Origin of the sequence: Ensifer sp. SL37 (assembly GCF_026672675.1) — a bacterium.
GTDB lineage: Bacteria > Pseudomonadota > Alphaproteobacteria > Rhizobiales > Rhizobiaceae > Ensifer > Ensifer adhaerens.
The window spans coordinates 287,361-343,864 of the sequence record NZ_JAPPRN010000002.1; the positions used below are offsets into that span (position 1 = coordinate 287,361).

The 56,504-nt window shown below is 59.4% G+C and carries 48 protein-coding genes and 15 pseudogenes (1 of these 63 only partly in view); 36 read left to right on the forward strand and 27 right to left on the reverse strand.

What is annotated here, in order from left to right; all coding sequences use genetic code 11:
* Window positions 1-11: 11 nt before the first annotated feature.
* From OVA00_RS09225 to OVA00_RS09235, 3 genes and pseudogenes are all read right to left on the reverse strand, one after another.
* The gene (locus OVA00_RS09225; protein ID WP_268088668.1) at window positions 12-413 is read right to left on the reverse strand and encodes an IS4/Tn5 family transposase DNA-binding protein; all 402 of its coding nucleotides are present in this window, start codon (window positions 411-413) and stop codon (window positions 12-14) included.
* A gap of 245 nt (window positions 414-658) precedes the next feature.
* A complete protein-coding gene (locus OVA00_RS09230) occupies window positions 659-3,403 on the reverse strand; it encodes a BapA prefix-like domain-containing protein (RefSeq protein WP_268088669.1) in 2,745 nt (914 codons plus the stop codon).
* A gap of 276 nt (window positions 3,404-3,679) precedes the next feature.
* Window positions 3,680-3,763: pseudogene (locus OVA00_RS09235) on the reverse strand (IS5/IS1182 family transposase); the annotation flags it as partial.
* Window positions 3,764-4,120: 357 nt separating this feature from the next.
* Between OVA00_RS09235 and OVA00_RS09240 the strand changes: the two are divergent.
* Window positions 4,121-5,324, forward strand: a pseudogene (locus OVA00_RS09240) (IS701 family transposase).
* On the opposite strand, the gene OVA00_RS09245 reads toward OVA00_RS09240, so the two are convergent.
* Both OVA00_RS09245 and OVA00_RS09250 read right to left on the reverse strand, forming a co-directional pair.
* On the reverse strand, window positions 5,214-6,416 hold the full coding sequence (locus OVA00_RS09245; RefSeq protein ID WP_268088617.1) for an IS256 family transposase: 1,203 nt from the start codon (window positions 6,414-6,416) through the stop codon (window positions 5,214-5,216). The pseudogene OVA00_RS09240 and the gene OVA00_RS09245 overlap by 111 nt on opposite strands.
* Window positions 6,417-6,475: 59 nt before the next feature.
* A pseudogene (locus tag OVA00_RS09250) lies at window positions 6,476-7,252 on the reverse strand (IS256 family transposase); the annotation flags it as partial.
* Between the two features lie 98 nt (window positions 7,253-7,350).
* Here OVA00_RS09250 and OVA00_RS09255 point away from each other — a divergent pair.
* Together OVA00_RS09255 and OVA00_RS09260 are read left to right on the forward strand one after the other, a co-directional pair.
* Window positions 7,351-7,731, forward strand: a pseudogene (locus OVA00_RS09255) (Tn3 family transposase); the annotation flags it as partial.
* Between the two features lie 210 nt (window positions 7,732-7,941).
* The gene (locus OVA00_RS09260; RefSeq protein ID WP_268088671.1) at window positions 7,942-8,592 is read left to right on the forward strand and encodes a hypothetical protein; all 651 of its coding nucleotides are present in this window, start codon (window positions 7,942-7,944) and stop codon (window positions 8,590-8,592) included.
* On the opposite strand, the gene OVA00_RS09265 is transcribed toward OVA00_RS09260, so the two are convergent.
* Complete coding sequence (locus tag OVA00_RS09265) at window positions 8,540-8,851, reverse strand: type II toxin-antitoxin system RelE/ParE family toxin (RefSeq protein WP_268088672.1); 312 nt, start codon at window positions 8,849-8,851, stop codon at window positions 8,540-8,542. The genes OVA00_RS09260 and OVA00_RS09265 overlap by 53 nt on opposite strands.
* Window positions 8,848-9,117, reverse strand: coding sequence for a CopG family ribbon-helix-helix protein (locus OVA00_RS09270; RefSeq protein WP_268088673.1), 270 nt, complete (start codon window positions 9,115-9,117; stop codon window positions 8,848-8,850). The genes OVA00_RS09265 and OVA00_RS09270 overlap by 4 nt, the downstream gene beginning before the upstream one ends.
* 187 nt (window positions 9,118-9,304) lie before the next feature.
* Here OVA00_RS09270 and OVA00_RS09275 point away from each other — a divergent pair.
* Window positions 9,305-10,251 (forward strand): IS630 family transposase gene (locus OVA00_RS09275; protein ID WP_268088674.1). Its coding sequence is split into 2 segments (ribosomal slippage): window positions 9,305-9,644 and window positions 9,644-10,251, totalling 948 coding nucleotides; the frame shifts between segments, so codons are not numbered across the junction.
* 349 nt (window positions 10,252-10,600) lie between these two features.
* Here OVA00_RS09275 and OVA00_RS09280 read toward each other — a convergent pair.
* Window positions 10,601-10,921 (reverse strand): hypothetical protein, encoded by a 321-nt coding sequence (locus OVA00_RS09280; RefSeq protein ID WP_268088675.1) that lies wholly within the window; start codon window positions 10,919-10,921, stop codon window positions 10,601-10,603.
* A gap of 557 nt (window positions 10,922-11,478) precedes the next feature.
* On the opposite strand from OVA00_RS09280, the gene OVA00_RS09285 reads away from it, so the two are divergent.
* Window positions 11,479-11,757, forward strand: coding sequence for a hypothetical protein (locus tag OVA00_RS09285; RefSeq protein WP_268088676.1), 279 nt, complete (start codon window positions 11,479-11,481; stop codon window positions 11,755-11,757).
* Between the two features lie 2 nt (window positions 11,758-11,759).
* Here the strand turns inward: OVA00_RS09285 and OVA00_RS09290 are convergent, their stop codons facing one another.
* The 5 genes from OVA00_RS09290 to OVA00_RS09310 form a co-directional block, all read right to left on the reverse strand.
* Window positions 11,760-12,386 carry a hypothetical protein gene (locus tag OVA00_RS09290; protein ID WP_268088677.1) on the reverse strand — a complete coding sequence of 209 codons (627 nt, stop codon included), beginning with the start codon at window positions 12,384-12,386 and terminating at the stop codon, window positions 11,760-11,762.
* On the reverse strand, window positions 12,383-12,940 hold the full coding sequence (locus OVA00_RS09295) for a thermonuclease family protein (RefSeq protein ID WP_268088678.1): 558 nt from the start codon (window positions 12,938-12,940) through the stop codon (window positions 12,383-12,385). Before OVA00_RS09295 ends, OVA00_RS09290 begins: the two co-directional genes overlap by 4 nt.
* A gap of 1 nt (window position 12,941) precedes the next feature.
* The gene (locus OVA00_RS09300; protein ID WP_268088679.1) at window positions 12,942-13,607 is read right to left on the reverse strand and encodes an acyltransferase; all 666 of its coding nucleotides are present in this window, start codon (window positions 13,605-13,607) and stop codon (window positions 12,942-12,944) included.
* Window positions 13,604-14,050, reverse strand: a complete 447-nt coding sequence (locus OVA00_RS09305) for a hypothetical protein (RefSeq protein WP_268088680.1) — start codon at window positions 14,048-14,050, stop codon at window positions 13,604-13,606. The genes OVA00_RS09300 and OVA00_RS09305 overlap by 4 nt, the downstream gene beginning before the upstream one ends.
* A 490-nt stretch (window positions 14,051-14,540) precedes the next feature.
* Complete coding sequence (locus OVA00_RS09310) at window positions 14,541-15,023, reverse strand: hypothetical protein (protein WP_268088681.1); 483 nt, start codon at window positions 15,021-15,023, stop codon at window positions 14,541-14,543.
* Window positions 15,024-15,137: 114 nt separating this feature from the next.
* Between OVA00_RS09310 and OVA00_RS09315 the strand changes: the two genes are divergently transcribed.
* The 15 genes and pseudogenes from OVA00_RS09315 to OVA00_RS09385 form a co-directional block, all read left to right on the forward strand.
* Entirely contained in the window at window positions 15,138-15,812 is a 675-nt protein-coding gene (locus tag OVA00_RS09315; protein ID WP_268088682.1) for a lytic transglycosylase domain-containing protein, read from the forward strand.
* A gap of 27 nt (window positions 15,813-15,839) precedes the next feature.
* Entirely contained in the window at window positions 15,840-16,178 is a 339-nt protein-coding gene (locus tag OVA00_RS09320) for a TrbC/VirB2 family protein (protein WP_268088870.1), read from the forward strand.
* The gene (locus tag OVA00_RS09325; RefSeq protein WP_268088683.1) at window positions 16,178-16,474 is read left to right on the forward strand and encodes a type IV secretion system protein VirB3; all 297 of its coding nucleotides are present in this window, start codon (window positions 16,178-16,180) and stop codon (window positions 16,472-16,474) included. Before OVA00_RS09320 ends, OVA00_RS09325 begins: the two co-directional genes overlap by 1 nt.
* Before the next feature lie 9 nt (window positions 16,475-16,483).
* Window positions 16,484-18,895, forward strand: a complete 2,412-nt coding sequence (locus OVA00_RS09330; RefSeq protein ID WP_268088684.1) for a VirB4 family type IV secretion/conjugal transfer ATPase — start codon at window positions 16,484-16,486, stop codon at window positions 18,893-18,895.
* Complete coding sequence (locus OVA00_RS09335) at window positions 18,895-19,545, forward strand: hypothetical protein (RefSeq protein ID WP_268088686.1); 651 nt, start codon at window positions 18,895-18,897, stop codon at window positions 19,543-19,545. Before OVA00_RS09330 ends, OVA00_RS09335 begins: the two co-directional genes overlap by 1 nt.
* Before the next feature lie 14 nt (window positions 19,546-19,559).
* A complete protein-coding gene (locus OVA00_RS09340; protein WP_268088687.1) occupies window positions 19,560-20,309 on the forward strand; it encodes a type IV secretion system protein in 750 nt (249 codons plus the stop codon).
* Between the two features lie 15 nt (window positions 20,310-20,324).
* Entirely contained in the window at window positions 20,325-20,510 is a 186-nt protein-coding gene (locus OVA00_RS09345; protein ID WP_268088688.1) for a hypothetical protein, read from the forward strand.
* Between the two features lie 211 nt (window positions 20,511-20,721).
* Complete coding sequence (locus OVA00_RS09350; RefSeq protein WP_268088689.1) at window positions 20,722-21,747, forward strand: type IV secretion system protein; 1,026 nt, start codon at window positions 20,722-20,724, stop codon at window positions 21,745-21,747.
* A gap of 17 nt (window positions 21,748-21,764) precedes the next feature.
* Window positions 21,765-22,490, forward strand: coding sequence for a virB8 family protein (locus OVA00_RS09355; protein ID WP_268088690.1), 726 nt, complete (start codon window positions 21,765-21,767; stop codon window positions 22,488-22,490).
* Window positions 22,487-23,287, forward strand: coding sequence for a TrbG/VirB9 family P-type conjugative transfer protein (locus OVA00_RS09360; protein ID WP_268088691.1), 801 nt, complete (start codon window positions 22,487-22,489; stop codon window positions 23,285-23,287). Before OVA00_RS09355 ends, OVA00_RS09360 begins: the two co-directional genes overlap by 4 nt.
* On the forward strand, window positions 23,284-24,528 hold the full coding sequence (virB10, locus tag OVA00_RS09365; protein ID WP_268088692.1) for a type IV secretion system protein VirB10: 1,245 nt from the start codon (window positions 23,284-23,286) through the stop codon (window positions 24,526-24,528). The genes OVA00_RS09360 and virB10 overlap by 4 nt, the downstream gene beginning before the upstream one ends.
* Window positions 24,488-25,570, forward strand: coding sequence for a P-type DNA transfer ATPase VirB11 (gene virB11, locus OVA00_RS09370; protein ID WP_268088693.1), 1,083 nt, complete (start codon window positions 24,488-24,490; stop codon window positions 25,568-25,570). The genes virB10 and virB11 overlap by 41 nt, the downstream gene beginning before the upstream one ends.
* Window positions 25,567-28,047, forward strand: coding sequence for a type IV secretory system conjugative DNA transfer family protein (locus tag OVA00_RS09375; RefSeq protein WP_268088694.1), 2,481 nt, complete (start codon window positions 25,567-25,569; stop codon window positions 28,045-28,047). Before virB11 ends, OVA00_RS09375 begins: the two co-directional genes overlap by 4 nt.
* A 99-nt stretch (window positions 28,048-28,146) precedes the next feature.
* Window positions 28,147-28,461, forward strand: a complete 315-nt coding sequence (locus tag OVA00_RS09380; protein ID WP_268088695.1) for a DUF736 family protein — start codon at window positions 28,147-28,149, stop codon at window positions 28,459-28,461.
* Window positions 28,462-28,913: 452 nt separating this feature from the next.
* Window positions 28,914-29,051: pseudogene (locus OVA00_RS09385) on the forward strand (DUF4158 domain-containing protein); the annotation flags it as partial.
* A 28-nt stretch (window positions 29,052-29,079) separates the two neighbouring features.
* On the opposite strand, the pseudogene OVA00_RS09390 reads toward OVA00_RS09385, so the two are convergent.
* Window positions 29,080-29,280 (reverse strand): annotated as a pseudogene (locus OVA00_RS09390) (transposase); the annotation flags it as partial.
* A gap of 76 nt (window positions 29,281-29,356) precedes the next feature.
* On the opposite strand from OVA00_RS09390, the pseudogene OVA00_RS09395 reads away from it, so the two are divergent.
* From OVA00_RS09395 to OVA00_RS09405, 3 genes and pseudogenes are all read left to right on the forward strand, one after another.
* Window positions 29,357-30,015, forward strand: a pseudogene (locus OVA00_RS09395) (Tn3 family transposase); the annotation flags it as partial.
* Entirely contained in the window at window positions 29,972-30,259 is a 288-nt protein-coding gene (locus tag OVA00_RS09400) for a hypothetical protein (protein ID WP_268088881.1), read from the forward strand. The pseudogene OVA00_RS09395 and the gene OVA00_RS09400, both read left to right, overlap by 44 nt.
* A gap of 647 nt (window positions 30,260-30,906) precedes the next feature.
* Window positions 30,907-31,038: a hypothetical protein gene (locus OVA00_RS09405; protein WP_268088696.1), complete on the forward strand. Its 132-nt coding sequence runs from the start codon at window positions 30,907-30,909 to the stop codon at window positions 31,036-31,038.
* A 250-nt stretch (window positions 31,039-31,288) separates the two neighbouring features.
* Here OVA00_RS09405 and OVA00_RS09410 read toward each other — a convergent pair whose 3' ends face one another.
* The gene (locus OVA00_RS09410; protein ID WP_268088697.1) at window positions 31,289-31,954 is read right to left on the reverse strand and encodes a DUF433 domain-containing protein; all 666 of its coding nucleotides are present in this window, start codon (window positions 31,952-31,954) and stop codon (window positions 31,289-31,291) included.
* Between the two features lie 509 nt (window positions 31,955-32,463).
* On the opposite strand from OVA00_RS09410, the pseudogene OVA00_RS09415 reads away from it, so the two are divergent.
* From OVA00_RS09415 to OVA00_RS09430, 4 genes and pseudogenes are all read left to right on the forward strand, one after another.
* Window positions 32,464-32,739: pseudogene (locus OVA00_RS09415) on the forward strand (type II toxin-antitoxin system RelE/ParE family toxin).
* 493 nt (window positions 32,740-33,232) lie between these two features.
* Window positions 33,233-33,499 (forward strand): type II toxin-antitoxin system ParD family antitoxin, encoded by a 267-nt coding sequence (locus OVA00_RS09420; protein ID WP_268088698.1) that lies wholly within the window; start codon window positions 33,233-33,235, stop codon window positions 33,497-33,499.
* Window positions 33,496-33,792: a type II toxin-antitoxin system RelE/ParE family toxin gene (locus OVA00_RS09425; protein WP_268088699.1), complete on the forward strand. Its 297-nt coding sequence runs from the start codon at window positions 33,496-33,498 to the stop codon at window positions 33,790-33,792. Before OVA00_RS09420 ends, OVA00_RS09425 begins: the two co-directional genes overlap by 4 nt.
* A gap of 47 nt (window positions 33,793-33,839) precedes the next feature.
* Window positions 33,840-34,130 (forward strand): hypothetical protein, encoded by a 291-nt coding sequence (locus tag OVA00_RS09430; RefSeq protein WP_268088700.1) that lies wholly within the window; start codon window positions 33,840-33,842, stop codon window positions 34,128-34,130.
* Here OVA00_RS09430 and OVA00_RS09435 read toward each other — a convergent pair.
* Window positions 34,111-35,324 (reverse strand): IS3 family transposase gene (locus tag OVA00_RS09435; RefSeq protein WP_268088701.1). Its coding sequence is split into 2 segments (ribosomal slippage): window positions 34,111-34,979 and window positions 34,979-35,324, totalling 1,215 coding nucleotides; the frame shifts between segments, so codons are not numbered across the junction. The two genes, OVA00_RS09430 and OVA00_RS09435, sit on opposite strands and share 20 nt — an antisense overlap.
* A 139-nt stretch (window positions 35,325-35,463) precedes the next feature.
* Between OVA00_RS09435 and OVA00_RS09440 the strand changes: the two genes are divergently transcribed.
* The 3 genes from OVA00_RS09440 (at window position 35,464) to OVA00_RS09450 (ending at window position 37,852) form a co-directional block, all read left to right on the forward strand.
* Window positions 35,464-36,507 carry an IS110 family transposase gene (locus tag OVA00_RS09440; RefSeq protein WP_192445574.1) on the forward strand — a complete coding sequence of 348 codons (1,044 nt, stop codon included), beginning with the start codon at window positions 35,464-35,466 and terminating at the stop codon, window positions 36,505-36,507.
* Window positions 36,508-37,193: 686 nt separating this feature from the next.
* A complete protein-coding gene (locus tag OVA00_RS09445) occupies window positions 37,194-37,451 on the forward strand; it encodes a type II toxin-antitoxin system VapB family antitoxin (RefSeq protein WP_268088702.1) in 258 nt (85 codons plus the stop codon).
* The gene (locus OVA00_RS09450; protein WP_268088703.1) at window positions 37,448-37,852 is read left to right on the forward strand and encodes a type II toxin-antitoxin system VapC family toxin; all 405 of its coding nucleotides are present in this window, start codon (window positions 37,448-37,450) and stop codon (window positions 37,850-37,852) included. The genes OVA00_RS09445 and OVA00_RS09450 overlap by 4 nt, the downstream gene beginning before the upstream one ends.
* A 121-nt stretch (window positions 37,853-37,973) precedes the next feature.
* Here OVA00_RS09450 and OVA00_RS09455 read toward each other — a convergent pair whose 3' ends face one another.
* Window positions 37,974-38,531 (reverse strand): hypothetical protein, encoded by a 558-nt coding sequence (locus OVA00_RS09455; RefSeq protein WP_268088704.1) that lies wholly within the window; start codon window positions 38,529-38,531, stop codon window positions 37,974-37,976.
* Entirely contained in the window at window positions 38,528-39,157 is a 630-nt protein-coding gene (locus OVA00_RS09460) for a recombinase family protein (protein ID WP_268088705.1), read from the reverse strand. The genes OVA00_RS09455 and OVA00_RS09460 overlap by 4 nt, the downstream gene beginning before the upstream one ends.
* Before the next feature lie 93 nt (window positions 39,158-39,250).
* Here OVA00_RS09460 and OVA00_RS09465 point away from each other — a divergent pair.
* Window positions 39,251-40,321, forward strand: a pseudogene (locus tag OVA00_RS09465) (DUF4158 domain-containing protein); the annotation flags it as partial.
* 374 nt (window positions 40,322-40,695) lie between these two features.
* Here the strand turns inward: OVA00_RS09465 and OVA00_RS09470 are convergent.
* The 4 genes from OVA00_RS09470 to OVA00_RS09485 form a co-directional block, all read right to left on the reverse strand.
* The gene (locus OVA00_RS09470; protein WP_268088871.1) at window positions 40,696-41,613 is read right to left on the reverse strand and encodes a formylglycine-generating enzyme family protein; all 918 of its coding nucleotides are present in this window, start codon (window positions 41,611-41,613) and stop codon (window positions 40,696-40,698) included.
* A gap of 159 nt (window positions 41,614-41,772) precedes the next feature.
* Entirely contained in the window at window positions 41,773-42,780 is a 1,008-nt protein-coding gene (locus tag OVA00_RS09475) for an HAD family hydrolase (RefSeq protein ID WP_268088706.1), read from the reverse strand.
* An 85-nt stretch (window positions 42,781-42,865) separates the two neighbouring features.
* Complete coding sequence (locus tag OVA00_RS09480) at window positions 42,866-44,500, reverse strand: arylsulfatase (RefSeq protein WP_268088707.1); 1,635 nt, start codon at window positions 44,498-44,500, stop codon at window positions 42,866-42,868.
* A 201-nt stretch (window positions 44,501-44,701) separates the two neighbouring features.
* Window positions 44,702-45,073, reverse strand: a complete 372-nt coding sequence (locus OVA00_RS09485) for an STAS/SEC14 domain-containing protein (RefSeq protein WP_268088708.1) — start codon at window positions 45,071-45,073, stop codon at window positions 44,702-44,704.
* A gap of 137 nt (window positions 45,074-45,210) precedes the next feature.
* Here OVA00_RS09485 and OVA00_RS09490 point away from each other — a divergent pair, with 137 nt between their 5' ends.
* Window positions 45,211-46,212, forward strand: a complete 1,002-nt coding sequence (locus OVA00_RS09490) for an AraC family transcriptional regulator (RefSeq protein WP_268088709.1) — start codon at window positions 45,211-45,213, stop codon at window positions 46,210-46,212.
* Between the two features lie 208 nt (window positions 46,213-46,420).
* On the opposite strand, the gene OVA00_RS09495 is transcribed toward OVA00_RS09490, so the two are convergent.
* Window positions 46,421-47,053: a recombinase family protein gene (locus OVA00_RS09495; protein ID WP_268088710.1), complete on the reverse strand. Its 633-nt coding sequence runs from the start codon at window positions 47,051-47,053 to the stop codon at window positions 46,421-46,423.
* Between the two features lie 129 nt (window positions 47,054-47,182).
* On the opposite strand from OVA00_RS09495, the pseudogene OVA00_RS09500 reads away from it, so the two are divergent.
* Window positions 47,183-50,156 (forward strand): annotated as a pseudogene (locus OVA00_RS09500) (Tn3 family transposase).
* Between the two features lie 171 nt (window positions 50,157-50,327).
* On the opposite strand, the pseudogene istB reads toward OVA00_RS09500, so the two are convergent.
* Window positions 50,328-51,214 (reverse strand): annotated as a pseudogene (gene istB, locus OVA00_RS09505) (IS21-like element helper ATPase IstB).
* On the reverse strand, window positions 51,211-52,734 hold the full coding sequence (gene istA, locus OVA00_RS09510) for an IS21 family transposase (RefSeq protein WP_442780477.1): 1,524 nt from the start codon (window positions 52,732-52,734) through the stop codon (window positions 51,211-51,213). The pseudogene istB and the gene istA overlap by 4 nt, the downstream one beginning before the upstream one ends.
* Window positions 52,735-52,971: 237 nt before the next feature.
* Here istA and OVA00_RS09515 point away from each other — a divergent pair, with 237 nt between their 5' ends.
* Both OVA00_RS09515 and OVA00_RS09520 read left to right on the forward strand, forming a co-directional pair.
* Window positions 52,972-53,280 (forward strand): hypothetical protein, encoded by a 309-nt coding sequence (locus tag OVA00_RS09515; protein WP_268088712.1) that lies wholly within the window; start codon window positions 52,972-52,974, stop codon window positions 53,278-53,280.
* 286 nt (window positions 53,281-53,566) lie between these two features.
* A pseudogene (locus OVA00_RS09520) lies at window positions 53,567-54,184 on the forward strand (Tn3 family transposase); the annotation flags it as partial.
* A gap of 52 nt (window positions 54,185-54,236) precedes the next feature.
* Here the strand turns inward: OVA00_RS09520 and OVA00_RS09525 are convergent.
* Window positions 54,237-54,900: pseudogene (locus OVA00_RS09525) on the reverse strand (Mu transposase domain-containing protein); the annotation flags it as partial.
* On the opposite strand from OVA00_RS09525, the pseudogene OVA00_RS09530 reads away from it, so the two are divergent.
* A pseudogene (locus OVA00_RS09530) lies at window positions 54,859-55,464 on the forward strand (transposase); the annotation flags it as partial. The pseudogenes OVA00_RS09525 and OVA00_RS09530 sit on opposite strands and share 42 nt — an antisense overlap.
* A 661-nt stretch (window positions 55,465-56,125) precedes the next feature.
* On the opposite strand, the pseudogene OVA00_RS09535 reads toward OVA00_RS09530, so the two are convergent.
* A pseudogene (locus tag OVA00_RS09535) lies at window positions 56,126-56,504 on the reverse strand (IS256 family transposase); it runs 892 nt beyond the window's last position.

Genomic DNA, 56,504 nt, shown 5'->3' on the forward strand with positions numbered 1-56,504 from the left:
GCGGGGCCAACCTACGGACGGGCTACGCCCATCCTCCGGTCGGCCCCGCGCGTCACCAGCGATGTCGCTGAGTAGTCAAGTGCGATGTCGCGCAGCAGCCTTCGGCGTATGCTTACGATAGATGAATTCACTCGTATCCTGCAGGACCAAAATAGACCAGGCGTCGAAGCAAAACGACTGCGCGTCGCCTGAAAGTGACCAGCGAGAATTTCGCCCTCGCTGACCCGATCATTGGCAAAGAACCGATAAGCCGCCTTGGTGTTGGCCCAGTCCTGACACGCCAGTGGAATGCTTGCTCCCATGGCACCGCTCAACCTCTCCACAAGTTGACGTAAGCGCTTGCCAAGCCGCTCATCTGCGAAGGTAGAGCCGGCAGGCTCTTCATCAAACCACGCGTTCACTCCTGCGTCCATGGCACCGCTCCTGTGCGATTCGGTGCCAGAAAAGGAATCACGCGCGATTCCTGATACGCAACAACTCAAATTTGAACTTGTGGGTAATTGAAAGGTTTCTCGGATGCTTACCATAGAGGTGATCCGTTGCTCGCGTCGATGGCTGCTTGAGGGACACGCCGTCGTATGTGCCAGCGTGTATTCCAACGTTGACGCCGGCGGGGACAGGCCCCGCCGGCGTTTGCTTGATCGTTCGATCCTTGGCCTTAGACGACGTTGACCGTGCCCATGTCCTGTTCGACCCACAGCGTTGCCGAGCCGCTGGTGAAGACATCGAATGTCTCACCGTTCGAGGTGACACTGCCGCCTGCCGTGAAGCCAGTGGCATTGAGGGTATCGTTGCTGTCGCCACGCACGATGAGCAGATCCGTGGTGTCGGACATATCGAGCACGTCCTGGGCGGTCACCGACAACGTATTGCCGCCGGTCCCGGTGATATTGATCGTCTCGATGCCGGTGACAACCCCCGGCGCGATGGCATCGCTGGCGAAGTCGAGATGAAGCCCGGTGCCATCGAGCTGCAGCGTGTCGACATTGGCCTTGCCGTCAATGCGGGCAAACAGTGCATCCGGTACAACAAAGACATCGTCGCCGTTGCCGCCTGTCAGCGTCTCAGCGCCACCGGATCCGGTGATCGTGTCAAACACCGGATCGTCCTTCGGGTTGAGCAGATTGCCATCACTGTCAAAGCGCTGCTGATAGATGTCGTAGGTGTTTGTAAAATCCTTCCAATTTGACCATGTCACAATCCAACCGCCGTCCGACAGGGCCGCGATCTGAGGCTCGGTTGCCCCATTGGCAATTGGGGGAGACTCGGCAGGAACTCGTGTAATTGGCGTTACCGGTATGCCGTCGGCATTGAATGCTTGAGTATAATAATCCCCTACACCGTCCGTGCTCAACCACACAACAGCCCAGCCACCATTTTCGAGGCCGGCGACTTGAACAGAGCCAAACGAAGGCGATGCTACAGCGGGAATGAAGGCCTGCGCTCCATCCGGAGTTCCGTCGGCGTTATAAACCTGCCATTCTAGGTGCGTACTGTCTACCCACATCGTGACAAAGCGGCCATCCGCTAGTGCTCCGACAATGGGGGTTTCTCCAGAAGCGGTGGCTGTGATCATGGTGCCGTTCGCTGTTCCGTCCGCATTGTATATCTGTTGCAGTATGTTCGGGCCGGCACGCCATGTCGTCACCCAACCACCTTCGGCTAGGCCAACGACGTCAAATGGTAAAGAAAGTGCTCCCAAACCAGAGGTGTTGCCATCATAAACGGTCACTTCAGCGCCACGCTCGGTCCCATCTGCGTTAAAGGCTTGCTGGGTGATGACATCGCCATTCAAATAGTTCACTACCCAGCCGCCATCTGGCAAGGATGCTACTTCTAAATCATGGGCGCCGAAATTGCTAAAGCTCATTATTTGTTCCGGGGCACCACGGGCAGTTCCGTCAGCATTGTAAATCCGCTGGAAAATGTCGGCGCCGCCAAGCCTCCCGGTTCCATACACAACCACCCAGCCTCCATCGTCCAGACCGGCTACAGATGAAAAACTAGAGAAAAAGCCATTCGAACCGGGACTAGAGTTTTGCCCCGGCAATTGAACAACAACCGCGTCACCGACCTTATTACCAGCGCTGTCGTAACGTTGTTGGGTGATTCCGGTGGAGATAGTCCCCTCGTTGCTATGCCACGTCACCACCCAACCCCCATCCGCAAGCCCCGCGACATGGGGATCGAGATCCTGGCCAACCCGCGTTGTGTCATTGACCAGCTCTCCACCAGTTGACGTATTCGAATCTGACGTGAGCGTCACATCCCTGAATTCCGAATCGAGCACGGCGCCGGTTGCCGGATCCGTGGAGGTGACCAGGATCGGTTTTGAGCCGAGGCTGCCCAGGGCGTATGGCGGTAGGGTTACGGTCCAGTCACCGTTGGCATCGGTGGTGGTGGTAAAGACGTAGCCATCGAATTCCAGGGTGATTTCGGAAAGGGGTTTGGCCCGACCTGTGACCGGGGCTCCGTCCAGCGCCTCGGTCTCGGTGATGGTATCGTCGCCCTCGACCACATTGATGGTAATGTCTGCATCCGCGTCTGCATCAGCATCCGCATCCGCGTCTGCATCCGCGTCTGCATCAGCATCCGCATCCGCGTCTGCATCCGCGTCGGCATCCGCATCCGCATCCGCATCCGCATCCGCATCCGCATCCGCATCCGCATCCGCATCCGCATCCGCATCCGCATCCGCATCCGCATCCGCATCTGCATCCGCATCTGCATCTGCATCTGCATCTGCATCCGCATCTGCATCCGCATCCGCGTCGGCATCCGCATCAGCGTCTGCATCAGCATCCGCGTCTGCATCAGCATCAGCGTCTGCATCAGCATCCGCGTCTGCATCCGCATCCGCATCCGCGTCTGCATCCGCATCAGCGTCTGCATCAGCATCCGCGTCTGCATCAGCATCAGCGTCTGCATCCGCATCCGCATCTGCGTCCGCATCACTGTCATCATCGTCGGAACTCAAGGCGAGCGCCAGGCCGGCCACAGCAAGCGGCAAAAGCAAAAACGCGGGATTCGACCCTGCGGCACAACTCGACACGGAGAACGACGGAGCAAGCAACCCCTGCGATGTGTCGGTGAAGTTCACTTCAACAAGGCAACCGCAATCCCCCGCTTCCGCGTCGTCGCTTTCCTTCTTTTCCGTCAGGAACAGTTTCGGGCGACCGTCTTCGTCCTCGCGGAAGAAATTCACCAGGCGGATGGTTTCACCGTTTGCCAGACGCAAGATCAGGTCTTCACCCCGGCGCTCAAAAGCAGCCACTGCATCCTTCGACAAACAAAACGCTACGTCGGACATATGCCCGACATCGATCTTCGTAGAAGACCCTTGCAACAGCATTTTCTTTGCCGTGCCAGAGCCGGCAGACATCACTTCAGCATGGATGTACATATGCTTCCATTTCTTTCACTATGGCAGGTCAGCGGGACTGACATGCTCCCTAAAGATTTGCTCAAACCAAGGCGCATGGCACGCGATGGCAAGATCGGGCGCGGCGCGTCTCGGCGTCGGCCCAACGTGGATTGGTTAGGCTTGGCGTGTGAGGCAGACTGACGGCAATTTATCAATTGCCGGGAAAAAAGCTCAATCTGAAGGGAGCAGGCGAAAGCCCTTGGGCGCGGATGGTTTAGTCTATAAACCGGCGCTTCGCGCGTCCTTGGCGAAGTTTTACGGGCGCTTGTCATATCGGGTTGCGATGCCTCGGAACTGCTTGATCCTGTTGAAGAACCGTTCCACGAGATTGCGTTGCCGATCGACAATGCGATTGCCCCATGCCATTTTTATAAGATGATGGCTGGTGGGGGTGGTTGCCCCCGATAAGATGAAAAACGGGCTCACGACTGTTGGCCGGGCTCAGGATCAAACGGAGAACACCATGGGCGAGTATGTCGGTCTCGACGTCTCTTTGAAAGATGGAGTGGTTGCCGCCCTCCCTAGTCTTACTGTGTCATAAATTTTGTTAACGATTGATTGCGAGACTGGCGATTCAAGCTTCAGATGGAGGGAGCGATGGATCTCCAGGACGGAATCGAAACGAGTGGATCGCGTTTTGCGGCCTATGTCGAGAGACTTGCGGCGGCCCTTGGGCACGCGGATCGCGTGACGCCGATGAAAGCTTATTGCATGGGACTGTTGCTGCCCGGCGATCGCAAGAGCGTCGAGCCGATCGCAGCGCGCGTTGAGCCTGGACGCGTCCAGGCTGCGCATCAATCCCTGCATCATTTCGTGGCGAAAGCGGACTGGTCGGATGTGGCGATACTGGGTGCGGTCCGCGATCTGGTACTCCCCATCATCACCAAGCGGGAGCCAATCCGCGCCTGGATCGTCGATGACACCGGTTTCCCGAAGAAGGGCGTCCATTCCGTGGGCGTGGCACGGCAATATTGCGGCCAGTTGGGCAAGCAGGACAATTGCCAGGTCGCCGTATCGCTGTCGGTGGCCAACGAACAAGCCAGCGTGCCCGTGGCCTATCGGCTCTACCTTCCGGAGAGTTGGGCGGCAGATCCGCTGCGACGCGCCAAGGTCGGTGTTCCCGACGGCGTTGTATTCCAAACCAAGCCACAGATCGCCCTCGATCAGATCCGCGACACCTTGGCGCTCGGCGTCCCGCCCGGTGTGGTGTTGGCGGATGCAGGCTACGGCATCGACACCGCATTCCGGACCGGTCTGCGCAAAATGGATCTGGATTACATCGTTGGTATCGTCGACCAGCTTGTGGCCGGAAGGACAGGGACCGATGCCACCCAAGCCTTGGAGCGGAAGAGGCCGGCCACCTTCGCTTTACCGCCGCGATAGCGAGCACAAGCCGACCCCCGCCAAAGCTTTGGCCAAGGATTTGCCGCCCGAAGCCTGGCAACTCGTCACGTGGCGCGAGGGCACCAACACGACACTCACCTCCCGCTTCGCCGCTGTGCGCGTTCGACCCGCTCATCGTGACTATTGGCGCTCGGAGCCACATGCCGAAGAGTGGTTCATGATGGAGTGGCCGGATGGCGAGGCGGAGCCGACCAAATATTGGTTGTCGTCGTTGGGGCAAGCGACATCGCTCCAGGATCTGGTCAGCCAGGCCAAGCTGCGCTGGCGGATCGAACGCGATTATCAGGACTTGAAACAGGAACTCGGCCTTGGCCATTACGAAGGACGAGGGTGGCGGGGATTTCACCAGGGAGTGTCAGGAATTCTGTGCGGTGGGCCGGTTTCATCAGTTGAAGAACCGCTCGCCGAAGATGACGGCGAACTGTGTCTTTGCCTTGATCCACTCCCTCGGCGCGCGCTTCCACTGCTCGGCCGCATTGTTGAGGACCAGATATAACAGCTTCATCGCGGCTTCGTCACCCGGGAAATGGCCGCGCGAGCGCACTGCCCGACGAAGTTTCGAGTTCAACGCCTCGATGGCGTTCGTCGTGTAGATGATGCGGCGGACGCCCTCTGGGAAGGCGAAGAAGGGAACAACGTGTTCCCAATTGCGCCGCCAGCTTTGAGAGATGGCAGGGTATTTCTGGCCCCAATACCCTTCCTCGAAAGCCTCCAGCGCCTTCATTCCAGCCTCGGCATCTCGAGCACGATAGATGGCTCTCAACGCCGGTACGACGGGTTTGCGATCCTTGTAGGACACGAACTCCAGAGAATGCCGGATCAGGTGGACGATGCAGGTCTGGACGATCGTCTGAGGGAAGACGGCTGTAATGGCTTCGGGAAAGCCCTTCAGGCCATCGACCACGGCGATCAGGATGTCCTGGCAGCCACGGCTTTTCAGCTCATTCATCACGCGCAACCAGAACTTTGCCCCTTCGGTCTGCTCGATCCAGAGCCCGAGGATTTCCTTTGTGCCGTCCGCCAGAACTGCGAGCGCGACATAAACGGCCTTGTTGCGAACGAAGCCTTCGTCCCGGATCTTGACCCGGATGGCATCGAAGAACACGAGGGGATAGCACAGCTCGAGCGGGCGGTTTTGCCACTCGCCAACGGCCTCCAGAACCTGGTCGGTCACCGCCGAGATCAGGTCCGGCGACACGTCGATACCGTAGATTTCTTCGAGGTGGCCCTGGATTTCCCGCACCGTCATGCCGCGCGCGTACATGGAAATGATCTTATCATCGAAATCGGGAAAGCGGCGCTGATATTTGGCGATCAGCTGCGGGTCGAACGTACCGGCCCGGTCGCGCGGGATGGTCAACGTCATCTTCGAGGTACCGGTCAGCACCGTCTTTTTCGAAGATCCATTCCGCCGATTGCCCGACGGTCCTTCGCTGCGATCGACGGCGAGATGTTCATCAAGCTCGGCGTTGAGAATACGCTCCGACAGTGCCTTCTTCAGGTCATCCAGCAAGCCGTCCTTGCCGAAAACATCGGATGGATCACGACCAGCAAGAAGTTGGTCCAGAAGTTCTTTTTCGATAGCCATGTGATGATTCGCTCCTTTTCATCATCATGGCCCACCGCACAGAATTCCTGACACTCCCGGAATATCTCCTCCAGCGCCTTCCAGAAGCCGAGCGCGCCGTCGCCCACGGCAATTTCTGGCGCAATCGAAAGCCCGCGGGCCTTCAGCCCGACGAGCAGCTCGCGCCAGCTCTGGGTGCTTTCGCGCACGCCGACTTGAAAGCCGACAAGTTCCTTCTTGCCTTCCGGCGTCGCGCCGATGACGACCAGCATGCAAGCGGCATCGTCCTCCATGCGTGCCTGAAGATAGACCCCGTCGGCCCAGATGTAGACGTAGCGGCGGGCTGACAGGTCGCGGCGTTGCCAGCGATCATAGTCGGCCTGCCACTCCTCCTTCAGCCGGCCAATCACCGAGGGGGACAGGTTCGGTGCGTCCTTGCCGAGTAAGGCGGCAAGCGCCTCCTGGAAATCGCCGGTCGAGATGCCGCGCAGGTAAAGGACCGGCAGCAGAGCGTCGAGGCTCTTCGTGCGTCGTGCCCACTTCGGCAGGATCGCCGACGTGAAGGTGATGCGATCCTCGCCGCAAGTCTCCAAAGCCCGGTCGCGCAGCTTGACGCGGCGCACCGCAACCGGACCGATCCCCGTCTGGATCGTTCTTTCAGGCCCATGGCCGTGCCGCACCACCCGGTCCCGCCCATCGCTCAGGCGTTCGCTGGCCATGGCCGCAAGAAACGCCTCGGCTTCCGCCTCCACGGCCTGTGCCAGAAGCCGGCGCGCGCCTTCGCGTAGAACCGATGTCAGGGGATCATCGAGCGTCTCGGGATGCGGAAAGGAAACAACAGTGCTATCTGTCTTCATGGCGTATCGCTCTTTCATGAGGTTCTGGCAGGCTTGTCACCCGCCTCGATACGCCGCCCTCATCAAACCGTCATCACCCAGTTTCCGTCATAGCTCGTTTATTGCGCTATATCTCCGATCCGCAGGTCCGGCGCTCTATCCGGGCTGAAACGACCAAGATCGAATCCTTCAACGACTTTCTCGATTGGATTACCTTCGGCGGACCAGTCATCAAGAGCGGTGATCCCGTCGAACAGGAAAAGCAGGTCAAATATGCGAGCCTCGTCGCCAACGCCATCATGCTGTCCAATGTCGCCGACCTGACCGACGTCATCAATTCCATGGCCGCCGACGGCCTGGCGGTCACGCCAGAGCTGGCCGCCTCCCTCAGCCCCTATGCCCGCGCGAAAATCAGGCGCTTCGGGAAATACTCAATCGATATGCAGGATATCCCAAAGCCGCTCGCCCCGGCACCTCTGCCCTTCGAAATACCCTTGTGACCGGTTTTTACACGTATCCTGCGCCTACCCGAGGCGGACAGGACAAACGCGCCGCGCACCTTCGCGGCCGTCACGATCTCGACGGCGGCCGGAACGGCAGCGAGGTCAAACGCGGAAGGTCGAACCGGAATCAAGACCAGCTCTGACCTTCGGGCTATCTGGCCAGCCGCCGGAGCGGCATGGGGCGGGGCGTCCACTACGGCCAAGGTCATGCCCTCGGCCGCTCAAAGCGCCGCGTCCAGTTCCCCGGCCTGCGCCGTGGCGACGATCGGTGTTCCGGCTTCCCGTGCGCTCGCCCATGCGGTCGCGCTTTCCTGTGGATCGGCGTCGATGATGCAAACCTTTTCCCCGTTCGCCTCGGCTGCAACAGCGGTGTGCCTGATCTTCCATGGGCGCTTTCGGCTGGCGGGTGCGGAACCACAGGTACAGGATTCCAACCGGCGCGACGAAGATCGCAAAGGCCCAGAGCATGCCGTTGACGCACTACTTGAGCATGAACAGGAAGATCGCGTTCATGAAAATCACGTTGTTCCCAAAGGCCAGATCGCGAAGCTCATCCCAAACCAGCTTGGCGAAGGGAAAGAGCAATGTGCTCAGCGAAGCAAAAACAATCAGACCGGCAGGTGTGCCATTCTTGGTTTCAGCGCTCATGACCATGCCGACGATGAGAGCAAAGAATATAAGACCGATCACATAGGACCGAATGAGATAGGACGGCTGCACCCCGCCAAAAATACGACGCAAAAAGGTCATTTCCCGGAATTTCCCTCCATTCTAAGACAACAAGATTACTTTACGAAAAGCTCGTTCATTGGGCACCTGGCCATTCTTCAGCCGGCCAATCCCTTGATGTATGAATAACGCGCACGATCACGACGCTTTCCCGGCCCGCCACGTCCCGCAGCTCATAGGCGATTATGTAGGGATGCCGGGCGAGGGACTTTTCATAGGTTCCGCTCACCCGCCCCGGCCGACCGGTCGCAAATTCGCCGAGCTTGTTACCGGCGTCCTCGATCGCGTCCACAACCCTTTCGGCGGCGAATGGGTTGTCCTCTGCGATATAGCGCAGGATTTCGAGGTTATCCCGCTGCGCCTCAATCGACCAGACGACCGGCCTCATCCGCGCGCGGCTTTCCGGCGCTTCGCTTCCTCGATAACCTCACGCATTTCCGCGACGGCCTGCGCGTGGGAGATCACCCGGCCGGCCGCCGCGTCGGCCATGCCGCGCTTGATACCGTCGATGATTTCAAGCTCGCGATCGACATAGGCGGCGACAGCCTCGCCGGCGAGGAAGGATTTGCTTCGCTGCGTGTCGGCCGCGATCCGGTCGAGCTTTTCTTTCACATCGGGCCTAACCCGAATCGTCATGGTGGTGCTGGCGGTCATGGAATCACCTCCGTGTGTTGAATTGTGTACAACATAGCACGCTTTCCCGGCCGCCACCATCGCCTTCCTAGCTCGATGAAACGAATACACGTCAATACGTATTAGAGCGGTTCCCTGACTGAATCGACGGGCTTTGCAAATCAGGCCGGTTCTGATTCAAGCTATCTGCCGATGGAGGTCGGCAGATATGTCGAAAGCCCTTTCCGTTGATCTTCGCACCCGTGTGCTTGCCGCCGTTTCCGCCGGCGCATCCCATCGAGAAGCCGCCAAGCGTTTCGGCGTAAGCGCCGCGAGCGTGAGCCGTTGGCGAAACCTGCAAATCCGGCAGGGTAACGTGCAACCCGGCCCACTCGGTGGCGACCGCAATTCCCGCAAGACCGAGGCCCACGCCGATCTGATCATGGCCTGGCTTACGGATCACCGGGACGGCACCTTGTTCGAACTTCGCGACGCTTTCGCCGCCCAGGGCATCACGGTCAGCAAGTCGGCCCTGCATCGTTTCCTTGTCCGGCACGAGCAGACGCGCAAAAAAAGACAGGCCATGCGTTAGAGCAAATCCGTCCGGACATCCTGCAACAGCGCCAATGCTGGTTCGACGAGCAACTCGATCTCGATCCGGCGTGTCTCGTCTTCATCGATGAGACCTGGACCGCGACCAATATGGCGCGCACCCATGGAAGATGCGCCAAAGGCGAGCGGTTGCGGATGGGCTTCCCTCACGGCCATCGCAAGACGACGACGCTGGTCGCAGGCCTACGCAATACGGGAATGGTCGCGCCTCTGGTCATCGATGGACCGATCAATGGCGAATGGTTCGAGGCATATGTTGGCCAGGTGCTCGTCCCGACATTGAAGCCGGGCGATGTCGTTATCCTCGACAACCTTTCCAGCCACAAACGACCCGCGGCACGCGCGATGATCGAAGCTGCTGGTGCACGGATGATGTTCCTCCCGCCATACAGCCCAGACTTCAACCCTATCGAGAAGGCCTTCTCCAAATTGAAGGCCCTACCGCGAAAGGCGGCCGAGCGAACTGTGACCGGACTGTGGGACAGGATCGGAAAACTGCTCGACTTCATCGAGCCCCACGAAGCTCGAAACTACTTCAATTCGTGCGGATACGATCCAATATGAAAGGGAAACGCTCTAACCCAATAGTTTGATGCATGCCTGTTCTTCCATCTTTGGAAAGAGGGCAACACAAAGCCTTCGCCAAAAATGGCGCCATCGCTTGACAACGAATCATTTTGTCTAGATGGTTTATTACCGGTCAGGGTGGGCAACCATCCACATATCAAGCTTATAGCTTTGATGAAGGGTCTTGAAAGTTGTCGCTTTCGAGACCTTTCCTGTTTTGCCGCTCATTTCTCCAGCTAAACCTAATATGCTACGTCCTTATCCGGCGCACGGTAAACGCCATGATTCGGTCGCCGGACTATGCTTCAAGCAAGCCTACCGCGCAAGATATTCAGAAATAGTAAAATCAACGATCAACAGAAGGTGGCCCATCGTCGTCATCGAAGATGGAGCGCAGCACTTCGTTTGGAATGACGAACCGCGATGCTCGACCACGCCCTATCGCGTTGAGCACCGTCTCCTCGACCAAAAGTCCTCTGGCAATCAGGTACCCGGTCATCTCATGAACTCCAGGCAGACTCAGCCCCGCTTTTTCCTTGATATTTTTTGCGGATGGCTCGATGCCTTTAACCTGCATGTGGTAGATTATGTAAACAAGTGCCAACTGCTTTAGACGACTGGCTGCCGTCTCTCCCGCAAGCGGATTGTTTAAGATTTTGTCTTGCATCGCACCCGCGAATGTAATGCTTGCCCAATTCGATCCAGGGTGTGTTGGCATATCATCAATCTTCAGATATTGTAATATCAATCCGCTTCACAATAAGCCTGCGCCTGGATTTTGTTCGGCGGATTCGTTTTGAGCATACACGATTGCAGGGATCGTTATATGCATAAGAGGAAGGGAGCGATGCCAGTAGGCCTTTCAATCATGCTCGCGACCGCATATCGCCGCGCCTTAGTCGCGTCCCACCGCGACCGCCACCTCGTATGTGCGCAGCAACAATGCGCCTCAGGCGTCGCCAGGCTCGACACACGGCTCGCCCCGTTGGAGGACGACCTAGCCCAGTGCGAGGCCGCAGGACCCGGTCGAAGACCGTTGAACAGCTATACGGCCGCCCTTGGACGTTTGGCTTGCGAGCTATCCGTTTCCCAAAATCGACTCGTCTGCTTCCCGGTGCGGTCGGTACGGTCACATGTTGGAAGGCCGCAGTTTCGAGAACTCACATACAGGTTGTCTGTCCCACACCACCGATTGAAGCAAGTTGAACGAGGCTTGAGTTTTTCATGCACAATGCACACGAAACAAAACGATTTGCCGATGATCCCGCAAACCTGGTGTACCGCTCGCCTGTTCTTGAGCCGATGCGCAGTTTTATATGGCAACACGAAAATGCCGAGGGACGCGACATTCTGGTCCGCATCTTATTTTGGGTGGCTTCCAGGCGAAGTGCAAAGCGCAGAACCATACTTCTCGACAATCTCGCAAAATTGTCGTTGGTGATCGGATCAGAACCTGCAGAGATGAAAGATGAGTTCATCGCGCTTATTGAGAGCGTGATCTGATTTCAGTCGTCGAGCGTTATCACTCGTCCCGTCGCTGCGTGGTGAGCGGCCTGCAACCGATCGGCCGCGTCCTCTCGGATAGAGAGGACTTTGGCGGACTTTCCAGGTGAAACGCCGGGCGTGCGCGTGCGATCGAGCATGCCTCGTGCCTCCAGGAGCCGGCACAGTGCGTCAACCTGGTTCGAGGGAGCATTCAACAGATTGGTGATCTGGCGCGCAGTTGGCCGGCAACCGCGTGCTACTTCCGATGCGATATGATCGACGATCGCGCTCAGTCGCATGCGAGTGGAGGCCGTATCCCCTGGAAACTGCGACGCGAAGATAAGGCGGCGTAAATCGGCACCTCGATCGCTGTCGCTCTGCTCCGGCGGGCCTGGAACCGAGACCGTCGTTGGGGATGGGGCTTCGTCCAGGAAATCGAGCTGCGACACGACAAGTTGGCCCAGCAAAAGCGGCAAGCGGGTCCCCAAATCGGAGGCTAATGCCATGGCGCGCGGATAATCTTTGGCCGGTAACAGCACTCTGGATTCCCGGAGATCCTCGCCCAGCGTTTCCTTCCACCACTGCCGGCGCCATTCCGCGTACTTGGCTGTGTATCTTGAATTTTCGCCCATTTCCCCGATGATCACTGCTTGATAGCACCAAGCAAGCTACGGTTCGGATGGGGCATGTCATCAAAAGCCCACAGCCCGGCACGCGCTTGTTGCGCTATCGATTCCTCGATGCTGTAGGGCATGTAGACAGGTTCACCGCTGTTTGCCAATGCGGCGAACCCGAAACCTTGTGTGATCAGCATGGCGCCGAGATCAAGGGTGTTCTTGCCGATATGGGCAGTGCAGATAACCAGGATGGTTGAAGGTGGGGCGGACGCCTGCAGCGACAGTTGGGCAATGGGTGTGCATGTGGGTCTCGTGTCCTTCACGATCGCCGCCAACATCGCGAGCGCCACAGCGCCACAGTCCTGTTTCTGGCCGCTTCTGTAAGTATAGGAGGAGCCGCGCAGGCAGGCCTGAACGCCGTAGAGACGCATGACCTGGTTGTCCTGCCTCCAGCTGTCACCGGTGAGGAAAGTGATCCCGGACTGGGCAATCTGGAACGTCTGTGGCCGTGGCCGCACCTCGTCGGCCGTTGCGGGCGAGATAGAAGCGGCCGAGACGAGGAGGGCAAGCGCAGCTTTTCTCATGTTACTGCTTCGTGGTCGTGGTGCCGACAGCGGGAAGACAATCAATCCCGTCATTGCTGTTGGTAATGCATCCCACATTGTAGCCGGCGCCGGAGACCAGGTATCTGCAGACGCTCGTGCCGGCACCATCGCTTGTCCCGGGCGCACTGCAATCCAGGCCGGCCTTGACGAGATTGTCCAATTTGCCACCCTTACCGCAGCCAAACTGACAGGCCTTCAGGATCGACGACTGCGTGATGATAGCGCATGTGCCCTTGTAGCAGACCTCTTGACCGATGGCGCTGGTCAGGCCGTTGTTCTCCGCCGCGGACCATTGCCTCTGCTCGTATTGCCGCCACGCAGCGACCTGTGCCGTTGGATTGGCGAGAAAGTCTTGCTTGGAGCCATTCCAGTAGTCCTCGATCGTGCCGTCGCAGAACTGAAAGGCGCCGTAGCACTGGATCCCGTTTACGACGGGGGAGATGCTGTTGAAGCTACCTTCGCTCTGTGTGACATTGGAGGCAAATTCTGCGCATTCCGATGGCATGCCGGCATTTAACAGGCCGATTGCAGTTTCGCCAGCAAAGGCGAACCCGGCAACAAGGCTGACGGCAAACCCGAAATTCGCACATGAGTCCTTTATGTTGGGAGCCCACGCCGATCGGGCAACGGCAAAGGCTGTCGTCATGGCAGCGGACCCACCTTGTAGGATCCGGTTATCGGTTGACCGGATTCGGTAATTTCGGAGGTCTTCAGCATTTTGTAATTGAGAGACATGAGTGCCGTGCCACCTAGCGGCATCTGCGGATTTGCCATCTCGCGCGGCGGGGCGCCGGTCTTGGTCAAGACGAGCAGGGCCGTGCACATACCTTGCAGGTTGCAATCGCCATTCGTCTGGCTCAGCAACCATGATCCAGATGGGGTGTTGACGCGGGCGGTGTAGATGTTCGCGGCCTTATGGGTCAGACGGATGAGGGCAAGGCTGTCGGCCGACCAGACACCGTCGGGATCGTGCCGGGCGTCCTTGGTGGTCAGCTTGAGTTCAAACTTGTAGCTATCCTCGGCTGCAGCCGGATGCAGAACAGCGCTCATGACTAAAGTGGTCGTCAGGATTGCGAGCGAACGTTTCATGGAAAGCTCCGTGTTTAGGGTGGAAGACAACGGCGCACCGCATCTAGCGACACCGCCGGAATGGCGGTTCTCGCGAGGAGAACGGGTTGAACGAGCAGGAAACGCCTATTTCATCGGCACCAACTGAACATTCGGCGCACAAGCTTGAATGCCGAAATCGCGGCCAGGCAGAAGAGAGAGTTCAGCAGTGCGTACGACACGAGATACAGACCGAGGATTAGGCAGGTGTGGCCAAAGCCTTCCCATGGAGGGGAATAGGCACCGACGGCCTCCTCGACCGCAGCCAGAAACATGGGAAATCCAAGAAGGGGGAGCAGGACCCAACATAAAATCAGGGCGAGCGCCCAGTTTATGCTAAAGGGCCTCACTTCTCCGAACGGCCTTCTATCGTCGTCGCCCATAGGCATCCCTATTGATGGTTGTAGCGCGGATCCGAAAGCGTTCACCGCCCACAATCGAGCACAGCATTGCCAACGTTGTGCATCGGGCATCATCTAATGTTCCAGTAAGTGATCGGGGAGAGCGCTTTCCCGTTCTGGTAGACAGTGATGTAGTCGTCCGTGCGGATGCAACCCGCTGGACGCGCGTCTGGTCGCGAGGTTCGACGTCGGCAGACTTCGCCCTTGACGTGCCTGGCAGGATCGTCGCGGCACTCCGACTTTTCGTTGAGACCAATCGTCGAGCTCGTGCAGACGTGCCGTTCTTCTATGTAAGCAGCCTTCCCCCAATCAAACGACATGCCGTTGTCGTCACCATCAGCTGAACATCCAGAAAATTCCGGCAGTGGCGGTTCTAAGTTTTTCAATCGCGAGATCATCGCCGCGTAAGCCGCCTCGCAACCGCTTGGAAACCCACCTGGAAGACATATCCAGATCGCGCATTCGTTGACCGAAGCGGCGCGCGCCGGCGTGACACAAGCCAGAAGGACAGCCGAGAGGGCGGCAGAGCCAGCAAAATGGACAAGAGAGTTCATGGCGGTTGACAAATCTCCGCGTTTGCGATGAGTATGGATCATACATAGATATATATGCCCTTCAAGAGTTTCTTCCCGATGCCACGATCCACACCAAAACAGCAAACGAGATGGGTGTCTGTATTCGGCAGCATGCTGCTGGCGGCTTGTTTTTCCACCGACCGCGCTCAAGCCGGTCCAACCAGCGAACCGGTGCGGTGCACGGACGGCGCCGTCGCAGTGGAGACAATCAAGGATATCCTGACAAGGGAGGCTGTTCGGCAAGGGGTTGACGTCAAGCTGGCGCTCGCAATCGTCGATCACGAATCAGGTTTCGGGCAGCAGGTTAATTCGAGGGCCGGTGCGCGCGGACCGATGCAACTGATGCCGGCGACGGCGGCGCGCTATGGCGTGACGGACATTTGTGACGCGGCGGAAAACATCCGCGGCGGTGTCAGCTACCTTAAGGACCTCGGCAAAATGTTTGGCGGTAACATCATGCTGATCGTTGCCGCCTACAATGCGGGCGAGGGGCGTGTCGTGGCCGCCGGCGGCGTGCCTGCGATAGCCGAGACGGTGTCGTACACGGCGCTCGTCACAAATACCTATTATGGCTTCGACACCATATTGAATGGCGGCAAGCGAACGCGCGGCCAGTCCAAACCTGACGCAAGGACAATCGGCCCCGGCGTCAATCTGCTGGCGGAAACTGCCAAGCAGCAGCCAGATAAGCCAATTCCCATCAATCAATCGAAGCCGAGGACTGGTGATCCCGAGTGGATCGCTGGTTCCGTTCTTTACGTGCAGTGAAGGAGAGGAAAGCAGATGAAGACAAGAATGAGATCCGCCCATTCGGCTGCTTTTGCGCCCCGGATTGGCAGCAGGATTATCACTACGACCGCAATAGGTTTCGCGATTTCGGTTAGCAATGGCGATATGGCCTTTGCGGCGGGCGACATTTTCCAGCCGATCAACTCGGTTTTTACAACGCTGCTCGAATTCATGACCGGCACCTTCGCCACCACGGCGGCGACGATTGCCTGTGCAGCCGTCGGCTACATGGCGCTGACGAGCCGCATTCCCTGGAGCTGGTGCTTCTCCATCATCGTCGGCATTGCCTTCATCTTCGGCGGCGCGCAACTCGTCCAATCGATGGCGTCGGGGCTCGGCGGCTGATGAGCGAAGAAGGGGCCAAGGCAGAGGTTGCACCGCTGGTTCTCGGTCTTACGCGACCGCGAATGATGTGGGGAGTGCCGATCGGACTGTTTGTCGGTGAGCTGATGCTCGTCGTCATAACATTCCTCAATACGAAGAACCTGGCGACGTTCCTCTTGTTCCTGCCTTTGCATGCCTTGGCCTACGTGATCACGGTTCGCGATCCGCACCTTGCCAACGTCGTTAGGCTGCGGATCGCCAAATGCCCCTGGACGAAGAACCGTCACTTCTGGGGCGGCAATTCCTACAAGCCCTAGGGGAGCCGAATGCAGAAAGCTGTACGCAAGGATCTGCGGTTTGGCGCTGAGATCGGCCGGGAAAAGCCTGTCTCGGCGCATATTCCCTATCTACGCCACGTCGACGAAGAAACGTTACGTACTAGGGACGGCATGTTGGTATCGATCATCAAGGTCGATGGCTTCTGCCACCAGACAGCCGATCAGCTGACGATCGACACTGAGGCTGGCGGGCGCAACACTCTGATGCGCGCCCTCGCCGACAGCCGTTTCGCGGTTTATTCGCACATCGTGCGGCGGCGAATTCCTCCAGCGATCGACGGGACATTCGATATTCCGTTCTGCAGGGACCTCGACGAGCGCTATATGCGCAGTCTTGCCAACAGCAGCATGTACACGAACGATCTCTATCTTACGATCATTCGCCGTGGCTTTCAGGGAAAGGTAGGGCTGGCTGATAAGGTCCTCTCCCGCTTCCGCAAGGCAGCGGGCGTGTCGGACCAGCGGCTAGACCGCGAGGCGCGCCAGGAGCTCAGCGAGCAAGTGGCGAATATCGCCAAGGGCATGGGAGACTATAGCGCCCGCACCCTCAAGGCGGTTGTGCGCGATCGCCGCGTGGCATCGGAGCCCCTGGAATTTCTGGCGATGCTTCTGAACGGGGGTGTTCCCGTCAATATGCTCTTGCCCCGTATGCCGCTCGACGAATACCTGCCGACCAGGCGAATTACCTTCGGGCGGCGGCTCTTGGAGATGCGCGGCAGCAGTGACAACGAAACCCGCTTCGGCGCCATGATCTCGATTCGCGAGTATCCGTCCTTTACGGCCGCCGGAATGATCGACGGGGTTCTGAAGATCCCCGGCGAATTCATTGTGACGCAAAGCTTCGCCCTCCAGGACCGGGCGCCAGTGCTTTCGGAAATGGACCGCATCGAGCGTCAGATCAGCGTCTCGGATGAGCGGGGCACGAGCCTCGAGAGCGCCATTGCCATTGCCAAGGACGAGCTCGTGAACGGTCGGGCGGTGATGGGCTATCATCATTTGTCGGTCATGGCGCTCGGCGACACGATCAAGGAGACGGAGGCCTGCGCTCAAGCCGTCACCAAGGAATTGCAAAACTCAGGGATAGTCGTCGTTCGCGAGGACCTGAACGCCGAACCGGTTTTCTTCGCGCAGTTGCCCGGGAATTTCGCCTACATCGCCCGCAAAGCCCTGATTTCCTCGCGGAATTTCTGCGGGATCGCCTCGTTTCACAATTTCGCGCTCGGCAAGCCCTCCGGCAATCGCTGGGGGCCGGCGGTGTCGTTGCTGCAGACGACGTCGCTGACACCATACTTCTTCAACTTTCACAAAGACGATGTCGGCAACTTCACCGTGACCGGTCCATCCGGATCGGGCAAGACAACTGGGCTGCTGTTCCTGTTGGCGCAAGCGATGCGGGTGAGACCGCAACCGCGCTGCGCATTCTTTGACAAGGACCGCGGCGGAGAGATCTTCATCCGCGCCTGTGGCGGACAGTACGAAGTGCTTCAGCCAGGCGTGTCGACGGGCTTCAATCCGCTCCAGCTGGCGGATAGTCCGGACAATCGGGCCTTTGTCTACGATCTGCTGAGCTACCTCGTCCGTCCAAGAGAAACGGCGGAGAAGCTTGTCGCGGAACAGGAGAAGATCCTGGCCCGTGCGGTCGAGCACATTTTCCAGGTGCCGATCCAGGAGCGCATGTTCTCGGACGTCGTTCACCTGCTGCGCGGGGGTGAAACCGCTGGTCGTGACGATCTCGCCTCCCGCTTCGAAGTCTGGTGCGAAGCGAAGGGTTGGCTCTTCAATAATCCGGTCGATCTCTGGGATGGCGAACGCGGCATCTTTGGATTCGACCTGACGGCAGTGCTTGATGACCCAGAAATACGCACGGCGGCGCTCGGCTACATCTTCTTCCGGATCGGCCAGATGCTCGACGGGGTGCGGCCGATGATGGTGTTCATCGACGAGGGCTGGAAACTTCTGGGCGATGACAAGGGCGGCGAATTCATCGAAGAGCAGCTGAAGACGATCCGCAAGAAGAACGGGATCGTCGGGCTCGGCACGCAGTCGGCGCGCGATATCGCCACGTCGAAGATTGCGCATACTCTCCTCGAACAGAGCCCGACCAACATCTTCTTCCCAAATCCGAAGGCAGACCGGGAGAGCTACGTGGATGCCTTCGGGCTCTCGGAGGCGGAGTTTGATTGGGTGAAGACGACCCCTTCGAAAAGCCGCCAGTTCCTCGTCAAGCACGATCATGACAGTGTCATCGCGCGGCTCGATCTCTCAGCCCTTCCCGAGTTCATCAAGGTCTTGTCCGGCCGGACGGAAACGGTCGCCGAGTGTGAGCGTTTGCGCGAGCAGTACGGCGACGCCCCGCAGGACTGGCTTGCCTATTTTTGTGGTTGGCAGGAGGAAGATTGATGCGTGCTCACAAGTATCTGACGGCCCGCAGCTGCGCGCTCGTCGCGAGCCTCATCGCGAGCGGTCCGGCGCATGCGCAGGTCCCGGTGAATGATGGTGCAAGAAAGACGAAGGAGACGAACACCGCCGTATGCATGCAAAGGGCGCGGACGTTCAAGCAGTCCTCCGTCAGTCCCTCTCGCGGCGTAACTGCAAGTGTGACGACGCAAGGCGAACTCGCCGGCATGCAGCAGGTGGGCGGCGCGGCGGTCTTCGGTAGTGCGCTCACCGGAACTTCGGTTGCCAACCATGACCTGGCGATCCTTCTCGCGGTGGGGAAGAGCGTGCAGGCGATCAAGACGAAGAATGCCGGGCAGGTGGTGAGCGCGCTCGCCGCGGTTGCTGCCGCGATCCAAGCCAACACCAACACCCTGAATGCGCAGTCGACGGCGATCGGCACGGCGAATTCGCTCCAGGGTACATTCGACCAGAACACCGCGGTACGTCTGTCCAATATACAGGTCTGGAACCAGGCGATCCAAGCCGTGACGACGACGGTCCAGATGCGCAACCAGCGTCTCATCGATGCAGCAGCCGCAGAAAGCGCGACGGCCAAGACGATGACCTACGATCCGTCGAAGGCGAGCTTCGTCGGCACGGCGCAAGAGTGAAACAGGAGGGTTTGATGACCTACAGCAATTCTTCTCCGGTCCGGGTTGCCGCATTGGCGTGCCTGACCGCCGTTGTCAGCCTGACGGGCATGACTGCGAGCGCACAGGTTCCCGTTATCGACGAGGCAACCCTGTCGCAGGCCACGAAGACGGCCTCAAACACGGCTCAGATCATGTCCTCCAACAGCGAGATCCTGCAAACGGTGAACCAGACTCTGGCGGCGGTCACCGGTAACCGCTCGACGGCTCAGATCGCTGATACGGCCCTTGGAACAGGTTTCTCGATGGGGAGCGCACCGGACTTTTCTTCGCTGCTGAGCGGCCAGATGTCCTGGGGCAACCTTGGTTCGTTCGCAAACACGGCTGCGACCATCCTCAATGGGCTCAATCTTGTGAACACGCTGAGCGGCGCGACGGACAGTGCCAAGTTCACGCGCGGCGACAAGGCGTATCAGGGGCTGGTGAACACGGCGACTGCGCTCACCGCGACGATCGCCGGCACGCAAAGCGCCACGCAGCAGCGATCGCAGGCGTTTCAGGCGGTTCAGGGGCAGATCGGCACGGCGACGGACATCAAGGGGTCGATCGATCAGAACTCGCAGGTCCAGACGCAGACGGCGCAAACCGTAAACGAGTTGGTGGGCGCGGTCAACGCAGGCAACGCCGCCTTGAATGCGGAACAGATGCGACAGTTGGCGGCGGAGGCAGCGACGGCGGAAGTCATGAAATACGATCCGAGCAAGGTGTCGTTCGTCAGCGAATAAGAGGGAGATTGACGCATGAATTATCGATTGGCCGTTGCAGGCGGTGTAGCCGGAAGTGTGGCGATCGTGCTTGTCCTCCTGGGGACTATAGCGGCGCGAAGCGTTGAAGAAAGCCGGCAGGACCGGCAGGCAAGCGAGGCCGCAAAGAGAGTGATGCGCTACGACCCGAAGGCGTTCAGCTTCGTTGGTGAAGGAAAGTAGGCCATGCGGTTTATTAAAAGCCTCACCCTTGTATCGATCGCAGTCGTGTTGGCTGCACTGTCGGGCTGCGCGGGCAATCGCGAACTCAAGGCGCCCTGTGCGGCCGGGCTCGGGAATGCCTTTTCGTCGGCCGCTTATGCGGCAGGAACCGCGAGCCCCTGCGGGCCGATGGTCCGTCAACAGAGCGTGACGCTCTTTTAGAGGGACTGTGATGAATCCGTTCCAGATCCTGTTCGGCAAGATTGATAGCATGGGCATGAGTGCCGTGCAGGGTATGTACAAGGCGCTCGCGGAAACGCTCGGCCCGCTGTTCCTTACGGCTCTCACCGTCTACGTCGTTTGGTGGGGCTACGAAATGCTCTTCGGCCGGGCACAGATGACGGCGGGAACCTTCGTCTGGCGGTTCGGTAAGGCGTTCCTCTGCTATTCCCTGATCATTTCGTGGGGCACCTATCAGCCATTAATCGCAAAGCCGCTAATCGAGGCACCGGACGGTATGGCCACGATCGTGTGCAAGGCAACGGGCGGAACGGATTGCGGCGGGGCCGGATCATCGGGTTCGGGGGTCTCGCAGGGCTTGACGGACATCTGGAACGGCGGTCTAGCGTCGGCGACCAGGATTACCGAGGAAGCAGGCGTTACCGCGGTGGGATTGTACCTGCTTGCACTGCTGATCATGGCGGCGACGTGTTTCCTGTGCGCCGTTGCCGTGACATTGCTGATATTCGGCAAGATGACGATGTTCATCCTGCTGGGGATCGGGCCGATCGTGCTGTGCTGCGCGCTGTTCAATCTGACCTCGCGGGTGGTGGACGGCTGGATTACCAGCCTTGCCGCATACGCGCTGCTTCCGATGATCGTCTATTCGATCTTGGGCTTCATGCTCACGCTGTTGAAGGATCGCGTGCAGGAGATCAACAACGACGGTTTCCTCGCATCGGTAACGAGCCTCGCACCGTTCGTTCTTATGTGTGTGGTCGCGATATTCCTCCTCAAGCAGTCGGTCGCGATCGCACTGGCGATCGCCGGAGGCGGTCCGCGAACCGACGTACCGCATCCGCCGCTTAGCCGCTGGACGGCCGCCGGGGCAATGGCGGTCACAAGATCTCTATGGAAGCAGATGAACCGTCAGGCAGGCATCATTGCCGGCGGCAGCGGGTCGGCCGCGGCCCAGATTGGTGACGGCGACGCGGCGGCCGCCCAGGTGCGCGCGGCAGCCGCAAACGCACGCAGATAAATCCCACGGAGACTAGAATGAAAGACAATGAGGGCGTGGGCGCTGAGCCGTCCGCCAATGTGGTCGATTCCCGCTACTACAGCGAGGGAGAGCGGTGGGAACGGTCGGTTTACCGGTCGGTGGCGATCTCGAGGGGCGCCTGGCGCGCTTTGGCGCTGGTACTTGGACTAAGCCTCCTAGCCGCGATCGGCCTCCTTTGGGCATTGCTGCCGCTCAAATCGTTCGACGTCGTGGTGCTCGAGGTGGACAAGACGACTGGCTATGTCGAGGCAAGCCGCCCACTCGAGGCGCGCGGGGAACTGAGCCAAAACGAGGCCGTGACGCGGGCAAACATCGTGCGTTTCCTGCGCGGGAGGGAAACTTACGATCCGCGCGGGCTGCGCGACAATTTCGACCTGGCATCGCTCTATTCGACCGGCAAGGCCGCTGCGGATCTGGCTTACACCTATTCCGGATCGAACCCGAACAATCCGGTCAAACTCTACGGCGCCGACACGACGGTCGGCGTGCTGGTGAAGAGCGTGATCTTCCTCAACGAGAAAACGGCCGCGGTACGATTTTCGACGACGCGAACGGCAAGGTCCGGACCGACGGTATCCGAGCACTGGGTCGCCAATGTCCGCTTCCGCTACACGTCCGAGCCGATGCGCAACGACTGGCGCTTCGACAATCCCCTCGGTTTCCAGGTCACGGAATATCGCCGCGACCAAGAAACTATCACGCCGCAGGAGGAAGCGGAATGAGAAAGAGGAAGCTCCTGGTTGCCGGCGTTGTAGGCGCAGCACTCCTCGCGCAATGCGCGCTGGCGCTGGCCGAAAGCCGGCCCCAGTCGGTGAAAACGGATGAGCGCATCCGGACGGTGCCTTTCCAGAAGGACAACATCGTCTATCTGGCCGGAATGATGGGCGTGTCGACGATGATCGTCTTCAATGATGACGAGCAGATTGCGACCGTTGCAATGGGCGACAGCGTGGCATGGCAGGCCGTACCGGATCAGTCAAAACGCTTCCTGTTCATCAAGCCGCTGGAACCGGGCGCGCTGACGAACATGAATGTGGTGACCTCGAAGCGGGTCTATAATTTCATGTTGAGCGGCGCCAAGCCGGGAAACACGCGCGAGGCAGTGATTAAACTTCGCTTTGCCTATCCCGAAGATGTGGTCGACACCAATTTGCTGGCGGTGGCAAAGCAGAACGCAGCCATGCCGAACGTCCGGGCGGCGTTGGCCAATCCCGGGCGGCTTAACTACGACTATGGCTACAAGGGCGCTATCGACAATCGCCCGACGTCGATGTTCGACGACGGCATTAAGACGTTTTTCCAGTTTAACGGCGAGGTACCGGCCTTTTTCGCGGTGAAGTCGAACGGAAGCGAAACGCTCGTGAATTACCGCCGCGAGGGTGACTACATCGTCGTCGACAAGGTCGCGCGGCAATGGTCGCTGCGCGCCGGCAATGTCGTGACTTGCGTGTTCAATATGAAGGCAACGATGGTAGCCGCGAAGCCGGCAGCCGTGCAGCGGCAGGAGACACGGCATTGACCGTTGATTTCGAGGAAGAAGCGCGGATCTGCGAAAGCGTAACTCAGCCTGGGAGCGGTCAGCGCGGCAAACTCTTGCCGGTCTTGCTTGGCGCGTCGGCACTCGGACTGCTCGCCTATGCGGTCTATGTCAGCTTCGTGAAACCGGAAGGCCTGGATCGGGCGGAGGCGCAAGAGGAGTTCAAGACCGCGAGCCAATCGGCGCAACTGAACCTCGATCCTGAAAGTCCACCGCTTCCGCCTGATAACAAGCTGGTACTGACCCCGCCGGCGGAGCAGCCGACGGTCACGGCGCCGACCGTCGTGGCGGTCACCGCGCCGGTCGCGGTTGAGCCGGCGATCGATGAAGAGGCCGCACGCCGTGCCCGCGAAGAGGCGGAACGGGTGCGGCGGAAGGAAGAGTTGCGCCAAGCGCGCCTGCGTTCAAACATGATCATCGTCGACCAGTCTGTGAAGACCGAAAGCGGCGACACTCTCACGGCCGGCGGATCGGCCGGGAGCGCAACGGGGGTCAGCGCTGACGACGATCCGAACCGGAAATTCGTCGATGCGATCGGTGCGCAGGATGTCGAGAAGGTGACCGCATCCAGAAACGAGCGTATCGACGCGCTGATCCCGCAGGGAACGCTGATCCGCGGCGTTCTCGAAACCGCGATCCAATCCGACCTTCCAGGCATGGTGCGCGCGGTGACTTCGACGGACGTCTATTCGTTCGACGGCCGCCGCATTCTCCTGCCGAAGGGGACGATGCTCACGGGCGAATACAAAAGCGCAGTGGCGCGCGGACAGACGCGGGTATTGATCGTCTGGACGCGGGCGCTCAGCAGCGACGGCACATCCGTATCGCTCGGCTCCTACGGTACGGATGATCTCGGCCGTTCGGGGCTCACTGGTTTCGTTGACAAGCACTATCTTGAGCGGTTCGGGGCGGCATCCGTGCTGAGCATCGTCGGCGGTGTCTCGTCGTACATCGCCGGCCTCGGCAGCAGTGGCACAAGTTCGTCGGACGGCAGCGACGCACAAACGCAGGCCCAGCAGACCGTCGCGCAAACGATGTCCGAGATGGCGAACATGGCGCTTCAGGATTCGATCAACATCCCGCCGACAATCTTCGTCGACCAGGGAGCGCAGATCATGGTCTTCGTGCGCCGGGATCTCGATTTTTCCGCGCTATACCCCGACCCCGTCAAGGAAGCCGCCAATGAACTTCGTCGCGCGCGTGCCGTCTCCGCCGGCAACTGAACCCGACAGGACGATGTGGGACAGCTTGCCCGTCTATGTGCGCCAGACGGCGCAACCGATCCGGACATGGCTGGAGGATCCCGGCGTCATCGAAATCATGTGCAATCGGCCGGGCGAGGTCTGGATCGAGAGTGTCAGCAGCCAACACATGGTGCGGCACGATGTGCCTGCGCTGGATGAGAAGGCAATCCGGGCACTTGCGCAGATGATCGCCGGCACGACGCAGCAGAGCGTCAACGAGGAGACGCCGCTTCTGTCGGCCGCCATGCCCCATGGCGAACGGTTTCAGGCGGTGCTCTCGCCTGTTGCTGCAGCGGGCGGAGCCTTTGCGATCCGCAAGCAGGTGATCCGAGACATGACGCTTGACGACTATGTCGCGCTTGGCGGCCTGGACGACGTTCGGGTGAGCGGTCCGCGTGAAAATGGCGGTGGCGATGTCAGCGAGCTCGAGGCGGAGCTTGCCGCACGGCTTAGGGACCCGAGCCCCAGGGCGCTGCGGCAATGGCTGCGCTTTGCCGTTGAAAATCGCGTGACGATGCTGATTTCCGGCGGCACCTCGAGCGGCAAGACGACCTTCTTCAACGGCCTCCTAAAGGATGTGCCGGAATGGGAGCGCCTGGTGTCCATCGAGGATACGCGGGAACTTAAGCCCCCGCAGCCGAACTATCTGGCGCTCGTCGCCTCGAAGGGCGGGCAGGGAAGGGCGCGCACAACCATTCAGGAGTGCCTTGAAGCCGCGCTCCGATTGCGCCCGGATCGGATCTTCATGGGCGAAATCCGCGGCGCCGAGGCTTTCTCGTTTCTTCAGGCCATCAACACAGGCCATCCCGGTTCGCTGTCGACGCTCCATGCCGACAACCCGCATGGTGCCTTCGAGCGTCTCGCCATGGCGGCGATGCAAGCTGGCGTCGGCCTGACCAAGGCGGAGTTGCTCGTGTTCGTCCGCTTCGTCGTCCCGGTGGTGATCCAGATCAGCCGTGATCCGGCGACGATGAAACGCGGCGTGCGCGAGATCTATTTCAACAAATGGAGCGGCCGATGAAGCGCTTCGAGAAGATCGCTCTGTCGATCGGCGGGCCGATTGCCGGCGCTGGAGCTGTTTTCTACGCCTGGTCGGCGAACTACGCGGCCGCCTCTTATTTCCTGCTAAAGAGCTCGACGATGTGGAAGAGCTTCATCGGCAGCGACATGCTAATGCCGGCAAAACAGGCCTGGGTTTATCTCGGCAACCCGACGGTCAACAAACTGGTCTCGACTGCCTCCATGACAACACTCGCCCAAACTGCCGTTCTCGCCGGCGGCCTGACGCTCGCGATCAAGCGGCATTGGCAGGTGCGTCCGCCTGCCGATGCTTCGCGGTTCGCAACGCTCAAAGACCTCGAAGACGCCGGCCTGTTGAACGGCAAGCCCGGGAAATCCGTCCTCCTCGGCACGTTCGGCAAGGGCCGGAATACCGTCGACGTACGCTATAGCGGCGACAGCCATTTCTTCGTCAATGGACCGTCGCGCTCCGGCAAGGGCCGCGGCTTCGTCATGCCCAATCTCCTCGAATACCAGGGGTCGGTTATCGTTCTCGACGTCAAGCTGGAGAACTATTCCCTCACCGCGCCAGCCCGTCTCGCGATGGGCCAGGCGTGCTACATCTTTGCGCCCGGTTCAGCCAGATCGCACCGCTGGAACCCGCTCGACTTCGTTAGGGCGTGGCCGGAGCGAGCGACAGACCTGATCAACCTTGCGGCGACGCTACTGCCGATCGGCGCGAAGGAGGACGGCTACTGGAAGCAAACGGCACGGGGCCTGCTCGCCGGCGTGCTTGGCTATGTGCTGGAATCCAAGTCGATGGAGGGCCGGCGCAATTTCCGATCCGTGCTGCGGATGTTCTCGACCGGCCGGTCTTTCTCGGCTGTTCTCGTAGACATCATCAGGGATGAGCCGGACCTTGACCAATTCATTGTCGACAGTTTCCGACAGCATCTCGGCCGCGACGAGGAACAGCGTCCGTCGTTCGAGGGGCATGTGACGACAGCACTAGCGCCGTTCAACAATCTGCTGATGGCGGAGGCTTGCGCGGAGAGCGATTTCGACGTCCGCGACATGCGCCGCAAACCATTCTCGCTGTTCATCGCGGCGCCCGTCTCCGATTTCGGGACCGTCGAGCCGATCATTCGTCTCCTGATCCAGCAGATCCACGACGTGATGCTGCGTTCATTGCCCGGCAAGGACGAGCCGCACAAGATCCTGATGATGCTCGACGAGTTTTATCAGTTCGAGCGCCTGCCGGAAATCATCAAGCGGGCGCCACTCGTCGCCGGATACGGCCTGACGATTGCGCTCGTGGCCCAGAACATCCCTCAGATCGACGAGAGGTACGGGCAAAAGACCCGTGACGCGCTGCTCGGGAATATGGACATCAAACTGTGCATTGCGGTCGGCGACGACGCGACGGCCAAGATCGTATCGGCGAATCTCGGCCGCACATATGAAGAGCGGGAGAGCTGGGGCAAACAAACCGGTCTGCTGTTCGGAAAGAAAGCGTCGTCGGGGCGGTTCGAGGCCGTCCCGCTCATGGACCCGGGTGCGGTGCAACGCCTGGACGACAACAAGACGATTCTGCAGGTGCGCAGCGGCTACGGTGCGATCCTGAACAAGATGAACTTCTACACGGATCAGCGCTTCATCGTGCGTCGCCGGGAGGTCGAGGCATTCCAGCGGGATCTGGTGATTCCGGAGATCCTGATCAAGGAGGAATCGCCCTTGTTCACGGTTCGGCCGGCTTCGGAGCCTGCGCCGCAGCCCGCCAGTTCCGTCGGTCGCCGGCCAGATTTCGAAGGATCAGCGGAGGCCGCGACAGTCGCGATCGGCGGGAAGGAACACGACATAACCGTGATGGAACTTGCGCGCGAAGTGTTCGTGGATCCGTCGCGGCTTGTGCACGCCTATCGAACGGCGGTCGCTGCGTCCGAGGACCAGGCATCGGCAGACCTCCTGTTCCGCCTGCGCACCGCGCCGGAGACGCTTGGAGATCTGAAAGGCGCAACTAACCTGTTCGATGCAAAGGGCCTGCGGGCTCGCAAATTGGCGCTGGCGGCCGTCTGGCCGCTGCGCCAGGCGATCGCGGAAGCGCGATGGGCGGCAATCGGTCGCGCACTGCAGGAGCGGACGGATCCGCCTGAGGTGTTCTTTACACGCGGGACACCGATGCCAGGACCAACAATAGCTCCGGTGACCGAACCATCGGAACGAGGTGAGCAGCAGCTTGCCGAAACAGATCGCGTCGCTCCTTCCTCAATGGCGGTGGAGGACGATGAAGAGAACAGCCTCGATCTCGGCTTTGCCGAACTTGGTTCGGCCGTTTCTGTAATTTCCGAGATCGCCGAGCAGGAAACGAAAATTGGTCGAGTGACGGATCTTGCGGCCATGGGCCGGGCGCTCGTGGGCCTGAAGGCGGGGCTCGATCGGGCCTCGCTGGAAGCGGCCGACGTCGATCAGCTGCAACTGGACGCACCAGATGTTGCGTGAAGTCGAGAAATCGACGTCGCAAAATTCGACAATAATGCAGCATCCGCGATTTCCGGTTTGGTTCAAGCAAAGGTGACGAGCTCAATGCCTGCCAACGACATGACGAACTATGTTCGATTTTCCGACGATTTGAAGACCCTTGAGGGCAACATCGCGTCGATCTGCTACGACATTGACATCGCGGGAGAGGCCTATGCCAGCGGAAATCCGAAAGCGCCGATCTATCGCATCTTTGCCAAAAGTCCGCGCGGAAAGCGGATCGAGATCGGCGGTGTCTGGCGAAAGAAGAACCAGAACGGCGGCGAGTACTACCAGCTGACAGTGGCAACCGGACACGGGAAGTTCCATGCGAACCTCGGTCGTCACGCTGGCCAGGACGACGACAGTCTGCTGGCGGTGATCCCTTGGGATTAGAGGTTATGGGCGGCCTTCGAAACGAGGTTCCTTTGAGTTGCCCATATCAAGGCAAAGCCTGGCAATCTTCATCAACTCTCTTCGTCAGGGCGTCAACGTCGGTGAACGAGATGTACCATAGACGCGTTGAACAACGTGCACTGATGCTCGTCGTGGCTGCCAGGTCACCACGATCGGCAAAAAGATCGGCAATTCAGACAATACGTGTTTGCCTTAGCCCCTTAATATGGCTTAGGAATTAACCGGCAAAAAGATCGGCAAAAGTTATGACGTCTATAGCATCCATGGACCCCCTCCTGCCGGAGGACCGAAAACATATCCGCCGAACTCGGCTTATCCTTGTCCACTCTCTATGCCTATGTTGATGCAAAGGGCAATCCGCGCGAACGCGCCAACGAACTGCTCGGTCGCCGTTCGGCGAAGCGCGAAACGACGATGCAGGCCTGACGACAGTGCCGGTTGGATTCCTGAGCGATAACCAAGCGCGCGAGTATGGCCGCTTCTCCGGCGAACTGACACCGGACCAGCTGGCCCGTTATTTTCATCTCGACGATGCCGACCATGCGTTCGTCGCCCTTCACCGTGGTGATCACAACCGCCTGGGCGTTGCTGTTCAGCTCGGATCACTGCGCATGCTCGGCATGTTTCTGATATGTTCACGTTGGGCTCTGCGCTTTCCGCAAGGATCCGCGCCTTCTCCTCCTCAGTCCAATTCCGCCGCTGGCGCCGACCGGTGATCACCTCGATCCGACGATACTTTTCCTCATGCCTGGCTTCATCCATGACTTCAAGCATGGCATCAGCGCGATCTCCAACCATTGCGTTCCGCTCCTGTCGATGAAGGAGCATATCTCGCGGGCTCAATCACAAAAGGAAACGTGGGATGTTCGTCGCGCTCACGATCAAACCCGGCCTTGAAGCGATGGTGGGGAGCGCCGACGCTTCGCCGTTGGTGTTGGCGGCCGAGCAGCATGGGTATGTCCGCATATTCGCTGGTGATTTCCTTCAGACATTCACGTTCCATTCGCGCCGCCGACACGATCCGCTGCTGGCTGCGGTCACGATCCTGAAAGCGTTTATGTAGAAGGCCGCCGCCTTCTGCCGGATCGCGTCCCGGTCGGCCATCTCGGCGCGAACGAGAAGAAGCTGGTTTTTGAGGATGGAAAGCCGGATCGACGGTTTTACGAAATTGCCACCCTCACGCATTTGCGCGACAGGCTGCGTTCGGGGGATGTCTGGGTCGAAGGCAGCCGGTCGTTCCGGCCGATCGACGAACACCTAATGCCAAAGCCGGCTTTTGCCGCGCGGAAGGAGCAAGATCAACTCGGGCTCGGGGTCCAAGCCGACTGCGTTGCTTGGCTCTCCGACGTTCGGCAGATGATGGACGCCAATCTCAAACAATTGGCCTGGCGCGCTCGTTTCGGCAAGCTCGATGGCGTGAGGATGGAGAACGGCACGTTGATCGTAACACCGCTTGCCAGCGATGTACCGGCTACGGCTGACGCCCTCAATGCCGAAATCACTGAGATGTATCCTCTGGTCGAGGTACCTGATCGAGGCGTCAGGCTTTGCTTTTATGCTGCGTCGCCGCTGGCCATCACAGAGCGGCCGCGATCGGCAAGGGCTCGTCAGGGGGCAACGCTGCGGCTCGGGGGCCGGCCGCTTTCCCTTGCTGTTTCGAACAGCCCCCTCCACCAAAGAAGCGCGGACTGTGGCCATAGCGGCCATTGCGATGACCGGCATGATGGTCGCGGAGAGTGGCGGGGTCATCCAGCGAGTGAACCTGAATGACCCCTGACCCCATAACGTCCCTGGCGCGTTTTCAGGCCGCGGTCACGAGACGTTGCCCTAGGAAGGCTGAGGAGACCCTAGGTGGGCTGAGATCCGGTTATCGCCGAACGCGACTAATGGCGAAATAAGCCGTCGGGTCACTCACGCGAGCGCGAAACCTGGCCGAGGGACATTTGCCAGGATGACAGCACTTGTTTGCGGATAAGGCATCCTGTCCTTAATGGGTGTGCCCGGACCTCCTCTGCAAGTAGGCCATAGAACTTGGCCGGCGTCCCTGGATGCCGGCCTTTTTTTGCCGCCGATTTCAGCAATCCCGAATCCGGTGATAGACGAAGACGCATCTGCCGCGAAGTCGAGCGTCGCCAACCGAGCTTCTGCCTGGACGGTGGTGACGTCGAAGCTGCCGGCAAGACTATGATCCGTCGCTTGGAAAGGCGACCAAGCAAACAGCGGTGATGTCGTCGAACGACGACGCACCCGACGCCAATGCCGGTCAATGTTGTCTGTCCCTTTCGATCGGCAATTTAAGCCGAATTGATAAATTTCGACCAATCTGTTGGCCGCGCCACCCTAACGTCACGTTGTCGCCGATACCAAGACATGACATCCGGTTCGGCGACGACGTAGTGATCATTTGAGACAAGGACATAGACGATGAAAAAGTTTCTCCTTTTGGCTGCCACCGTCTGCGCGCTTTCGGCTGGCGCAAGCAACGTTGCGCTGGCTGGTGAAGAAATCTGCATTGGAGATGGCAACGCCCAGGCATGCCTGATCTCTCCGGAATAACAAAGCCTACTCTTGAGCGCATCTCCCCTGCCAACGAGGGGAGGCTGCGCCCAAGATGACACTTTGCGAATATTTTCAGAACGCTCATCTCGATATTGCTCGGAATCGCGGTTGGTTGCCGCCCCATGAGAGGGAAGCGCCATCACGGCGAGCTGGTCGGGGTTATGCAAGCCGAGAGCGTGCGGACTGTGGAGCGCGAGGGCATAGCGCGCAGCCCTAAGCACGCATGGCACGCTGGAGGAAGCGCGTTTCAGTAAGCGTCAGTCGGTGTCTCGGCTCGAGCAAACTTTCGCTCGATCAAGCTCACACTGACCGGCAGCTTTGGATGCGAAATCGGCCGCCCGATGAGCGGGTTGGCATTGGCATAGATGGCTGCCAGTTCCATTTGTTCTTCATCCAAGCCGGGATAATCCTTGACGATCTCAGCCTTGGACACGCCAGCCGAAACCATCGCAGCAACGATGTAGACCGGAATGCGTGTTCCTTTCAAGATCGGCGCTCCGGCCAAAATCTTATCATCGACAACGACGATTGCCCGCGCAGATTCCAGCCGTTCGAAGCGAGCAAAGGTGTCTTTGAGGACATCCCAGAATTCAATGGTGACAAACGTCTCGCGCACCGTCCAATCGGCACGGCGAAATCGCTTCATGTCCATCCGATAAGTGTCGAGCTTGCGCAGCTTGTTCAACATCCTGGCAATCGCCGACCTGCGCGCATGCGCGTCCAAGACCCCGGCACTGTGGATGTAGAAGTTGATCGCAACGCAGCCTCCAATCAGAACGTGTCGGCCGCCATTTCGCACGAACGGTTCGTCCGGCAGGACATGCTTGCTGAGCAATTGGTTGACGATGCCGATGTCCGCGCCGGCAACAACAGCGGCCTCGGTCGCCTTCAACAGATGAGCCCCGGCTGTCATGGCAAACTCCGCTATCCCTCGTAGCAAAGCATATCGGTATTTGGCGACCTTATTTGCAAGTAAGCTTCACTGATGGGCGCAGCTCTGCTGCACCCTAGGCCAGAGCCGCGCCTGTTCCACCAACCACGCCCCTCTTCGATCCGGGCTATCAGGACCGGATACAATGTGTTCACTTTGCACAGAGCGCCATCCCACTGCGGCGTGTGACGATGTCGCAACGGCTCTTTCTTGCCGGTCGCATCAAGCCCCTCATAGTACTTGCGCAGCGGCTCTGTCACAAACCCATGCGACGCCGTCACAAACGTATCCAGCTCGCTTGCTGTTGCTGCTGTTTCCAGCGGGACAGCACTTGCTGCCGATTGCGCCGCGGGAGCCGAAGCGTCCAACGACGGCTTGGCTACAACAGACGGGCTTCTCGGTGGAGACACGTAGTCGCACTTTGGGAAAAGCAGTTCTGGATTGACGGAGGCGGACTGCGAGGCGGAAATGACGACCAGATTGCTCCGTCCGTGGCTGAGTACCGCCTGACGCCCCGCGACTTGCGGGACATCTGGAAAATTGCCATGGACAACGAAAGGCGACCGACAAAGTCGTCAACAAACTCTTTGACAAGTTCGAGCTGGCGGCTATGCACCCGGAAAATGGGCCCAGCTCGACCAGATGTTGCAGCCGCGGCCCGGCTTCTTATTGAGGGCCGATGCATCGCCATTTATGAGCCAACTCCTTACGGGGTGGTGATTGTGGCGGTTGTGCATGGAATGCGTGACCCAGCTATTTGGCTCTAAGTCGGCGCGCTTTACCCGGACAAGGTTCCACTTGACTTTCCAGTGACGGCGCGCGCGCCGCCGGGTAGAATTAGCCGTTCGTTCGGCGCTGTGCCTGCCTTCATCAATCGACGCAAAGATTACGGCACGCGCTGCGGCTGCACCAGTCCTCACCCCTTCACCCAAAAGCCGTTTGGTATACTTCTCGACGCACTGGCCCCTATGCTTGCCTGCGCGCAGGCAAGCATAGGGGCCAGCCAATCCCATCCGCTTCAGAACAAGCAAGTCACTGCCGAAAAACCTCTGTGGAACTCTCGGCAGCGAATAGCCGCACTTCTCAACGACCGTTCACAAGATCTTGAGGCTTGGCCTGTCAGAGGCCTTAGAGCCCCGGTTGCCTTGGAATTGACGCTGGTAACCAAACCGCCCGTTGGGCCAGATGCGGAAGACGTTGCCTGCCGTTGATAATAATTGATAATTCGCCTATCTTTTACCACTCGAAGGAGATTTCGACATGATCAGTGCCGAATTGGGCAAACAGCTCGAAAATTATATCCAGCAACTCGTCGATACGGGACGCTATGGCTCCAAAAGCGAAGTGCTGCGGGAGGGTGTGCGGCTTGTGCAGGATAGGGAAACAAAGCTGGCCGCGCTCGATGCGTCGATTATGCGCGGGCTGGCCGACGCCGACGCCAGACGCACAAAGCCAGCTGATGAGGTGTTTGACCGCCTGGAGGCCAAATACCGCGCGATAGCGGCGCAGGATGAACCGTCCACATGATCGTTGAATTTTCAGGCGAAGCGGAAAGCGATCTTGAACAGATCGCGGATTACATCGCCAAAGACAATCCGCTTCGGGCACTCGCATTCGTGCAGGAGCTACGCGCCAGGTGCGAAGCATTGGCCTACGGACCCTTGGCGTTTCCGCTGGTGCCTCGATATGAAGGCCATAATATTCGCCGGCGGGTCCATGGAAATTATCTGATCTTCTATCGTGCGGAAGCCGAACGCGTGCTCATTGTCCATGTCCTGCACGGTGCATTGGACTATGCAGCATTGCTCTTTGAAGGATAGACGATTTCAGCTGGCATGCTTCGTCGGAACTGCCGGCCGAAAACAAGATGGGGGGATCACTGTTTCTGACGCGGCTTCGCTGTCCGTTTCTGTGTCTCAGCCCGACGGTTCGCTTCCTTCTCCGAGACGAGCTGCTGCTGCTCGTGGCGCTGGCGTTTGATCTCGGGCGTCTGGTTGAGGTCGGCCGGGATCGGCCGAGACGGATTGTCATCGACGGCGCATTCCGCGCGGGAAGCCGCAAGGGCCTCAGCACCCGTGCGATAGGCGTGATCGTCGCCACCGCCTTTGGAGTGCCCCCCATTTCGCCGGACAAGTCAGCTATTGAGACAATGCTTTGATGAATTCCCTTGGGGATGCCATTTTCAGCGCTGAATGCGGATGGATTTCGTTGTAATCCTCGATCCATCCATCGATGTTCCGGAGCGCTGTGTCGGCGTCGGGAATGGGTGAGATGCGTATGTAGTCGCGTTTCAGGGTTTTGACGAAAGCCTCCGACATACCGTTTGATTGAGGGCTGGCGACCGGCGTGAAGCAAGGGACCAGATTGAGGGCCTGCGCAAACAGCCTGGTTTCCCTTGCTGTGTAGGCGCTGCCGTTATCGGACAGATGTTCGTTGGCATGTGGGGCACGCGTGCCGCCGAAGCGTTTCTCGACTGCTTCCAACATCATATCGCGGACGTCAGAACCAGAGATCCCGGCATTGGCGACGGCCGCCCACGAGATAATCTCTCGATCAAACGCGTCGATGATGAAAGCAAGGCGGACCACCTCGCCATTCCAGCAGGTGAACTCCAGGCCATCGGAGCACCAACGAAGGTTCGACCGCATCACCATGACCTTGCCGTCGTGGACGCGGCCCTTGCGCACGGCGGTGTGCTTCTCAAGGATCATGGCGTGGTTGGCCATGATGCGGTGGACCCGCTTGCGGTTGACGACCGGCTGATCGGCGGCCCGCCGCTGCCTGTTGAGAAGGGCAGCGATCCGCCGATAGCCATAAGTTGGCCTGGCATCCACCAGCTTGCGAATGGCAGGCAGCAGCTCGGCATCGTCCGCTTTGAGGTAGGGTCCGCGAGGCTTGGACTTGCCCTTCAGACGTTCGGAGAGATTAGAACGCGACACGTGTAAGGCCTCCGCCACCGCCTTCATCGGGAACCGCCCTTCGGCAACAATATCGGCCGCGATATCGTTTTTTTTGACTGGGCTTTGGAAAGGGCTTCGCGAAGAATCTCGTTCTCCAGCGTCTTGCGTCCGAGAATGCGCTCAAGCTCGCGCACTCGATCTTCCAGCTTCTTCACCTCAGAATTGCCGATTACCGGCTCGTCGGAGTCCACCGCCACCGCACCTCCCTCGCTCAAGAGCCGACGCCAGCGATAGAGAAGGTTTGGCGCAACTCCATGCCGCCGAGCCGCAGAGGAAACCGTCTCCCCTGGGGCATAGCTCTCCTCGATGATCTGCAGTTTGCGTTCCGTTGTCCAGCGCCGCCGCCGGACGTCACCGATCATCAGGTCAACCTGTCGAAACTCGTTAGACATAAGCCTATCCTCAAGCCTATCCTCAAGCCTGTGCTTGAGCCTTCCTGCTTATGCTGATGGGGTGGAACGGCCCGCTCCGACAGCACCAGTGTGCTAAAACGTGGTCGTTGTTTGAACGCCACAAAGGAGGGACCGTTCCATGAACCAGATTAGCACCATCGGCCTGGATTTGGCGAAGCACGTTTTTCAGGTTCACGGCGCAGATGAGGACGGCTCTCCTCTCTTCAGTCGGAGGCTGCGACGTGGTGAAGTGCTGCATTTCTTCTCGAAGCAATCTCGCTGCCTTGTCGGAATCGAAGCCTGTGGCAGCGCCCATTATTGGGCTCGCGAGATCGCCAAGTTCGGCCACGACGTGCGGCTAATCCCCCCGACCTATGTCAAGCCATTCGTCAAACGGAGTAAAACTGATGCAGCAGACGCCGAAGCCATCAGTGAGGCTGTGACGCGCAAGACGATGCGGTTCGTTCCGGTCAAAACGGCTGAGCAACAGGCGGAAGCGATGGTGCTAAAGAGCCGCAGTCTTTTGGTGAAGCAGCGAACACAGGTGGTCAATGCCTTGCGTTCGCATCTGGGCGAATTGGGTATCATCGATGCCGCCGGTATGGAAAAAGTCGATACGCTGATGGCGGTCGTGCGCGATTTCACGGATGTCCGCTTACCTGCGGCAGCGCGGTTCGCCTTGACGGCGATTGCCGATCAGATCAATGCCCTAGCAGGCCAGATCGATCAGCTCGATCGCGCTATTGTTGCTGAAGCAAAGACTGACGGGGATATGCGCCGGCTGACTACGATCCCTGGAGTTGGCGCTATAACCGCGGCTACCGTCAAGGCGCTGGTGCCAGACCCAGGCGGTTTCAAATCAGCTCGTCACTTTGCCGCCTGGCTGGGACTTACGCCGAGACAGTTTTCAAGTGGAGGGAAAGAACGTATCGGGCGCATCTCGAAAATGGGAAACCCTGAACTACGATGCCTTCTCGTTCTTGGCGCGACAGCGGTTCTCCGAGGCGCCCGGAAAAATGAACGAGCACAGCCCTGGCTGAGGGCGCTGCTCGCCCGGCGCCCATTCAAGGTGGCCGCAGTTGCGCTGGCCAATAAGATGGCGCGGATTGTCTGGGCGCTTCTAAATAAGAGTGGAGTTTACCAACGTCCGGAGGCGTCGGAGACGGCTGCGGTTGCCTGTTGATGAGCATAGGAACTTAAAAACAATCTGACCGGCGCGAACCGGCAGAGGGCAAGGAGCAAAAACGGACGATGAACCCACGGGACGAATCCCGACAGGAGAGAGACCGGACACTCATGCGCTTCGAGCGCGTTATGCTGATTAGTCGCTCCCGTCGCGGACTTCATCGAGGCCAGCGGTCCTATACCGCGCTTTACAGGCCGTATACATGAACGCACCGATCCCATGTGTGAAATCGATCGAAAGCTCTTGCGCCCGCGGGCCGTTCCATACATGAGTGTCCGGTCGAAAGTGGGGGCAGTTCAACATGTGTGCACGACGCCGCAAGACTGCTCCCATCTCGATGACCGAAAACCACCGTGCTTGCGCGACTCAACCCGTCTGTGCTAGGCTGCGCATATAGAGCTTTTGCCTATCTCCTCAGCACCGCCAGAAAATCTGCCCCGGTTACCCCGCGGGATCCATATGGTAGTCGCTTTATCGTTTGATTAACCATCTGGATTAACTTCATAAATCTCCCAAACCGGATAGAACTAGGACATTACTTCCGTCATCCGGATGTTAATTTCCGCATCTCATCACTATCGATAGGTTTCAAGTATCAATAGTTAGCCATCTGAAGGCGTTTCCTTGCCATCTGCCTGCACACTGACTATCTTGAAGGCAGGAAATTTGATCAGGAAATCCCTATGTCCGAGCCGCAGCTTTCCATCCGCAGCGCCAAAGCCAAAGAACTGGCGCACGCACTGGCCCGTCGCACCGGCATGCCGATGAGCAAGCTGGTCGAGCGCGCCCTCGAGCGCTATGACAACGAGCTCCGCCATCAGTCGGCCCGGGCGCCGATCGATGTGCTATCGGATCTGATGGCTGAAGGCCGGCGTGCGGTCCCGGCCGGCACGACGTCAGCCCATGACGATTTCTACGACGAACACGGTTTGCCGCGATGATCGCAGTCGATACGTCGGTTATTCTGGCGATGGCGCTCGGAGAGGCGGAGGCTGAACGGTTCACGGCATTGGTCGGCCGCGAGGCGGTTGCGATCGGCTGGCCGACGCTGCTGGAGGCGCGCATGGTGCTGACAGGCAAAGGATTTCCCAACGCTTCTGACATTGTCGGGCAGCTTTTTCAGTTGCCCAACGTCACGGCGATTGCTTTCGATGAGGCGCATTACCGGGAAGCGGAGCGAGCGTTCGACCGCTTCGGAAAAGGTCGTCATCCGGCCACGCTCAACATGGGCGACTGTTTTTCCTATGCTGTTGCGCGGATCGCCAAGGCGCCCCTTCTCTACAAGGGACATGATTTCGGAAAGACCGATCTGAAATGCCACCCCGCGTCCGCCGACCTTTGAACGAACCGCTCTCGACAGCAACGCTCAAGCGCGCCGAAGAACTCGACGCGCTCGACGCCATCCTGGGGTCGGTTCCGGCTGAGGGCGAAATGACACCCTAAGCGCTATTTTTCAGTTTTGGCTAGTTATTGGTCAGGTCGTCCGGGTAGTGACCGCCCCTCTGGACAAACTGGCCCCAGGTTTCCTCGCCTCGTTTCGAGACGACCCGGTGTGCGGGAACATCGGACGCTTCTTCGATGAGACCGAGGCGCATGAGCGGGGCGATCGTTCTGTCGCCGAACAGTTTCTCATAAGTCCGCTCCTGCAAGTCGAGCATCCACCCTGGCGTTCCACGTTCGGTGATGGCAGGAACAAGGCGTCCGCCAGAGGGCGGTCGGTCGCCACGCGACAGGGTGAACAGGCAAATGGTCCAGAAGGCGTCTCTCGGTCGGGGTGGTATCAGCGCCCATTTCACCGGTCCGCTGTCTGATTGCGCGACTACGGGAGCAGGCCCGTTTTCACCGTCATGGATTCCCTCTCGGTATGCCCTCTCGAGCGCATTGGCAATCGCACCTGCGGTATCGACGGAAAGCCCGTATTTCCGGTTGTGGCGGTCCTTCGCGACGATCTCCCGTGCAATTTCCCTGAAGCGGGCCTTACGATATGGATCGGCTGGGGTGCGCCCTGATCGCTTGTTCATGGTGAGGTCTCTATCATTGGAGCCAGGGAAAGTCTGTTGCGCTTGACGATGTCAGCGACGGTGTTTTTGCTGATACCGAGATCGCGAGCGATCCAGCGGTAGCTCCGGCCTTTGGCGTTCAGGGTCATGACCTTCGATGCGAGCCGATCTGATTTCGGTCGCTCACCAGCCTGACGGCCGAGCTTTTTACCGCGTGCTTTTGCTGCGGCGAGGCCGGATTTGACCCGTTCACTGATCAGGTCACGTTCGAACTCCGCAATGCCGGCGAGGAAGGTCGCCAGCATCCGCCCATGCGGCGATGACAAGTCGAAGGCCATGCCGTTCATGGCGATGACGGAAACCTTCCAGCTTTCCAGTTCGCGCAGCGTGTTGAGCAAGTCGATTGTAGAGCGTCCCCATCTGGACAACTCCGTGACCAGGATCGCATCGATCTGCCTAGCCTGGGCGAGGGCCAGGACTTTTTTGCGTTCGGCCCGGTCGAGTTTCGCGCCTGAACCTGTTTCTTTGAAAGTTGCCACCACGTCGTAGCCGGCACGGCCGGCGAATGCTGTTAGGTCACGCTCTTGCCGCCCGCACGATTGATCGGCTGTCGAAACACGGCAGTAGATGGCGGCGCGCTGTCCCAATTGAACCCTCGTGGTTTTTGGTGCCGGAAGGCCTTGATTTTCATGGGCTGATTGTTGTCCAGAACAGACTATACCTCAATAGGGACAGCTCGAATGCCACGACGCCATATTTTCACCGAGCGACAACGATCGGCGCTGCTCGATCTGCCGACGGACGATCTGTCGTTGCTGAAGCACTACACGCTGGGCGACGACGATCTGGAAAACATCGAGCAACGCCGCAGACCGGAAAACAGGCTCGGTTTTGCCCTGCAACTTTGCGCATTGCGATATCCGGGGCGTGCATTGGCTCCGGGCGAGATAATTCCGCGCGAAGTCCTTTCCTTTCTTGGCGCTCAGCTCGGCATTCCGGCCGATGCGCTTCTCACCAATGCCGCCCGGCGTCAGACCCGCCAGCAGCACATGGACGCTCTACGCGAAATCTACGGCTACAAGACCTTCTCGGGCCGCGGCGCCCGTGATCTGCGGGACTGGCTTTTCGATCAGGTTGAAGATGCCAGATCGAACGAGGACCTTGCCCAGCGTTTTGTTGCACGATGCCGGGAGACTTCGACTATCTTGCCGGCCGTGTCGACAATCGAACGCTTGTGCGCAGACGCCCTGGTCGCCGCCGAACGCCGGATCGAAACGCGGATTGCGGAAAAACTGGATGCTGCTGCGCGCGAGCGGTTGGACGGGCTTCTGACCGAAATGCCGGCCGGCAATGTCAGTCGCTTTATCTGGCTTCGTAATTTCGAGATCGACAATAACTCGGCTGCCGCAAACCGTTTGCTCGACAGGCTGGAGTTTTTGCGCAATCTGAATCTCGATCATCAGGTTCTCGCAGGCACTCCACCTCACCGCGTCGCACGCCTGCGCCGGCAGGGCGAACGCTATTTCACGGACGGCTTACGTGACATCACTTCCGACCGGCGCTGGACGATCCTTGCAGTCTGCGTTGTGGAGTGGGAAGCGGCGATTGCCGATACTGTCGTTGAAACCCATGACCGGATCGTAGGGAAGACCTGGCGGGAGGCGAAACGGCTGCATGACGAGACGATTGCCGTTTCCAAGGCAGCGCTCACCGATACGATTCGCGCCTTCACCGCATTGGGTACCTCGTTGCTTGAGGCCCGCAACGATGGTGTGCCGCTGGAGATGGTGGTCGCAAAATCCCCGGAATGGCCCCTGAACATTAAAAGGGCACAGGTATACGGCGTGTTCCCCGGAGATTGATTGGTCCCAGAGGCAAGGTAAACGGGTGGCGAACGGCGCACCCCCCCTCTATGACAGGATTGCGGGTAAAAAAGCAGCACTTTCCCGCTTCGATCGTCCGGCGCTCACGAGGGGCGTTTGCGGGAGGGGCGAAATCCTAGGCTACTACGCTATGAGTAGGCTCCTTGCGGCAACCGCTGCGACCCAGATCAGCCCTTTCACGCGATGGCTCTGCGGCAAATCGTGACCCAAGGCGGACGTTGCCACATGTCATCATCACCGATTGCCGACCAGCAGCCTTGCCGCTCTTTGAATTCTGAATGCCGATTGCACGGTGGCCATCATCACTCTCGGCTCTCCGGCCGCACAATGCAACGAAATCCAAGATGCGAGATGGAGGTATCGATGGGTTGCGCCATCCGCGCCGCAGGCCGATAACGTCGGCAGTAGCTGGGCGCGCAAAGATGCGAGCCGCCCTTGGTGACCTTGCGCGGAATCCTCACATTCGGCTGGAGCCTGTCGTAGCTCTCCTCGCGCTCGCCACCGCGCGGGTTGGCTGCGGTGCAGCACGGGCTCTCGATCCGGCCGTGATCCTGATACCAGTCGGTCGTCCATTGCCAGACATTGCCTGCCATGTCGTACAGGCCATAGCCGTTGGGTGGGAACGAGCCAACCGGCGCGGTATATTCGAAGCCGTCCGCCAAGGTGTTCCGGTACGGGAAGTCTCCCTGCCAGGTATTGGCCATATGCTTGCCTCCTGGAGTGAACTCGTCGCCCCAGACATATTCGGCGCCGTCAAGGCCGCCACGAGCGGCAAACTCCCATTCCGCTTCTGTTGGCAGCTCCCTGCCTGCCCATTTGGCATAGGCTATGACGTCGTCATAGGCTACATGCACGACAGGGTGGTCGCCAAGCTTTCTGATCGAACTCGCCGATCCGCGTGGATGGCGCCAGTTGGCACCGCGGACATAGACCCACCAGTTGTAGTGGTCGCGCATGTCGACGGGCGCCGACGGCCTTTTGAACATGATCGAGGAGGGCGCCAGCATCTCCGGCTTGGCACCCGGATAGTTCGTTGGGTCGGCCGGTTTCTCGGCGAGCGTCACGTAGCCTGTCGCCGAAACGAAGCGCTCGAAGTCAAGGTTCGTGACGGTGAAGCGATCCATCCAGAAGCCGTCGACTCGGACTCGGTGCGCTGGAGCCTCCTCCGGGTAGGCCTTGTCCGAGCCCATCAGAAACTCACCGCCGGGAATCCACACCATGCCGGCGAACGGCGGTGTACCGGGCGACTGAGGAGTTGCTGTTCGGTTCAAGTCCGTGTTTCCGTTACTCTGCTCCTTTGCTCAGCGCTCGCGGCCCTACCGGCAGGCCGCAAGGTTCGCGTATTATCGGAGAAACTGCCCATCGGATTGATGATCGCGCTATTTTTCAAAACCGAATACCTTTTTCCAATCCTTCTTCATGTCGACGACGGCCCAGCCATCGGCGGCGGCCTGGTTTAGCCCCTCGTCAAGCCGACCAATGCTTGACTGGCGATCATAGGCCCATTCGCGCTCGGCGTCCGTATGGTGCACGTAAAGACAAAAATGCGGGCCAGGACGACCGGAGCATGTCCATTGCAGCATCTGAAGATCACCGTCGGAATTACCGAACGCCGCGATGGGCCGGCGGCCGATATGCTGGTGGATGCCGATGGGTTTGCCAGCTTTGTCGTCAATGAAGTTGATTTCGGGCAACTTCAGCAGGACCGGCGTCCCGTCGCGGTTTTCGAATTTGAGTTTGCCGCTGCTGCCGATCACCTGCTCGGGCGGGATGCCATACACCTCTTCGCTGAAGACGCGCATGAATTCGACTCCGCCGCCGGAGACGATGAAGGTCTTGAAGCCGTTGGCCCGGAGATAAGCGAGGACTTCCAGCATGGGCTGGTAAACCATGGCGGCGTAAGGCTGGCCTGTCTTTGGATGCTTAGCGGTCGCGATCCAGTCGCGGGCGCTCTTCTCGAACTCTTCCGTCGTCATCCCGGCGTGGGAGGCCATGACGATCTCGAAGATCGCCGGCTCGCCGCCGGCGAGTGCAGCCCCGAGATCACCCTTGAGGAGGGAGGAGAATGGCTCCTTCTCCTTCCATTCGGGGTGTTCGGGCGCCAGAGCTTTGACGCGGTCGATCGCGAAGGCAAGCTGGAAATAGGTCGGCTGCTCGGCCCACAGCGTGCCATCATTGTCGAATGTGGCGATGCGCTCTGGCGGCGCGACATAGTTGGGTCCGCCTTCTGCCGTCACCCCTGCCACGAAGTCGAGGATCGCCTGCTTCGATGCGCCGTCGTTCCATGATGGCAGCGGATCGGTCTGCGCCGCTGCCGGAGATGCCAAGGCGGCAATGCCGACCCCGATTGCGATCAGAAGCACAAAAAAGCGGGAAGTCGATTTCATTAGACCTGTCCATCGGAAGAAGGGACGGCCGCCTCCGCTGGTTGAGCTTTGACCGGCCGCCGCGTGTGACACCAGGAAAGCCGCGCTAGTTTCCGCCCCCGGCCGCTGCCCTCTGCATGTTCTCCATCACCTGGTCGATCGAGAAACTTCCGGGCTTCTGTCTGGGTGGGAACTCCTTGAACGTCTCCAGGAACTTGGCGACATAGGCCTGCGCCGGTACCACCACGAACAGGTGCTCCACACGCCAGCGTTCGTAGTCCATGCCCTCATGGTCGGCCGTCTCAAATGGATCGGAGCGAAGATTGAACAATTTGGGAAGGCGCAGCGGTACAAAAGGCTCTTGCCAAACGTTGAGGCCCTCTTCGCGTTGTTCTGCAAAGACCACCTTCCACTGCAGATATCGAAGGCCAACAAGCGAACCGTCGTCAACGAAATAGATGAATTCCTTGCGCGGGTCCTCACCTTTCCCGGAGAGGTAGTCCGTGATGTTGTAGCCGTCGAGATGCACCTTGAAGGTCTTGGCTCCGGCGGTGTGACCCTTGAGCAACTTTTCCTTGATCTCCGGCTCACCGGCGGCCGCCAAGAGCGTCGGGATCCAGTCTTCATGCGCAACGATGTCGTTGTAGACCGCGCCGGGTTCGATCACCCCCGGCCAACGCACCATGCTCGGAACGCGGTAGCCGCCTTCCCAGTTGGTGTTCTTTTCACCGCGGAACGGTGACTGGCCACCGTCCGGCCATGTGAATTTCTCAGCGCCGTTGTCGGTCGAGTACATGACGATCGTGTTTTCTGACAAGCCGAGGTCGTCCAGCGCCTTGAGCATCTCGCCAACATGGGCGTCGTGCTCGACCATTCCGTCCGGATATATTCCGAGGCCAGTCTTTCCCTGGCTCTCGGCCTTGAGCCGTGTCCAGATGTGCATCCGGGTCGAGTTCCACCAGAGGAAGAACGGCTTGTCCTGCTCCTTGGCGCGCTTTAGGAAATCGATTGCCTTATCGGTGACCTCCTGATCGATCGTCTCCATCCGCTTCTTGGTAAGTGGGCCGGTGTCCTCGATGCGGCCGTCGGCATAGGTGTGGAGCACGCCGCGCGGCCCGAATCGCTTGTTGAACTCTGGGTCCTTCGGGTAGTCGGGGTGTTCTGGTTCGTCTGAGGCATTGAGGTGGTAGAGGGAGCCGAAGAACTCGTCAAAGCCGTGGGCAGTCGGAAGATGTTCGTCAAGATCGCCGAGGTGGTTCTTGCCGAATTGGCCCGTCATGTAGCCGAGCGGCTTGAGCAGGTCGGCGAGCGTAGGATCTTCGGCCTGCATCCCTTCCTTCGCGACCGGCAGGCCAACCTTCAGCAATCCAGTGCGGTAGGGTGTTTGTCCTGTGATGAACGCCGCTCTCCCGGCGGTGCAGCTCTGCTGGCCGTAGTAGTCTGTAAACAGTCCACCTTCCTTTGCGATCCGGTCGATGTTGGGCGTCTTGTAACCCATCATGCCCTGGTTGTAGGCGCTGATGTTCCAGTAGCCGACGTCGTCGCCCCACAGGATGAGGATGTTTGGAGGCTTGGTGGCGGCCTGGGCCTTGGCCGGCTTTGTCAGTGAGGTTAATACGCCGGAAGATAGCGCTGAAGCGACAAGCAGCGAGGTGCCGCTCAGCAGCAGATCGCGACGCCTCAACCCCGATTCAGCTTGATGTTTCTGTTCGGTGGTACTTGCTGGAATCTCCTTGCTCATCGCGCGCTCCTCCTTCGATGCGTTGAAATTCGTTGACGTGCGCCGGTCCCCATTCAGCGCAGGTACCTTCGATGCACACCTTGCATGCCGTTCACCTGCAGGAGCTACTCAGGGAGTGCAATGCTCGACCCTAAAACGCAAAAATCGTGTGAGCTGCCAGTTGTTAGGCAACTCGGACATAAAGGCGAGCGCACCGGTGAGCTAAGATGCATCTGTTTGAAGCCAGGTTGCCGCCAGGGCCGCATGCTGCGGACGCCAGGATCGGACGATAACACCTTCCTCGCGCAGAACAGCGCCGAGCCAGGCTGCCGGGCGATTCAGACGAGGATCGTGAACGATCGCAATGCGCCGGATTGTTTTGGCGGCCCTGCGCCAAGCGATCAATGCATCGCCTCCGGGAATGGAAAACGCCCAATCTTCGATACCGACCCAGTCCAACAAAACCAGTAGGTCGCCGCGTCTGGGGAAGTCGGCAACCGTTCCTGCAAGGGCAACGAATTCGCGATCCGTCACCGTTCCGCGATGTCGGAACGCGACAATGTCGTTGCCAAACGTGGGGTCGATCTCAAACAAAGCAGGTCCTTGGGATGTGCAGTCAACCTCCCGAAACATTGTTCCCGAAGTCGCAATGTTGCGCTACTCTGCCAGTGCAGAAGTCGGCCCAAAACTGCATCGAGAATGTAGAAGCGAAATTGCTTTTGTGAGGTGCCATGCCCCACGCTCGGAAAGATCCGCTGGGCCGATTTTCGGCCGTCCGAACCCGCGACGTTGGCGAGCTTCGCCAGCGTTTGTCGGGTCTGTTCTCTGTCCGATCATTCGACGTCAACCGTGAAGTGCAGCAGGATTTCGACGCGCATCTCAATCACTACCAACTGAATGATGTCGGGCTGAGCTTTGCTCGATACGGTTCTTCGATTGAGGCATCCCTTTCGCATACGGATTTTTATCTTCAAGGCTTTCCACTTCGAGGCAATGGCAGTTTTGCCGTCGACGGCTCAGAGACAATCGTCTCCCGCCGTCGTGGGTTGGTAACAGGGGTGGGCGCCGAGGTGCGACTCAGATACTCACCGGACTTCGAGCATTTGATCGTGAGGATCAAGCCGCAAGCATTGATCAAGAAGCTCAGCGCGTTAATCGGCCGCCCTGTCGATCCGCCGTTGACGATGGTGACCGACATCGCACCGGCTTCCCAAGCTGCGGCGGCCCAGTTCCGTCTGCTGGAGTTTGTGATCGGAGAGCTCGACCGCGAAGACGCTTCGCTTCCGTCGCTCGTCCTGGCCGAGCTTGAACAAGCGCTCCTCGTCGCCTTCCTTTGCAGCAACCGCCATAATTATAGTCACCTACTCAACGAGCAGCCGCTCGCACCGGCGCCGTGGCAAGTGCGCAGGGTCGAGGAATATATCGAGCAGAACTGGGATCAACCGCTGACCATCGAGGCAATGGCTCTCGTTGCAAACGCAAGCGTGCGCAGTCTCTTCTATTCTTTCAAAAAAAGCCGCGGTGTCTCTCCGATGACCTTCGTCAAGCAGGTTCGCATGCGCAATGCCAAGGCGATGCTGGCGAGCCCGAGCCCGACAACGAGTGTAACGTCGGTCGCCTACGCCTGCGGGTTGAGCAATCTCGGGCATTTCGCCAGATACTATTACAGCACCTTCGGTGAGCACCCATCCGACACACTCAGGAAGGCGTTCCGCGGCTCCGGCTCCCATTAGGCGCGACCAGCTTCGGTGACTGGGAGCTACACTGTCGCACAGACGGCCACGCTCTCCGGCAGGTTTCGGCGGATGCGTTGGAATTTAGGTATGCAGATCCGTTTGCAGGGAAGCAACGGGTTCAATGGAGCGGTTCATCGTTTGCCCGCTGGCGGCTTTGGGGCGAGAACGGTCGGAGTGGGCGCGAAGATGTCTGCCTCAACTGGCTTCAGGTCTCGCGCCTGCGAGGGCTGAGCAGCTTTTCACCATCGGATCGCAACTCGCCTTTCGGCCCGACGAACCTGTAGAGGGTTTGCCTGGTGATGCCGAGTTCAGCGCAAAGATCTGCCACCTTTGTATCGGGCTGTCCCATCGCAGCACGAGCAAGCCGCAGCTTTGCTGGGGTCATCTTGAACGGGCGACCTCCATGCCGCCCGCGAGCTCGCGCTGAAGCCAGCCCAGCTTTCGTGCGTTCGGAGATCAATTCACGCTCGAACTCAGCCAGGCCGGCAAAGATCGCGAAGACCAGACGTCCGTTCGCAGTGGTGGTATCGATCGAGGCCCCTTCGCCGGCCAGCACCTTCAGGCCAACATTCCGCTTGGTGAGATCGCCAACCAGATTGACGAGATGGCGTAGGTCTCGGCCGAGCCGGTCCAACTTCCACACCATAAGGGTGTCGCCAGCGCGCAACGCTTTGAGGCATGCTGCCAGTCCCGGACGGTCATCGCGGCGTCCGGATGCTGCATCCTCATAAATATGGTCAGACAGGACGCCGGCCTTGATCAGCGCATCGCGTTGCAGGTCATGAAGCTGACTGCCATCAGCTTTTGAGACGCGCGCGTATCCGATCATCGTTGTCATTTATACGTCCGTCTATGTGACAATCTTCATTTGGCCGCGCCAAAGTCTGTAGATTGTCACATAACCCGTCTTGCAATGTAAGCTCCGCGAACGGTTGTCTCCGGTCTTTTTGTGACATATGGAGTACCCATGCCTCGCCGCATGATTTTGACGGATGCCGAACGGCAGAATTTCCTTGCACTGCCAACCGATGACGACACCCTGATCCGTCACTGGAGCCTCGATGACGAAGACCATCGCCTTCTCGAAACGCGGCGGCGTGACGACACCCGCCTTGGTCTGGCACTTCAACTCTGTGCACTCCGTTATCCCGGCCGACTGATCCAGCGTGGGGAGGTCATCCCGGAAAGCGCGCTCGCGTTTCTGTCCGAGCAGCTCAGCATAGAACCGGAGGCGCTTGCAAGCTTCGCACGAAGAACAGCCACTCGCTACGAGCAACTGGCTGTTCTTCGCCAGCATTATGGGTTTCAACGAATTGTCTCACCCGCTCCGCGCCGACCTGCTTGCCTTCGCGCGCGGTGTGGCAATCGCTTCGATGAAAGACAAATTTGTTGTCGCAGCTCTTGCTGACGAGATGCGCCGCCGGCGTATCGTCATTCCCGGTATCACCGTGCTAGAACGGATGGCTGGGCAGGCATGCACCGAAGCCGAGGAGACCCTGTTCGCAGATGTCGCCGGAAGATTGCCGCCGGGTATCATCATCAGGATGGAAGCGCTGCTGGGCATCGGGCCACGCATTCGTCAAAGCGGTATATCCTGGTTGCGTGAACCGCCCGGAAAGGCCGGCGAAGCGGCTATGCGAGGATTGATCGACCGGCTTGAGGCCGTGCGCCATGTCGGTATCTCCGTCGATGTGCTTCAGGCGGTCCCGGCCCATCGCGTGCGCCGCATGGCGCAGGAAGGTCGCCGCCTGACGGCACAGAATTTCGAGCAGATGCGGCCTGGCCGGCGATATGCGACGCTGGCGGCGTTCCTTCTCGAGATGGAAATAGCACTCACCGATGCGGCGATCGGCATGTTCGAGGTGCTGATCGGCAAGGCGTTCCGGCAGGCAGAAGCCGCTCGGGACACGCAACTGCTGGAAAACGCCTCATCGGCAACATCTGCGCTGGACTTTTTCGTGAGCTTTGGCGAGGCGATTGCCGCCAAACGGGAAACCGGGCTTTCCCTCGATGAGGCCGTCAACGCGGTCACCAGTTGGGAACAATTGATGCAGGCAACCGAGGCGGCGAAGGCTGCCTCTCGTACACGCAAGGATGACGATCTGATTGCCTACCTGCCTGCCCAATATTTGCGAATACGTCGGTTCGCCGCTCCCTTTCTCTCCAGCTTCACCTTCGAAGGCAACCGTCAGAACACCCATTTTGTCGATGTCGTCGCGCAACTGGGTGCAGCATGGAAGAGCGGCCGTCGATCATCGGACCAGTCCTGGCTGAAGAAAGCGCTCTTGCTGGCGGATAAGCGTTGGCGCAAGGAAATTCTCGCGGCGGATGGCACGATCAACCGTAAGATGCTGGAACTCTTTCTCATCGTCGAACTGAAGAACCGGATCGCCGCCAATGAGATCTGGATCAAAGGGTCTCGCACCTATCGCGCGCTCGACGAGGACATGATCTCGCAGCAGACCTATGCCATCATCAAGGCGGAGGCCCGTATTCCAGTCGCCATTCCGATCGATGTCGATATCTATCTCGCCCAAAAAGCCGAAGCACTGGATCAGAAACTGCGCGAGGCGGCGAACCGGCTGGAAACCGGCCGAGGTGACACTCGCATCGGCGCGAAGGGTTTGCGGGTGCCCGCCGGTAAAACCGTTGAGACCGAAGCCGCAATCGCATTCGCAAAACGAGTAGCGAGTGCCATGCCGCCGATCAGGCTGACGGACCTTGTCGCCGACATTGATCGAATGACCGGCTTCAGTTCCCTTTTCGAGCATCTTCAGACAGGGCGGACACCGAACGACATGCGAGTGTTTTATGCAGCGCTCATCGCTGAAGCCACCAATCTCGGCTTCTCGAAGATGTCGCTTGCCTGCCCCGGCATTACACGTCGCCAGCTACAGCAGATGGCGATCTGGCACTTCAGGGAGGAGACCTTCACTCTGGCGCTCGCCCGGCTCGTCGAGGCACAGCATGCCGCCCCATTCGCGTCCGTGTTCGGTTCGCACACCGTTTCCTCGTCCGATGGACAGCATATCCATCTCGGCGACGGCGGCGAAGTGGCCGGTGGCGTCAACGGTCGTTACGGCACCAACCCGATCATCAAGCTCTACACCGCGATCTCGGGCCGATATGCTCCATTCCAAACAAAGATAATCGCCGCCACGGCAAGTGAAGCGGTCCATGTCCTCGACGCGCTTCTCGAAACCGACGCAGGTCTCGACGTCATTCGCCATCACGTCGATGGTGGTGGCGTCAGCGATCTCGTCTTCGCATTCTGCCATGCGCTGGGCTTTGCTTTCGTGCCTCGTATTCCCGATCTCGACGGGCGATGCCTCTATGGCTTTGGCGCCGGAAAACAGTATGGCATTCTCCAGAATGTCATGGGGGATCGCATCGACGCCGACCTGATCCGGGCGCATTGGGATGATATTTTGCGCCTGATGACCTCGTTGCGCACGCGTACCGTCAGCGCCTCGCTAATGCTCAAGCGACTGTCGGCGACCACGAGGCAGAGCGGTCTCGCCCAGGCGCTGCGTCAGATGGGTCGGATCGAGCGAACCCTGTTCACCCTCGACTGGATCAATGATGAGGATTTGCGGAAGAGCACCACAGCGGAGCTGAACAAAGGGGAAAGCCGCAACAGCCTCGTGCGTGCCGTCAATCTCCATCGTCTCGGCCGCTTCCGCGATCGCAGTCAGGAAAACTTGTCGATTCGGGCATCCGCCCTCAACCTGATCGTCACCACCATCATTCACTGGAACACGATCTACACCGGTCGTGTCGTCGATGCTCTGCGCAACGCAGGCCAAGCCGTGCCCGAACATCTGCTCAACAGCCTGTCGCCTCTAACCTGGGAACACGTAAATCTCACCGGCGATTACCTCTGGGAAGACAAGCCCGCGCTCGACGATACCGGCTTCCGACCCATCCCGTTCACTATCTGATCCGCCTACCGTGTATCTGTGCCCCTTTAATGTTCAGAGGCCATAATGGGGACATTACTCCTCACACTTAACAAGTGGGAGATCATGTCCGGGGATTTATGGGGCCATTACACTCTGATACTGCGAAGCGTTCTTAGAAGTGCGCGCTTCGGCCTGCCGGTCCCGAGAAGGTCAGGCGTTCGGCATGGTAGCGCCGTTCGCCGGGCCGACTGGGAGGCGCTTGTGCTCGAATTTGCAGGGTGTTGCGCAAGCTTGCGTGCCACTGCCCGCCCCGCTGGCGCTGGTGGCCACTGTCGCTGAGTGCCGTTGCTCTGTGGCTGTTCGGCGTCGGAAGCTTTCGACATTCATCTCGAAGATGGTTGCATGGTGCACGAGCCTGTCGATGGCGGCGATGGTCATGGCTTTGTCGGGAAAGAGGCTATCCCAGGCTCCAAATGGCCGGTTTGCTGTAATCATGATGGATCGCCGTTCGTACCTGGCGGCAATGAGCTCGAACAGCACACTGGTCTCGGCTTGGTCCTTGTGAACGTAGGACAGGTCATCAAGGATGAGCAGATCGAATTTGTCGAGCTTGTCGATGGCGGCTGTCAATGCGAGTTCCTGCCGGGCCGTCTGGAGTTTTTGAACGAGATCGATGGTTCTCGTGAACAAAACCCGCAAGCCTTTTTCGACGAGGAGCACCGAGGGCCGCACTCAAGTGGGTCTTGCCTGATCCTGGCGGTCCAAACATAAGGATCGTGCCGCCTTTGGCGAGCCAGGCATCGCCTGCTGCCAGCGCCATGACATGAGCCTTTGAGATCATGGGAACGGCTGCGAAGTCGAAGCTGTCGAGGGTTTTTCCGGCTGGTAGCCGGGCCTCGGCGAGATGACGCTGGATGCGCCGTTGCACGCGCTCGGCCATCTCCAATTCGCAAAGCGTGGCCAACAGCCGTGCGGTACGGCCAGCCTTCGCGGTCGGCCCGTTGAGTGAGTTCAGACCAGAGGCGTGCGAAGGTGGGAAGCCGCAAGTTCGCCAGCATGAGCGGCAGTTTTGCGACATCGACGGATGAGGTGTTCATTGCATTGCTCCTGCTGTGAGAAGGCGGTCATAGTCGGCTGCTGTGGGCAGCACGACCTCGATGTCGGGGACGCTATTGCCGGCGACATCGAAGCGGGATTGCAAGGCGGCCAGATCGGGCAGCTTCCTTGCGTCGAGGATCATCTCCAATGCCAATGCGAGTTCGGCTTCGCATGCGCAGGAATGGGCAAGCCAGAGAAGGCCGACCATGGTTTTGCAGGCGGTGCGCTGATCGAGCCTCTTGTTCATGGCCTGCCAGGTCCGGGCAAAGGCGGCACGGGGAAACAACTGGTCGCGGTAAACGAGATTGGCCAGCGCTTGCGGCTTACGGCGAAGGCTGTGAATGACATGGCGGTAATCGACGACATGTGCGTGTTGGCCGCTCTTGCCACTGGACGGTGGACGTCCGCGCGGCAGGGTAAAGGCATGGCTGGATGCGAGATAACATTCCAGGCGATCGTCGTAGAGCCGGACCCGCAGGCGGTGGCCGATATAGGTGGAGGGGGCGGTATGGAAGACCCTGCGCAAGGTGAAGCCGCCAGACGACGTCACCACAACGACGGCATCATCGTAATCGGTGGTCTTGCGTTGCGGTAACGCCCTGAGATGATCCATCTCGACGGCCAGTTCCTGTCGGCGCAAGGCATTATGCCTGCTGATCTGCTCGGCGACGAAGCGGCGGTAGTCGTCGAGCGTGGCGAAGTCGGCCGAGCCGCGCAACAGCAACGCTTGTTCGAGCCTGTCCTTCAAATGACCATTGCGGCTTTCAATGCTGCCGTTTTCGTGGGCGACGCCGCGGTTGTTGCGGGTCGGCGTCATCTGGTAATGGGCGCAAAGTGCCTCGTAACGCCGGGTCAGGTCCTCTTGCGTCTCGTCGGCACGGTTGGTGAAAGCCGCCGACAACGAATCGCTGCGGTGCTCAATCGGACAAGCACCCAGGCTCCACAATGCGTTCTGCAGGCCGCTGGCCAGAGCAGTAAAACTCTCGCCGCCCAGAACGACTTCACCGTGTTCCCAGCCGCTGTAAACCAGAACGAAGTGGTACAGCCGATGGTCAAGTGGCACGCCGGCAATGGTCACGCCCAGCGACCGGCAGTCGGTAAAGTCCGACATGCCCTGGCGACCGGGTGGATGGTTCTGGCGGAAGATCACTTCCTGTTGCGGCCCATGGGCGGCTTTCCATTCCCGCACGCGCCGCTCAAGAGTGCGCCGTGCCGCTGTCAGCTCGCGCTCGGGGTAGCGCAGGCAAAGGTCACGCAGAATGGTCACCGGACGCAAGTTCGGCGCGCGCTCGAGAAGCGGAACCACCGCGCTTTCCCAGAGATCGGTGAAAGGATCGGGCCGGCCGCCGCCGTGGCCGCGTTGCGCCTTTTTCTCGGAGGGAAGGCGCGGGTCTTTGTCGAGCCGAAAGGCGGTGCTGGCGCTAAAGCCAGACATCGCCGCGGCGGTTTCCCGAGGATGTTTTTTGTTCAATCTCATATACAGTCTCGCTTGCTGATCCGTGATCGGTTTGCCTGGCATCCAGGTCCTCTTCCTCGCAGTTGAAGATCCAGGACTTAAGGCAATCGTCGCGGCCGAAGGCGCGGAAAAATCCGCGACGCGCGGGGCCAACCTACGGACGGGCTACGCCCATCCTCCGGTCGGCCCCGCGCGTCACCAGCGATGTCGCTGAGTAGTCAAGTGCGATGTCGCGCAGCAAAGCCTGCCGAGACCAAGCCCTACGACGAATTGCGGTCCCGTTGGCGCCGTGCCCGGCGATTGTTTTCCGAGATCGCCATCCGCATTGAGACCGGAGCCTCCCCTGGCGGCAAGGGCGTCAAGGCTGCAATCGGCTACCTGCGGGCTGTGGACGACTGGTCGTCTGTTGCCAAGATGCGCGGGGCGCCGACGGCCGCGATCCCGAAGGCATGGAGGCAGCATGCCCTGGACCAGGATGGCAGGGTGAAGGACCCGAAAGCCTATGTTTTCGCGATCATCGAGGCATGGCGTCTCGCTATCAAGCGGCGCGATGTTTTCGTTATGCCCGGCATGATACGGGGACCCGCGCAGAGGAATGCTCGAGGGTGAAGCCTGGCAAAACTCCAGGCTGATGGTCGCCCGCGCGCTCGGCCGCTCTCTGGAGGCCGACACCGAAATCGATGGTCTCGCCCGCCTTCTCGACGAAGCCTATCGGCAAGTTGCTGCTCGCAGCGCCGATAACTCCGACCTGCGCTTCGAAACAACCGCTGGCAAGACCGAGATTGTCGTCACGCCTCTCGACAGGCTTGAGGAACCCGAGAGCCTGCGCGTACTTCGCACCGCCGCCCAGACGCGGATGCCGAAGGCCGGGATGCCCGATATCTTTCTTGAAGTCATGGCCCGAACCGGGTTTGCCAAGTCGTTCACCCATTTGAGCGAACGCCAGTCCACCGTCGAGCATTTCGAAACGAGCCTGTGCGCCGTCCTGGTTGCCAGCGCCTGCAACATCGGCCTCGAGCCGGTTGTCCGCGCGGAGTTGCCCGCTCTTCGACGCGACCGGCTTTCCTGGATCGACCAGAACTTCATTAGACCCGAGACCATAGCCGCAGCCAATGCTGCAATCGTTGCCGCGCACAGCCGGCTCGACATCGTTCGTCACTGGGGCGCTGGCGAGGTGGCTAGCGCGGACGGCATGAGGTTTGTCGCTCCCGCGAGCGCCATACACGCCGGACCCAACCCCAAATACTACGGCCAGGAACGCGGCGTCACCTGGTACAACATGATCTCCAACCAGTTCAGCGGCCTGGGCGGGGCTGTCATCCCCGGGACCCTGCGCGACAGCCTGGTCGTCCTGGCTCTCCTGCTCGAGCAGGAAACAGAACTGGAGCCGCTGGAGATCATGACCGATACCGCCGCTTACTCCGATGCCATTTTTGGCTTGTTCTGGCTTCTCGGCTACCAGTTCAGCCCCCGCCTGGCTGATATCGGCGCCGTCAAGCTCTGGCGTATCAACCGCAAGTCCAGCTACGGACCGTTCGACGCCCTCGCCTGGGGCAGAATCAAAATCGAGCTGATGCCGCCTCGAAACGCTCGGGGCCGTAGCGACGCGAGAGTGACAGAACGCCCCGCGCGGCGCGGTATCCCTGTTGCGGATGCGGCCTGTCGCGCATCAGCCGCTCGACCAGAATCGCCGTATTGCCGCCGACCTTCGCGGCCTGCTTGATCAGGCTCGCCGGCGTGGTGTTGGCATAGTGCTGATGCGTCTTCGGCATGTGCTCGCTGACGGTGACGTGCCCGGCGCGCTGCGAGGTGCGGCGGTGGCTGGCGACACGCTTGTGATCGTGGAAGACTTCGACGATCCGGGAGGTCAAGCGAACCTCGACCTGCCGTACCGATCAGGCGATGCGGCACAGAGTAGAAGGCCTTATCGACCTCGACATGGTAGTCGGGATGGACCTTCGCCGATTTCCATTCGGCATATTCGAAGGCGGTTGCCGGAAGCGGCGCAAGTGCCGCACGTTCGATTTCCTCGAAGAGCTGACGCCGGGACTTGCCGATGCGGCGCATCGGCCGATTGTTGAGATCGTCGAGAAGCTGGCTGATCCGGATGTTGAGGTCGGCAAGGCTGAAGAAGTGCTCGTTGCGCAGCCGCGCCAGGATCCAGCGCTCGACGATGAGAACAGGCAGGACCGTTGTGTCGTAATGCTCGGCGAAGGCCGCAAACGTCGCGTCGGCGTGCGCGAAAGCACCCAGAGCTGGCGCGAGCTGCTCGTCGGGCTGAAGGCTCGCGGGGTCTTGCCTTCGACCCGCCATCAACGGTGCTGGCAGCACAAGCTCCTCAACATCCTCAACAAGGTGCCGAAGTCAGTGCAGCCGAACATGAAGGCCGATCTCAGGGAGATCCGCGACGCGCCCGATCGGGCAACCGCCGAGGCGGCGATCGCCGTCTTCATCGACAAATACAAGGCCAAATATCCCAAGGCCGTCGACTGCCTGACGAAGGACCGCCAGGCATTGCTGACCTTCTTCGACTTCCCAGCCGAACACTGGGACCATCTGCGCACCTCGAACCCGATCGAAAGCGTCTTCGCCACCGTCAGGCACCGCACGGTGCGAACCAAGGGAGGCCTGTCGCACAATACGGCGCGGCTCATGGTCTTCAAGCTCGTCATCAGCGCCGCCAAAACCTGGCGCCGGCTGAAGGGCGAAAATCAGTTGCCAAAGGTCATCGCCCGCGTCAAATTTACCGACGGTGTCGCCGACTCGACGACCCCAGACCATCGCGCCGCCTGATCGCCCTCGTCACCCATTTCCGACCATAGCTCAGCGCGTATTGCGAATCAGTCAGTTCCATCCAAACTTCATGGCCACCTTAACCTTTCTTTAGTGTTAACGGGCCCTAGAAAAGATTCACACTATGTGGCCCGACATACGCTATGGAGTACCCTTCTCCCAGCGCTGTTCTCATGAACCCGTTCGCCCCGACGAGATCTGTTCTGACGACGCTATCTCCCGTGAGGGAACTAATTTGGTAATTTGCCCGTAGCCACGAGCTTGCCCGCTCGGACAAGGCAAAGATCTCCCACAGGCGCTCCGCCGTCCTTTGGATGCGAAAATCAGCGCTCTGCGCGGTTTGCAAGGCAGAGCTACTTTGCGGGAACGGCGTATCTGTCTGCGCCTTGGTCAAATCTTTCGAGTGAGCCATGATCCTCCCCTATGCATTTTTCTGACATGCACCGCAGCGGTACCGCTATTGATTGCAGGCGTGAGCCTTAGACTAAGACTAGCCCGCCCTCTGCGCAGGGCTTCTGCTTCGGGTGATTGAAGAGAGGGTTGCATCTCACGGCGTGAATTGCCAACATAGATAGTAATGACTTTCCGCTCCATCGTTTGGTGGTTAACGCCAACCATAATTGAGGTTGGAGCTATGGTCGGAAATGGGTGACGAGGCCGATCAGGCGGCGCGATGGTCTGGGGTCGTCGTTTCGGCGACACCGTCGGTGAATTTGACGCCGGCGATGACCTTTGGCAACTGATTTTCGCCCTTCAGCCGGCGCCAGGTTTTGGCGGCGCTCATGACGAGCTTGAAGACCATGAGCCGTGCTGTGTTGTGGGACAGGCCTCCCTTGGTTCGCACCGTGCGGTGCCTGACGGTGGCGAAGACGCTTTCGATCGGGTTCGAGGTGCGCAGATGGTCCCAGTGTTCGGCCGGGAAGTCGAAGAAGGTCAGCAATGCCTCGTGGTCCTTCGTCAGGCAGTTGACGGCCTTGGGATATTTGGCCTTGTATTTGTCGACGAAGACGGCGATCGCGACCTCGGCGGTTGCCCGATCC

Bases quoted from the DNA above. Each gene is read 5' to 3' on its own strand.
- OVA00_RS09225 (WP_268088668.1), bottom strand. From the start codon at position 413: ATGGACGCAGGAGTGAACGCGTGGTTTGATGAAGAGCCTGCCGGCTCT.
- OVA00_RS09230 (WP_268088669.1), bottom strand. From the start codon at position 3,403: ATGTACATCCATGCTGAAGTGATGTCTGCCGGCTCTGGCACGGCAAAG.
- OVA00_RS09245 (WP_268088617.1), bottom strand. From the start codon at position 6,416: ATGGCTATCGAAAAAGAACTTCTGGACCAACTTCTTGCTGGTCGTGAT.
- OVA00_RS09260 (WP_268088671.1), top strand. From the start codon at position 7,942: ATGCCCTCGGCCGCTCAAAGCGCCGCGTCCAGTTCCCCGGCCTGCGCC.
- OVA00_RS09265 (WP_268088672.1), bottom strand. From the start codon at position 8,851: ATGAGGCCGGTCGTCTGGTCGATTGAGGCGCAGCGGGATAACCTCGAA.
- OVA00_RS09270 (WP_268088673.1), bottom strand. From the start codon at position 9,117: ATGACCGCCAGCACCACCATGACGATTCGGGTTAGGCCCGATGTGAAA.
- OVA00_RS09280 (WP_268088675.1), bottom strand. From the start codon at position 10,921: ATGCAAGACAAAATCTTAAACAATCCGCTTGCGGGAGAGACGGCAGCC.
- OVA00_RS09285 (WP_268088676.1), top strand. From the start codon at position 11,479: ATGCACAATGCACACGAAACAAAACGATTTGCCGATGATCCCGCAAAC.
- OVA00_RS09295 (WP_268088678.1), bottom strand. From the start codon at position 12,940: ATGAGAAAAGCTGCGCTTGCCCTCCTCGTCTCGGCCGCTTCTATCTCG.
- OVA00_RS09300 (WP_268088679.1), bottom strand. From the start codon at position 13,607: ATGACGACAGCCTTTGCCGTTGCCCGATCGGCGTGGGCTCCCAACATA.
- OVA00_RS09305 (WP_268088680.1), bottom strand. From the start codon at position 14,050: ATGAAACGTTCGCTCGCAATCCTGACGACCACTTTAGTCATGAGCGCT.
- OVA00_RS09310 (WP_268088681.1), bottom strand. From the start codon at position 15,023: ATGAACTCTCTTGTCCATTTTGCTGGCTCTGCCGCCCTCTCGGCTGTC.
- OVA00_RS09320 (WP_268088870.1), top strand. From the start codon at position 15,840: ATGAGATCCGCCCATTCGGCTGCTTTTGCGCCCCGGATTGGCAGCAGG.
- OVA00_RS09325 (WP_268088683.1), top strand. From the start codon at position 16,178: ATGAGCGAAGAAGGGGCCAAGGCAGAGGTTGCACCGCTGGTTCTCGGT.
- OVA00_RS09330 (WP_268088684.1), top strand. From the start codon at position 16,484: ATGCAGAAAGCTGTACGCAAGGATCTGCGGTTTGGCGCTGAGATCGGC.
- OVA00_RS09335 (WP_268088686.1), top strand. From the start codon at position 18,895: ATGCGTGCTCACAAGTATCTGACGGCCCGCAGCTGCGCGCTCGTCGCG.
- OVA00_RS09340 (WP_268088687.1), top strand. From the start codon at position 19,560: ATGACCTACAGCAATTCTTCTCCGGTCCGGGTTGCCGCATTGGCGTGC.
- OVA00_RS09345 (WP_268088688.1), top strand. From the start codon at position 20,325: ATGAATTATCGATTGGCCGTTGCAGGCGGTGTAGCCGGAAGTGTGGCG.
- OVA00_RS09350 (WP_268088689.1), top strand. From the start codon at position 20,722: ATGAATCCGTTCCAGATCCTGTTCGGCAAGATTGATAGCATGGGCATG.
- OVA00_RS09355 (WP_268088690.1), top strand. From the start codon at position 21,765: ATGAAAGACAATGAGGGCGTGGGCGCTGAGCCGTCCGCCAATGTGGTC.
- OVA00_RS09360 (WP_268088691.1), top strand. From the start codon at position 22,487: ATGAGAAAGAGGAAGCTCCTGGTTGCCGGCGTTGTAGGCGCAGCACTC.
- virB11 (WP_268088693.1), top strand. From the start codon at position 24,488: ATGAACTTCGTCGCGCGCGTGCCGTCTCCGCCGGCAACTGAACCCGAC.
- OVA00_RS09375 (WP_268088694.1), top strand. From the start codon at position 25,567: ATGAAGCGCTTCGAGAAGATCGCTCTGTCGATCGGCGGGCCGATTGCC.
- OVA00_RS09380 (WP_268088695.1), top strand. From the start codon at position 28,147: ATGACGAACTATGTTCGATTTTCCGACGATTTGAAGACCCTTGAGGGC.
- OVA00_RS09400 (WP_268088881.1), top strand. From the start codon at position 29,972: ATGCCGAAATCACTGAGATGTATCCTCTGGTCGAGGTACCTGATCGAG.
- OVA00_RS09405 (WP_268088696.1), top strand. From the start codon at position 30,907: ATGAAAAAGTTTCTCCTTTTGGCTGCCACCGTCTGCGCGCTTTCGGCT.
- OVA00_RS09410 (WP_268088697.1), bottom strand. From the start codon at position 31,954: ATGACAGCCGGGGCTCATCTGTTGAAGGCGACCGAGGCCGCTGTTGTT.
- OVA00_RS09420 (WP_268088698.1), top strand. From the start codon at position 33,233: ATGATCAGTGCCGAATTGGGCAAACAGCTCGAAAATTATATCCAGCAA.
- OVA00_RS09425 (WP_268088699.1), top strand. From the start codon at position 33,496: ATGATCGTTGAATTTTCAGGCGAAGCGGAAAGCGATCTTGAACAGATC.
- OVA00_RS09430 (WP_268088700.1), top strand. From the start codon at position 33,840: ATGGGGGGATCACTGTTTCTGACGCGGCTTCGCTGTCCGTTTCTGTGT.
- OVA00_RS09440 (WP_192445574.1), top strand. From the start codon at position 35,464: ATGAACCAGATTAGCACCATCGGCCTGGATTTGGCGAAGCACGTTTTT.
- OVA00_RS09445 (WP_268088702.1), top strand. From the start codon at position 37,194: ATGTCCGAGCCGCAGCTTTCCATCCGCAGCGCCAAAGCCAAAGAACTG.
- OVA00_RS09450 (WP_268088703.1), top strand. From the start codon at position 37,448: ATGATCGCAGTCGATACGTCGGTTATTCTGGCGATGGCGCTCGGAGAG.
- OVA00_RS09455 (WP_268088704.1), bottom strand. From the start codon at position 38,531: ATGAACAAGCGATCAGGGCGCACCCCAGCCGATCCATATCGTAAGGCC.
- OVA00_RS09470 (WP_268088871.1), bottom strand. From the start codon at position 41,613: ATGGTGTGGATTCCCGGCGGTGAGTTTCTGATGGGCTCGGACAAGGCC.
- OVA00_RS09475 (WP_268088706.1), bottom strand. From the start codon at position 42,780: ATGAAATCGACTTCCCGCTTTTTTGTGCTTCTGATCGCAATCGGGGTC.
- OVA00_RS09480 (WP_268088707.1), bottom strand. From the start codon at position 44,500: ATGAGCAAGGAGATTCCAGCAAGTACCACCGAACAGAAACATCAAGCT.
- OVA00_RS09490 (WP_268088709.1), top strand. From the start codon at position 45,211: ATGCCCCACGCTCGGAAAGATCCGCTGGGCCGATTTTCGGCCGTCCGA.
- OVA00_RS09495 (WP_268088710.1), bottom strand. From the start codon at position 47,053: ATGACAACGATGATCGGATACGCGCGCGTCTCAAAAGCTGATGGCAGT.
- istA (WP_442780477.1), bottom strand. From the start codon at position 52,734: ATGCCAGGCAAACCGATCACGGATCAGCAAGCGAGACTGTATATGAGA.